The 57671-nt window shown below is 70.2% G+C and carries 47 protein-coding genes, 1 tRNA gene and 1 other RNA gene (2 of these 49 only partly in view); 25 read left to right on the top strand and 24 right to left on the bottom strand.

The window, feature by feature from the left end; genetic code table 11:
* Positions 1-447 carry the 5' portion of a CdaR family transcriptional regulator gene (locus HQQ85_RS03640; RefSeq protein WP_173181124.1) on the bottom strand. Its footprint begins 783 nt before the window's first position, so only the first 447 of its 1230 coding nucleotides appear in the window; it begins with the start codon at positions 445-447; its stop codon lies beyond the left edge, outside the window.
* Positions 448-536: 89 nt separating this feature from the next.
* On the bottom strand, positions 537-3263 hold the full coding sequence (gene aceE / locus HQQ85_RS03635) for a pyruvate dehydrogenase (acetyl-transferring), homodimeric type (RefSeq protein ID WP_173181123.1): 2727 nt from the start codon (positions 3261-3263) through the stop codon (positions 537-539).
* Between the two features lie 231 nt (positions 3264-3494).
* Here aceE and HQQ85_RS03630 point away from each other — a divergent pair, with 231 nt between their 5' ends.
* The 3 genes from HQQ85_RS03630 to HQQ85_RS03620 are packed head-to-tail and all read left to right on the top strand — an operon-like array spanning position 3495 to position 5563.
* Complete coding sequence (locus tag HQQ85_RS03630) at positions 3495-3968, top strand: peroxiredoxin (protein ID WP_173181122.1); 474 nt, start codon at positions 3495-3497, stop codon at positions 3966-3968.
* 48 nt (positions 3969-4016) lie between these two features.
* A complete protein-coding gene (locus HQQ85_RS03625) occupies positions 4017-4670 on the top strand; it encodes a SatD family protein (RefSeq protein WP_173181121.1) in 654 nt (217 codons plus the stop codon).
* Positions 4667-5563, top strand: a complete 897-nt coding sequence (locus HQQ85_RS03620; RefSeq protein ID WP_173181120.1) for a hypothetical protein — start codon at positions 4667-4669, stop codon at positions 5561-5563. Before HQQ85_RS03625 ends, HQQ85_RS03620 begins: the two co-directional genes overlap by 4 nt.
* 32 nt (positions 5564-5595) lie before the next feature.
* Here HQQ85_RS03620 and HQQ85_RS03615 read toward each other — a convergent pair whose 3' ends face one another.
* The gene (locus tag HQQ85_RS03615) at positions 5596-6315 is read right to left on the bottom strand and encodes a DUF1345 domain-containing protein (RefSeq protein WP_173181119.1); all 720 of its coding nucleotides are present in this window, start codon (positions 6313-6315) and stop codon (positions 5596-5598) included.
* Between the two features lie 49 nt (positions 6316-6364).
* Between HQQ85_RS03615 and HQQ85_RS03610 the strand changes: the two genes are divergently transcribed.
* A tRNA-Val gene (locus HQQ85_RS03610) sits at positions 6365-6437 on the top strand.
* 244 nt (positions 6438-6681) lie between these two features.
* Here the strand turns inward: HQQ85_RS03610 and HQQ85_RS03605 are convergent.
* The 3 genes from HQQ85_RS03605 to HQQ85_RS03595 form a co-directional block, all read right to left on the bottom strand.
* Positions 6682-6900: a hypothetical protein gene (locus HQQ85_RS03605; RefSeq protein WP_173181118.1), complete on the bottom strand. Its 219-nt coding sequence runs from the start codon at positions 6898-6900 to the stop codon at positions 6682-6684.
* 178 nt (positions 6901-7078) lie between these two features.
* Positions 7079-7504, bottom strand: coding sequence for a hypothetical protein (locus tag HQQ85_RS03600; RefSeq protein ID WP_173181117.1), 426 nt, complete (start codon positions 7502-7504; stop codon positions 7079-7081).
* Positions 7505-7586: 82 nt separating this feature from the next.
* Entirely contained in the window at positions 7587-8195 is a 609-nt protein-coding gene (locus HQQ85_RS03595) for a hypothetical protein (RefSeq protein ID WP_173181116.1), read from the bottom strand.
* 146 nt (positions 8196-8341) lie between these two features.
* Here HQQ85_RS03595 and HQQ85_RS03590 point away from each other — a divergent pair, with 146 nt between their 5' ends.
* The 3 genes from HQQ85_RS03590 to HQQ85_RS03580 are packed head-to-tail and all read left to right on the top strand — an operon-like array spanning position 8342 to position 10802.
* Positions 8342-9184, top strand: a complete 843-nt coding sequence (locus tag HQQ85_RS03590; protein ID WP_173181115.1) for an SDR family NAD(P)-dependent oxidoreductase — start codon at positions 8342-8344, stop codon at positions 9182-9184.
* 30 nt (positions 9185-9214) lie between these two features.
* Positions 9215-10033 carry a Nif3-like dinuclear metal center hexameric protein gene (locus HQQ85_RS03585; protein ID WP_173181114.1) on the top strand — a complete coding sequence of 273 codons (819 nt, stop codon included), beginning with the start codon at positions 9215-9217 and terminating at the stop codon, positions 10031-10033.
* A gap of 34 nt (positions 10034-10067) precedes the next feature.
* Positions 10068-10802 carry a zinc ribbon domain-containing protein gene (locus HQQ85_RS03580; protein WP_173181113.1) on the top strand — a complete coding sequence of 245 codons (735 nt, stop codon included), beginning with the start codon at positions 10068-10070 and terminating at the stop codon, positions 10800-10802.
* A 61-nt stretch (positions 10803-10863) separates the two neighbouring features.
* On the opposite strand, the gene rnpB is transcribed toward HQQ85_RS03580, so the two are convergent.
* The 4 genes from rnpB to panB form a co-directional block, all read right to left on the bottom strand.
* An RNA gene (gene rnpB / locus HQQ85_RS03575) (RNase P RNA component class A) lies at positions 10864-11238 on the bottom strand.
* Between the two features lie 22 nt (positions 11239-11260).
* Entirely contained in the window at positions 11261-12040 is a 780-nt protein-coding gene (gene ppgK, locus HQQ85_RS03570; RefSeq protein ID WP_173181112.1) for a polyphosphate--glucose phosphotransferase, read from the bottom strand.
* Positions 12037-12225, bottom strand: a complete 189-nt coding sequence (locus HQQ85_RS03565) for an SPOR domain-containing protein (RefSeq protein ID WP_173181111.1) — start codon at positions 12223-12225, stop codon at positions 12037-12039. The genes ppgK and HQQ85_RS03565 overlap by 4 nt, the downstream gene beginning before the upstream one ends.
* 51 nt (positions 12226-12276) lie before the next feature.
* Positions 12277-13110, bottom strand: a complete 834-nt coding sequence (gene panB, locus HQQ85_RS03560; RefSeq protein ID WP_173181110.1) for a 3-methyl-2-oxobutanoate hydroxymethyltransferase — start codon at positions 13108-13110, stop codon at positions 12277-12279.
* A gap of 98 nt (positions 13111-13208) precedes the next feature.
* Here panB and HQQ85_RS03555 point away from each other — a divergent pair, with 98 nt between their 5' ends.
* Positions 13209-15143 carry an alpha/beta hydrolase gene (locus HQQ85_RS03555; protein WP_173181109.1) on the top strand — a complete coding sequence of 645 codons (1935 nt, stop codon included), beginning with the start codon at positions 13209-13211 and terminating at the stop codon, positions 15141-15143.
* A 115-nt stretch (positions 15144-15258) separates the two neighbouring features.
* On the opposite strand, the gene HQQ85_RS03550 is transcribed toward HQQ85_RS03555, so the two are convergent.
* Complete coding sequence (locus HQQ85_RS03550) at positions 15259-16995, bottom strand: NAD+ synthase (RefSeq protein WP_173181108.1); 1737 nt, start codon at positions 16993-16995, stop codon at positions 15259-15261.
* Positions 16996-17051: 56 nt separating this feature from the next.
* Here HQQ85_RS03550 and HQQ85_RS03545 point away from each other — a divergent pair, with 56 nt between their 5' ends.
* On the top strand, positions 17052-18389 hold the full coding sequence (locus HQQ85_RS03545; protein ID WP_173181107.1) for a glutamine synthetase family protein: 1338 nt from the start codon (positions 17052-17054) through the stop codon (positions 18387-18389).
* Between the two features lie 51 nt (positions 18390-18440).
* The gene (locus tag HQQ85_RS03540) at positions 18441-21428 is read left to right on the top strand and encodes a bifunctional [glutamine synthetase] adenylyltransferase/[glutamine synthetase]-adenylyl-L-tyrosine phosphorylase (RefSeq protein ID WP_173181106.1); all 2988 of its coding nucleotides are present in this window, start codon (positions 18441-18443) and stop codon (positions 21426-21428) included.
* 135 nt (positions 21429-21563) lie between these two features.
* On the opposite strand, the gene glnA is transcribed toward HQQ85_RS03540, so the two are convergent.
* Positions 21564-22988 (bottom strand): type I glutamate--ammonia ligase, encoded by a 1425-nt coding sequence (glnA, locus tag HQQ85_RS03535; RefSeq protein WP_173181105.1) that lies wholly within the window; start codon positions 22986-22988, stop codon positions 21564-21566.
* Between the two features lie 187 nt (positions 22989-23175).
* On the opposite strand from glnA, the gene HQQ85_RS03530 reads away from it, so the two are divergent.
* The gene (locus HQQ85_RS03530; RefSeq protein WP_173181104.1) at positions 23176-23598 is read left to right on the top strand and encodes an RDD family protein; all 423 of its coding nucleotides are present in this window, start codon (positions 23176-23178) and stop codon (positions 23596-23598) included.
* Between the two features lie 68 nt (positions 23599-23666).
* On the opposite strand, the gene HQQ85_RS03525 is transcribed toward HQQ85_RS03530, so the two are convergent.
* The 5 genes from HQQ85_RS03525 to HQQ85_RS03505 form a co-directional block, all read right to left on the bottom strand.
* A complete protein-coding gene (locus HQQ85_RS03525) occupies positions 23667-24380 on the bottom strand; it encodes a DUF4191 domain-containing protein (RefSeq protein WP_173181103.1) in 714 nt (237 codons plus the stop codon).
* Between the two features lie 181 nt (positions 24381-24561).
* Positions 24562-24855, bottom strand: a complete 294-nt coding sequence (locus HQQ85_RS03520; RefSeq protein WP_173181102.1) for a hypothetical protein — start codon at positions 24853-24855, stop codon at positions 24562-24564.
* A 1021-nt stretch (positions 24856-25876) separates the two neighbouring features.
* Positions 25877-27379: a 2-oxoglutarate dehydrogenase, E2 component, dihydrolipoamide succinyltransferase gene (sucB, locus tag HQQ85_RS03515; protein WP_173181101.1), complete on the bottom strand. Its 1503-nt coding sequence runs from the start codon at positions 27377-27379 to the stop codon at positions 25877-25879.
* A gap of 96 nt (positions 27380-27475) precedes the next feature.
* Complete coding sequence (gene lpdA / locus HQQ85_RS03510; protein WP_173181100.1) at positions 27476-28849, bottom strand: dihydrolipoyl dehydrogenase; 1374 nt, start codon at positions 28847-28849, stop codon at positions 27476-27478.
* An 88-nt stretch (positions 28850-28937) separates the two neighbouring features.
* Positions 28938-30458 (bottom strand): leucyl aminopeptidase, encoded by a 1521-nt coding sequence (locus tag HQQ85_RS03505; protein WP_173181099.1) that lies wholly within the window; start codon positions 30456-30458, stop codon positions 28938-28940.
* Between the two features lie 104 nt (positions 30459-30562).
* Here HQQ85_RS03505 and HQQ85_RS03500 point away from each other — a divergent pair, with 104 nt between their 5' ends.
* From HQQ85_RS03500 to HQQ85_RS03480, 5 genes are all read left to right on the top strand, one after another.
* Complete coding sequence (locus HQQ85_RS03500; protein ID WP_173181098.1) at positions 30563-31489, top strand: proteasome assembly chaperone family protein; 927 nt, start codon at positions 30563-30565, stop codon at positions 31487-31489.
* Positions 31490-31562: 73 nt separating this feature from the next.
* A complete protein-coding gene (locus HQQ85_RS03495; RefSeq protein ID WP_173181097.1) occupies positions 31563-32876 on the top strand; it encodes an MFS transporter in 1314 nt (437 codons plus the stop codon).
* 216 nt (positions 32877-33092) lie between these two features.
* Positions 33093-34409: an RNA polymerase sigma factor gene (locus HQQ85_RS03490; RefSeq protein WP_173181096.1), complete on the top strand. Its 1317-nt coding sequence runs from the start codon at positions 33093-33095 to the stop codon at positions 34407-34409.
* A 4-nt stretch (positions 34410-34413) separates the two neighbouring features.
* Positions 34414-35778: a MurT ligase domain-containing protein gene (locus HQQ85_RS03485; protein WP_173181095.1), complete on the top strand. Its 1365-nt coding sequence runs from the start codon at positions 34414-34416 to the stop codon at positions 35776-35778.
* Positions 35775-36539 (top strand): type 1 glutamine amidotransferase, encoded by a 765-nt coding sequence (locus HQQ85_RS03480; protein ID WP_173181094.1) that lies wholly within the window; start codon positions 35775-35777, stop codon positions 36537-36539. The genes HQQ85_RS03485 and HQQ85_RS03480 overlap by 4 nt, the downstream gene beginning before the upstream one ends.
* A gap of 89 nt (positions 36540-36628) precedes the next feature.
* Here the strand turns inward: HQQ85_RS03480 and HQQ85_RS03475 are convergent, their stop codons facing one another.
* Positions 36629-38716, bottom strand: a complete 2088-nt coding sequence (locus tag HQQ85_RS03475; RefSeq protein WP_173181093.1) for a DNA topoisomerase IV subunit B — start codon at positions 38714-38716, stop codon at positions 36629-36631.
* 226 nt (positions 38717-38942) lie between these two features.
* Between HQQ85_RS03475 and HQQ85_RS03470 the strand changes: the two genes are divergently transcribed.
* Entirely contained in the window at positions 38943-39170 is a 228-nt protein-coding gene (locus HQQ85_RS03470) for a hypothetical protein (protein WP_173181092.1), read from the top strand.
* Between the two features lie 11 nt (positions 39171-39181).
* Here HQQ85_RS03470 and HQQ85_RS03465 read toward each other — a convergent pair whose 3' ends face one another.
* Complete coding sequence (locus HQQ85_RS03465) at positions 39182-41671, bottom strand: DNA topoisomerase (ATP-hydrolyzing) subunit A (protein ID WP_173181091.1); 2490 nt, start codon at positions 41669-41671, stop codon at positions 39182-39184.
* Between the two features lie 75 nt (positions 41672-41746).
* Here HQQ85_RS03465 and HQQ85_RS03460 point away from each other — a divergent pair, with 75 nt between their 5' ends.
* Positions 41747-42907: an alkaline phosphatase family protein gene (locus tag HQQ85_RS03460; RefSeq protein WP_173181090.1), complete on the top strand. Its 1161-nt coding sequence runs from the start codon at positions 41747-41749 to the stop codon at positions 42905-42907.
* Positions 42908-42921: 14 nt separating this feature from the next.
* On the opposite strand, the gene sepH is transcribed toward HQQ85_RS03460, so the two are convergent.
* Positions 42922-44154, bottom strand: coding sequence for a septation protein SepH (gene sepH / locus HQQ85_RS03455; protein WP_173181089.1), 1233 nt, complete (start codon positions 44152-44154; stop codon positions 42922-42924).
* A 201-nt stretch (positions 44155-44355) separates the two neighbouring features.
* On the opposite strand from sepH, the gene HQQ85_RS03450 reads away from it, so the two are divergent.
* Positions 44356-44649 (top strand): DUF4193 domain-containing protein, encoded by a 294-nt coding sequence (locus HQQ85_RS03450; protein WP_066038695.1) that lies wholly within the window; start codon positions 44356-44358, stop codon positions 44647-44649.
* 22 nt (positions 44650-44671) lie between these two features.
* Here the strand turns inward: HQQ85_RS03450 and HQQ85_RS03445 are convergent, their stop codons facing one another.
* A complete protein-coding gene (locus HQQ85_RS03445; protein WP_173181088.1) occupies positions 44672-45118 on the bottom strand; it encodes a DUF3093 domain-containing protein in 447 nt (148 codons plus the stop codon).
* A gap of 68 nt (positions 45119-45186) precedes the next feature.
* Between HQQ85_RS03445 and dut the strand changes: the two genes are divergently transcribed.
* The 6 genes from dut (at position 45187) to dxs (ending at position 54606) form a co-directional block, all read left to right on the top strand.
* The gene (gene dut, locus HQQ85_RS03440; RefSeq protein ID WP_173181087.1) at positions 45187-45645 is read left to right on the top strand and encodes a dUTP diphosphatase; all 459 of its coding nucleotides are present in this window, start codon (positions 45187-45189) and stop codon (positions 45643-45645) included.
* Positions 45642-46358 carry a DUF3710 domain-containing protein gene (locus tag HQQ85_RS03435; RefSeq protein WP_173181086.1) on the top strand — a complete coding sequence of 239 codons (717 nt, stop codon included), beginning with the start codon at positions 45642-45644 and terminating at the stop codon, positions 46356-46358. The genes dut and HQQ85_RS03435 overlap by 4 nt, the downstream gene beginning before the upstream one ends.
* Before the next feature lie 4 nt (positions 46359-46362).
* Positions 46363-47106 carry a DUF3159 domain-containing protein gene (locus tag HQQ85_RS03430; protein WP_173181085.1) on the top strand — a complete coding sequence of 248 codons (744 nt, stop codon included), beginning with the start codon at positions 46363-46365 and terminating at the stop codon, positions 47104-47106.
* Positions 47106-49508, top strand: a complete 2403-nt coding sequence (locus HQQ85_RS03425; RefSeq protein WP_173181084.1) for an HAD-IC family P-type ATPase — start codon at positions 47106-47108, stop codon at positions 49506-49508. The genes HQQ85_RS03430 and HQQ85_RS03425 overlap by 1 nt, the downstream gene beginning before the upstream one ends.
* 153 nt (positions 49509-49661) lie before the next feature.
* Positions 49662-52478, top strand: a complete 2817-nt coding sequence (acnA, locus tag HQQ85_RS03420; protein WP_173181083.1) for an aconitate hydratase AcnA — start codon at positions 49662-49664, stop codon at positions 52476-52478.
* Positions 52479-52605: 127 nt separating this feature from the next.
* Positions 52606-54606 carry a 1-deoxy-D-xylulose-5-phosphate synthase gene (gene dxs / locus HQQ85_RS03415; protein WP_173181082.1) on the top strand — a complete coding sequence of 667 codons (2001 nt, stop codon included), beginning with the start codon at positions 52606-52608 and terminating at the stop codon, positions 54604-54606.
* Positions 54607-54622: 16 nt separating this feature from the next.
* Here the strand turns inward: dxs and HQQ85_RS03410 are convergent, their stop codons facing one another.
* The 3 genes from HQQ85_RS03410 to HQQ85_RS03400 form a co-directional block, all read right to left on the bottom strand.
* Positions 54623-55183, bottom strand: coding sequence for a dihydrofolate reductase family protein (locus HQQ85_RS03410; RefSeq protein WP_173181081.1), 561 nt, complete (start codon positions 55181-55183; stop codon positions 54623-54625).
* 73 nt (positions 55184-55256) lie between these two features.
* A complete protein-coding gene (locus tag HQQ85_RS03405; RefSeq protein ID WP_173181080.1) occupies positions 55257-57401 on the bottom strand; it encodes a 3-hydroxyacyl-CoA dehydrogenase NAD-binding domain-containing protein in 2145 nt (714 codons plus the stop codon).
* On the bottom strand, positions 57398-57671 hold the 3' portion of the coding sequence (locus HQQ85_RS03400) for a thiolase family protein (protein ID WP_173181079.1). Its footprint extends 935 nt past the window's final position; only the last 274 of its 1209 coding nucleotides appear in the window; its start codon lies off the right edge, out of view; it ends in the stop codon at positions 57398-57400. Before HQQ85_RS03400 ends, HQQ85_RS03405 begins: the two co-directional genes overlap by 4 nt.

The raw sequence follows: 57671 nt of genomic DNA, 5'->3' as shown, positions 1-57671 counted from the left end.
CACCAGGGCCTCGAGCCGGGCGTCCCAGAGGCCGCGGGCCTCGGCCGCGCGGGCGTAGACGTCGGCGGCGGCGAAGGCGATCTCCCGCGAGTAGAGCAGGATCGCCTCGCGGAGGGAGGCGTCGGCCCCGCGCACACGCTCCTCGACCACCTCGACGACCACCCGGATGAGCTGCAGCGTCTGCTGCAGGCTCACCGAGCGGAGGAGCTCGCGGGGAGCGGAGCCGAACACGTCGGCGGCGATCCAGGTGGTGGTCGTGGGGTCGTCGTACCACTGGATGAACGACTTGATGCCCTGCTGGGCCACTAGCCCGACGGCCGAACGCCGCCCCGGCGGCATGTCGCCGTACCAGGGCAGCGTGGCGTCGAGCTTCTTGATCGTCGCGGTCGAGAGCTCGCCCGAGATGGTGCGCAGCCACGCGAGTGTCTGCTCCTTGGTCTTAGGCATCGGCGCCTCCCGGGCCGAGGCCCGCCGAGCCGCAGCTCAGCGGGCCGGGGCCCTTGACCGCGATCGATCGTGTGGTCATCTGCTCCGGGTCAGCTCTCGCCGCCCGCCGAGCCGGAGGTTCCGGCGGTGACGTCGTAGAGGCGGTACTTCTCGATCGCCCACGAGGGGGCGTTCTGGTCGACCTCGCCGCGGGCCGCGAGCTGCTCGAGCACGCGCACCACGACCGAGGGGCCGTCGATCTTGAAGAAGCGACGGGCCGCCGGACGTGTGTCGGAGAAGCCGAAGTCGTCGGCGCCGAGCGTGGCGTACTCGCCGGGGACGAACTGACGGATCTGGTCGGGCACCGCGTGCATGTAGTCGGTGACGGCCACGAACGGACCGTGCGCATCCTGCAGCTTGGTGGTGACGTAGGCCGTCTGGCGCTCCTCGGTGGGGTGCAGGAAGTTGTGCGACTCGGCCCGGAGGCCGTCGCGCCGCAGCTCGCCCCAGGAGGTGACCGACCACACGTCGGCCGACACACCCCAGTCGTTGGCGAGCAGCTCCTGCGCCTCGAGGGCCCACGGCACCGCCACGCCGGAGGAGAGGATCTGGGCCTTGGGGCCCTCGATCCAGCCCGACTTCAGGCGGTAGATGCCGCGCACGACGCCGTCGACGTCGAGACCCTCGGGCTCGGCCGGCTGCACGTGCGGCTCGTTGTACACCGTGAGGTAGTACATGACGTTCGGGTCGTCGTGCTGGCCGCCGTACATGCGCTCGAGGCCGGCCCGAACGATGTGGTTCAGCTCGTAGCCGTAGGCCGGGTCGTAGCTGACCACCGCGGGGTTGGTCGAGGCGAGCAGGGGGGAGTGGCCGTCGGCGTGCTGCAGGCCCTCACCCGTGAGGGTGGTGCGGCCGGCGGTCGCGCCGATCACGAAGCCGCGCGCCATCTGGTCGCCCGCCGCCCACAGGGCGTCGCCCGTGCGCTGGAAGCCGAACATCGAGTAGAACACGTAGATCGGGATGAGCGGCTCGCCCTGGGTGGAGTAGCTCGTGCCGATCGCGGTGAACGACGCCATGGCGCCGGCCTCGTTGATGCCCACGTGGATGATCTGGCCCTGGGGGCTCTCCTTGTAGGCCAGGAGCAGCTCCCGGTCGACGGAGGTGTAGGTCTGGCCCTTGGGGTTGTAGATCTTGTTCGACGGGAAGAACGCGTCCATGCCGAAGGTGCGCGCCTCGTCGGGGATGATCGGCACCACGCGGTTGCCGAAGTCCTTCGAGCGGGTCAGGTCCTTCAGCAGGCGCACGAACGCCATCGTCGTCGCGATCTCCTGCGTGCCGGAGCCCTTCTTGAGGGTCTGGTAGCTGGAGTCGTCGGGCAGCGTGATGGCGGTGTGCTTGGTGCGGCGCTCGGGCAGGTAGCCGCCGAGCGCGCGCCGGCGCTCGTGCAGGTACTGGATGGCCTCGTCGTCCTCGCCCGGCTTGTAGTAGGGCGGGAGGTAGGGGTTCTCCTCGAGCTGCGCGTCGGAGATGGGGATGTGCATCTCGTCGCGGAACATCTTGAGGTTGTCGAGCGTCATCTTCTTCATCTGGTGGGTCGCGTTGCGGCCCTCGAACGACGGTCCGAGGCCGTAGCCCTTGATCGTGTGCGCCAGGATGACGGTGGGCTGGCCTTTGTGCTCGGACGCCGCCTTGAACGCCGCGTAGACCTTGCGGTAGTCGTGGCCGCCGCGCTTGAGGTTCCAGATCTCGTCGTCGGAGTAGCCCTCGACGAGCTTCAGGGCCCGCGGGTCGCGGCCGAAGAAGTTCTCGCGCACGTAGGCGCCCGACTCGGCCTTGTAGGTCTGGAAGTCGCCGTCGGGAACCGTGTTCATCAGGTTCAGCAGGGCACCGTCGGTGTCGCGGGCGAGCAGGTCGTCCCACTCGCGGCCCCAGATGACCTTGATGACGTTCCAGCCGGCACCGCGGAAGAAGCTCTCGAGCTCCTGGATGATCTTGCCGTTGCCGCGCACCGGGCCGTCGAGACGCTGCAGGTTGCAGTTGATCACGAAGTTGAGGTTGTCGAGACCGTCGTTGGCGGCGACCTGCAGCTGGCCGCGGCTCTCGACCTCGTCCATCTCGCCGTCGCCGAGGAAGGCCCAGACCTGCTGGTCGGACGCATCCTTGATGCCGCGGTTGGTGAGGTACTTGTTGGCCTGGGCCTGGTAGATCGCGTTGATCGGGCCGAGGCCCATCGAGACCGTGGGGAACTGCCAGAACTCGGGCATCAGCCGCGGGTGCGGGTAGGAGCTGAGGCCCCCGCCCGGGTGAGACTTCTCCTGACGGAAGCCGTCGAGCTGGTTCTCGTCGAGCCGGCCCTCGAGGTAGGCGCGGGCGTAGGTGCCGGGGGAGGCGTGGCCCTGGATGAAGATCTGGTCGCCGCCGCCCGGGTGGTCCTGGCCGCGGAAGAAGTGGTTGAAGCCCACCTCGTAGAGTGCGGCGCTCGACGCGTAGGTCGAGATGTGGCCGCCGACGGCGATGCCGGGGCGCTGCGCACGGTGCACGGTCATGGCCGCGTTCCACCGGATCCACGCCCGGTACTTGCGCTCGAGCGCCTCGTCGCCCGGGAAGGGCGCCTCGTTCTCGGGGGCGATGGTGTTGATGTAGTCCGTCGTCGGAACCATCGGGACACCGAGGTGCAGTTCTTTCGAGCGCTTCAGCAGGCTGAGCACGATGTCGCGTGCTCGGCCGTGGCCGCGGGCTTCGACGAGCGCGTCGAGCGACTCGTTCCACTCGGCGGTCTCTTCGGGATCGGAGTCGATGTGCCCCGAGGAGTACGGGTCCTGGTCGTTGACAGTCACCGGCGACCTCTCTTCTGTTGTTTACAGATCTGTTCTCGTCGGGCGCCCTTGCCAGGATGGGGTTCGGAACGCCACCGACAAGCCTACTGACTTAAACCGGGGATACCGCGCCGTTCGGCGAGCCCATAGCGCAGGCGGTTCGCATGAGGACGGTTGGAGTCTGAGCAGGAGGGGTCTAAGATTGCTTGCGCGTTTGCCGAGAGACACCCGGCATCGGAAAGGCAGCCGATCATGGCTTTGGAGAACGACACCCTCGCTCCCGATTTCGACCTCCCCAACCAGTACGGGGAGCGCATCCGGCTCAGTCAGTTCCAGGGCAAGAAGCCCGTGGCGCTGGTGTTCTTCCCGCTCGCCTTCTCGGGCGTCTGCACCAGCGAGCTCTGCGCCCTCGAGGACAACATCTCGCTGTTCGACGACGCGAACGTCAAGCTCATCGGCATCTCGGTCGACTCGAAGGCCACGCTCCGCGCCTGGGCCGAGAAGGAGGGCTACGACTTCGACCTCGTGGCCGACTTCTGGCCGCACGGCGACGTCGCCAAGGACTACGGCGTGTTCCTGGAAGAGAAGGGCTTCGCGAACCGCGCGACCTTCCTGATCGACACCAACCGCATCATCCGCGCCTCGTTCATCACCGCGCCCGGTGAGGCCCGCTCGATCGCCGCCTACCGCGCCGCCCTCGAAGACCTGCTGCCCGCCCGCGTCTGAATAAGCCAGCACCTTATATTCTCGAAATATAAGCGCTAGACTTATGCGATGGCCCCAGAACGCGCAGCGGTGATCGTGGACATCGTCGACTCGAAGAAGCTCGTCGATCGGCCCGCCGCCCAGGCGGCCATCGAAGGGGCCTTCGCGGGGGTCGACGAGCTGATCGCCCGTGATGTGCCGTCATCCGGCACCGAGCCCCTCGTCGCCACGGTCGGCGACGAGTTCCAGGCCGTCTATCCCACCCTCGGATCCGCGCTCGAGGCGACCCTCGCCGCCCGGCTCGCCCTCCCCGAGGGCATCGACTGCCGCTTCGGCATCGGCTGGGGCGAGCTCCGCGAGGTCGGCCGCGGCACCCGCGGCGCCGTGCAGGACGGTTCGGCCTGGTGGCTCGCCCGCGCCGCCATCGAGGAGGCGCACGACCGCGAGGATTCCCGCACCCCCACGCTCCGCAGCTGGTTCGCCACCGACGGCGACGTGCGGCTGGCCTCCGCCGTCAACGCTTACCTGCTCACCCGCGACCACCTCGTCAGCGCGATGAGCCCGCGCGCCCGCCGCCTCACCTACGGCACCATGCGCGGCCGCCTGCAGGCCGAGCTGGCCGATGCCGAGGGCATCTCGCAGGGAGCGGTCTCTCAATCCCTCCGGCGATCGGGCGGTATGAGCGTGCTGACCGCCACCGCCGCGCTGAAGGCGGCGCTGTGATCCTCGCGGCGGTGCTGCTCGCGCTCATCGGCAGTGCCGACATCGCTCGCGCGGGGTTGGTTCCGGATGCTCGGCCGCGCGCTCGCGCCGGTGTCACCGTGGTCGTCGTGGTGATCTGGGCCGTGCTGCTGGGGCTGGCGGCCACGGGGCTCGGCGTGCCTCCGCTCTGGCTCGCGCTGCCCCTGGTGCTCGCAGTGGGGTGGCTCGTCTCGACCGCGGCCGATGCCGGCGCCCGGCCGGCGGGGAGCCCGGCGGTCGCCCCGTCGCGGCACCCCCGGCTGCGCATCCTGCCCGCCATCGCCGTGCTGGTCGTCGTGGCCGGGTCGTTCTTCTGGAACCCGCTCGCCGGGCCGTCCGGGTACCTGGTCGACGGGCTCGCGCAGTCGCCGGTGCGGGCGGTGGCGGGGCTGGGGGTCTCGACGGTCGTGCTCGGGGCGGGCATCCTGCTGTTCCTCGTCGAGAGTGCGAACATCGTGGTGCGGTCGGCGCTGCGGCCCGCGCTGTTCGACGGGATGGAGGCAGCCGAGGAGTCACCGGTCGACGGGGGCGGACGGACCCTCGAGGTCGAGACGCCGGGGCCGTTCTTCTCGCGCAGCCGGGTCGTCGTGCGCGAGGGGGAGTCGGCGGGGTCGGTCGTGCCGACGGTCGCCGACCTGCGCGGCGGCCGCCTGATCGGGCCGCTCGAGCGCCTGCTGATCGTGGCCCTTTCTCTGGTGGGCGCGCTGCCGATCGTCGCCGGGTTGCTCGCGGCCAAGGGCATCGTGCGGTTCCCCGAGATCTCGAACGACCGGGCGGGCGGGTCGAAGGCCGAGTACTTCCTCGTGGGCAGCTTCGTCAGCTGGGCCCTGGCGCTGCTGGCGGCCGGGGCGCTCTGGCTATCAGCCCACAGCTGATAATCGCACGATATCAGCTCCAGGCTGATGTTTCAGCCCAGCAGGCTGACCCCACGGGCGATCACGAGGGCCAGCAGCACGAAGCCGGCGAGCGCCTCGAGGCCCATCAGCAGTTTGGTGCGATGGGTCAGCGGCATCGTGTCCGTGGGGCTGAAGGCCATCGAGTTCGACAGCGAGAAGTAGAGGTAGTCGACGAAGCCGGGGCGCCAGTTGCTCGACTTGGAGGAGTGGGCGGCGACCTCGTCGATGGCGTCGTCGTCCTCGTCCTGCGGGAAGCGGAAGTCGGCAGGCGGCAGCTCGCGGCGTGAGCGCTGGGTGCGCACGACGGGGCCGCCGCGGTCGAGCTCCCAGTAGAGCAGCGCGAAGCCGATCACGTTCGTCAGCCAGATCTCGAGGGCGCCGAGCAGCAGCGTCGGCCCGTCCTCGGAATTCTGCACGAGCATCGAGATCAGCACCACGAGCAGCACCTGGTTCGTCAGCCCGATCACGAGGGTCAGCGCGAGCCCGAGCCGCCGCGACATCGCCGTCTCGCGCACCAGCCGGTGCGGGTTGATCACGACCACCGCCACCAGCAGCGCCACGCAGAGCGCGATCACGCCGTAGCGCACGGTGCCGAACAGGCTCGGCGGCAGCAGCGCGTAGCAGCTCAGGATGACCAGCACCCCGATCGCGGCCGGCCACCGGTGCTCGGCCTGCGCCTTCTCGGTCTGCGCCTTAACGCCTGAGGCGCTCTCGCCCCCGTCATCCGTCACGCTCCGCAGTCTAGGCGGCTAAGCTTGCAGTGCCTGCCCACGCGCGCAGGGGCCTTTAGCTCAGTTGGTAGAGCGCCACGTTTACACCGTGGATGTCATCGGTTCGAGCCCGGTAGGGCCCACCCCCCCCACGCAGCGTGTCGACGGTGTTCGAGCACCACGAGGCGCCGCCATGGAACTGACGCTCCGGCAGCCGCACGAACTCTAAGACGACCACGTTCCAAACTTCGCGCCGACTGAGTCGACCTCGCCGGTGTCGAATTGCGGTGAAGGCTGCGCGGCCGACTCGGGGGATTGGGGCTCGAGCGGCGGAGAGGTCGCGCGGCATTGATGCGCGAAGAGGTGTTCACCTGAGGCGAAGTCGAGTCAACTGCCGAGACTGCGTTCGGCACGGACGGTGCGGTGAGCTCGAACACATAGCTTCGCCGACCGTACCGTCACATAGACGCTCAATCCGAGGACAAGCAGAACGAAGAACTGCCGCCGCCCGTCTTGCACGAAGAGGACGACGCTGACCACCCCGACAAAGACGGTGAGCGTGGCGCTGAAGACCGTCAGCACGGCCAGCCAGAGCGTTCCCCACACGCAGCCGACGGTACCGCATTCGGCGGGCTCACCGTGGCGGCGAGCACGTTCGGCCTCTCAGGGAATTGAATCCGGCCCGGCCCGCTTCGGGCATAGGTGAGGCCCCTGCTCCGGGTCGGCGCGGAACAAACCGCCCCGTGCCACCGCAGCCGCAAATCCGTGTTACTGATTCAACGCTTCACTCGTCCCTGAGTCGGTTGTGCTTCTTCGCGTACTCCATGGCTCTCGCCAGTCGGCGTGGGCTCTTCTCGAGCCGACGTGCGCCATGGTCGCCCAGCCAGTCCATCACCCCGAGAGCATCCATCGAGGAGCCGGGTAGCAGCGTCGAGCACGTACCGAACAGCAGTGCGCCGGCCAGGCCGACGAGGACGGCGTCATCCTCTGAGACGGGCACATTGGAGCTCACGGAGACGACGCACGTCCACATGGCTCCGAGGGAGCACAGGAGGGCGGCAGTGATGGCGACGCCGATTGTGATCTTCACCACTCGTCCGGCAGGGGCCATCGCCGCCATCTGAGGGGCTCTCCTGATTTCGAATCCAAGGATGAGGATGCCGATGGGCAAGAGGGTCGCGATCAACGCGGCGCCTTCGGTGCTGATCATGCCGCCGACTCTATCGCTCGGCGTTGGCCCCGAACGGGGTCACGTATGGGGGGCGATGCACCTGCCGATGACGCTCGCTTCGTTAGCGCAGCGGGACAGGCGCATCCAATACCGATTCGTCGAGCAATCTCGACCCAGTGGGGTCAAGCTGCGCAGAGAACCAAGGAGTAGGCAGATCTCCACGCTGCCACGCAAGGAGACGATCGACTGCATTGCCCGCACGACGAATCAGGGCGTCTGCCTGCGGGCGCACGTCCGGAGGGGCGCCGAAGTAGCCTTTCGCTTGGTATTCGACTACAGCCACCCAAAGTGCCTGCTGCTCCCGAAGAACTACGCCATAGACGCTCATGGCCCAATGTGCGATCGGCCGATCCGAAGCGACGAGGTTGGAATGGACGTCGATGATGAAGTTGGTGGCCTCCTGACCAGACAACCGATCCGGCGACGTCTGGCCCAGCGTCCCGAGCGAGAATCCGATCCGCGACGTCTCCACGATCAGGTTCGCAGCAGCCTTCACACCCACACCACGCCGCTCGTCCACTCGATTCGCCTCGGAGCGACGCATCTGCAACACCACCACGTACGCGGCCGCAGCCGCGGCAGCCAGCGGCACGATCAACGCCTTCACGAACTCCCAAAGCGCTGCGCCGAAGGACGTCAGGAGCTCCCAGACCAACCAATACCCCGTCATGCCGACACCATAGCTGGGTGCCGAGCAAGGACGAGCCATCGGACGTCCCGACCACGTCAGCCAGGCCGTCGGCCACCACTCACGTCGTCGAGGACGAGGAGATCTGGGCACCCCGCGGATTATGCCTGCGGTGCCAAGGTGGGGGGATGGGTGCGGAGCGGGTCGTCGTCGTGACCGGGGCGAGTTCGGGGATCGGGGCCGTGGTCGCCGAGCAGGCCGCCGGGCGGGGCGACCGCGTCGCCGTCGTGGGGCGGGACGCCGGGCGCACGCGAAGCGTCGCCGAGAGGGTGGGCGGCGAGGCGTTCGTCGCCGACTTCGCGCGGCTCGACGAGGTGCGGGGGCTCGCGGATGCGCTGCAGCAGCGCTACGGCACGGTCGACGTGCTGCTGGCGAACGCCGGTGGCCTCGTCTCGAAGCGCGGCACCACGGTCGACGGGCACGATCTCGGCTTCCAGGTGAACCACCTCGCGCCGTACCTGCTGACGCGGCTGATGCTGCCGGCGCTGCGCGGAGCCGCGGCCGAGGGGCGCGACGCCCGGGTCGTCGCGACGGCGAGTGCCGCGAACCGGTGGGGGCGCATCCGCTTCGACGACCTCGAGGGGCGGCGGAGGCCGTGGCTCGGCGGATGGCTGCCGTACTGCACCGCGAAGCTGGCCGTGGTGCTGACGATGAAGGAGCTAGCGCGGCGCGAGAGCGCCGTGCAGGCGTTCAGCGTGCATCCGGGAGCCGTGGTGACGTCGTTCGGAAGCGACTCGGTGCTGATCCGGGTGGGCACGGCGCTGACCGGCGGACACTGGGGCACGACCCCCGAGGCGGGCGCGGCACCGCTCGACGCGCTCGTGTCCGACGGGCCGGTGCCGGCGGCGAGCGGCACGTACTTCGACGGCCTCAAGGCCGGCGGACGCACGGCGAGGCAGGCCGACGACGCCGAGGTGGCCCGCGAGCTGTGGGAGCGGTCGGCCGAGCTCGTGGGTCTGCCGTCCCGGTAGGGCGAGGGCGCCCCCGGTAGACTCGCAGGCGTGCCGACCTCGCTTGCCGATCTGAACGCCGCCGTCGAACGGCTGTGGCCCACCGAGTTCGCCGAGGGGTGGGATGCGCCTGGCCTTCTGAGCGGCGCTCCGAGCGACGAGGTGCGGCGCGTGCTGCTCGCGGTCGACGCCGTGTCGGACACCGTCGACGAGGCCGTCGACACGAACGCCGACGTGCTGCTCGTGCACCACCCCCTGCTCCTCCGCGGTGTGACCACCGTCGCCGAGACCGGGTACAAGGGCGCCCTGCTCGCCCGGCTGATCCGCGCCCGCTGCGGCCTCATCGCCGCCCACACCAACGCCGACATCGTCGACGACGGCACCTCGTCGGTCATCGCCGCGAAGCTCGGCCTCGTCGAGACCCGGCCGATCGTGGCCGGCGCGCGCGAGGGCACCGGCCTCGGCCGGGTGGGGCGGATGCCCGAGCCCACCACCCTCGGCCGCCTGGCGCTCGCCCTCGGCGACGTGCTGCCCGCTACGGCCACGGGAGTGCGGGTCGCGGGCGACTACGACCAGCCCGTCGCAACCGTCGCGCTCTGCGGGGGAGCGGGCGACTCGCTGCTCGGCGACCCCGCCGTTCGCGGCGCCGACGTCTACATCACCTCCGACCTGCGGCACCACCCGGCCTCCGAGTCGCGCGAGCAGACGCTCGTCGCAGGCGGGCCCGCGCTCATCGACGTCTCGCACTGGGCCAGCGAGTGGCTCTGGCTCGAAACCGCGGCCGCCCAGCTGGCCGAAGCGCTGCCTGACGTCGTGTTCGCTGTGAGCGAACTGCGCACCGACCCCTGGGACTTCGTGGTGACCCAATGAACTCCGACCTCCAACGAACCCCGAAGGACACCCGATGAAGGCTCCCGCCGCCGAACAGCTCAAGCTCCTCGACCTCCAGGCCGCCGACAACCAGGTGGCGCAGCTCGAGCACTCCCTCCGCACCCTCCCGCAGGAGAAGCGCCTCGCCGAGCTGCAGCGCGACTCCGCGGCCGCCCGCGCCGAGTACGCCTCGGTCAGCGGCGAGCTCGAGAGCGCGCAGAACGAGATCAGCCGCGTCGAGGCCGACATCCACACCGTCACCGCCCGCGAGAAGCGCGACAACGAGCGCCTGCAGGCCACGTCGTCGTCGAAGGACATCCAGGGCCTCGAGCGCGAGCTCGAGTCGCTCCGGGTGCGCCGGCTGAACCTCGAGGACACCGAGTTCGCGGTGATGGAGCGCGTCGAGGAGATCGAGGTGCGGCTCGCCGCCATCACCGCCCGCCGCGACGACATCGCGACTGAGGAGCGGATGCTCGCCGGTGCCCGTGACGAGCAGAGGCAGCGCATCCTGAAGCAGCTCGAGATCGCCCGCTCGGCCCGCGACGCGGTGGCCGGCGGAATCGTGCCCGAGCTGCTGGCGCTCTACCAGAAGCTCCGCGAGCGCTACGGCGTGGGTGCGGCACTGCTGCAGCGGCGGGTGTCGCTCGGCAGCAACGTCGAGCTGACGGGCACCGACCTGGCGGCCATCCGCGCGGCGGCGCCCGACGACGTGGTGCTCGACCCCGAGAGCACCTGCATCCTCGTGCGCACCGACGAGTCGGGGCTGTAGCAGCGGCTGTGGCTCCTGCGCAGGGTCCCGGATGCCCGGCGGCGCGCTCCCGCCGGGTGAGGTGAATGGGCCGGCGATACGCCGGGTTCTGTAGGGAGCACGCTCCCTGACGGCCATCTATCTAGGAGCTGCGTCACCGCAGCCCTCGAGCGGTCTACCCGGAAGCTCCGCGAGCAGCCTCAACGCTTCCTGTCTGACCTTGCTCCGGGCGAGGTTTACCGAGCCGACCGTGTCACCACGGTCGCTGGTGGTCTCTTACGCCACCGTTTCACCCTTACCACGGGCCTGAGCCCTTGGCGGTCTGCTTTCTGTGGCACTGTCTCGCGGGTTGCCCCGGGTGGGTGTTACCCACCGCCCTGCTCTGTGGAGCCCGGACGTTCCTCGGCACCGCCTGGGCCGGAGCCCAGAACGGTGACGCGACCGTCTGCCGGCCCATTCACGTTGTCGAGTGTAGCCGTCTACTCCAGGAACGTCGTGCGCATGGTCGACAGGCTGGCCGCACCCAGGATGCCCGCGTTGTTGCGGAGCGTCGCGGGCACGATCGGCGTGCTGAGCTTCAGCAGGGGAAGAAACTCGTCGTGGTGCTTCGACACCCCGCCGCCGACGATGAAGCCGTCGGGGGAGAACAGGGCCTCGAGGCGCTCGTAGTAGACCTGCAGGCGCTCGGCCCACTTCTTCCAGCTGAGGTCTTCGCGCTCCTTGGCCGAGTAGGCGGCCTTCGTCTCGTAGTCGACGCCGCCGATCTCGAGGTGGCCGAGTTCGGCGTTCGGGGTGAGCACGCCGTTGTAGATGAGCGCGGTGCCGATTCCGGTGCCGAGGGTGGTCAGGATGATCAGACCGCTCTTGCCCTTGGCCGCGCCGTAGCGCACCTCCGCGAAGCCCGCGGCGTCGGCGTCGTTGACGAAGGTGATGTCGCGGCCGAGCGTCTTCTCGAACAGCTTCTCGGCCTCGAAGCCGATCCACTTCTTCGACACGTTCGCCGCCGACATCGTGACGCCGTGACGAACGACGGCCGGGAAGCAGATGCCCACGGTCGCTGACGCCGGGACGTCGCCGAGCGACTCCATCAAGTCGGTGACCGTCTTGGCGATGTCGTCGGGCTTGCCGCCCTCGGGTGTGGCGAACTTCTTGCGGTCGGTGAGCAGCTCGCCCGTCGTCACGTCGACGATGGCGCCCTTGATGCCCGTGCCGCCGATGTCGATGCCGACGGCGACGGTGTCGGGCGTGTTCTCCGTCACCGGTTGTCGTTCGCGTCGTCTTCGGCCCACTTCGCGCTGTTGGCGCGGAGGGTCTCGAGCGCGTGCTCGGCCTCCTCGTGGGTCTCGAACGGCCCGACGCGGTCGACGACCGAGGACACGTAGCCCTTCTCGACCTGGCCGGTCTTCATGTTGTACCAGTACTGCGTCGACGGATCGTCGCTCATCGTGTCCTCCGTGGGGCTCGGTTGTCAGGGGGGAGTGAAGGTGGGGAAAGACTATTCGTAGCTGTGCTCGGGGCCGGGGTACGCGCCCTCGGCGACGTCGCTGCGGAACGCGGTCACCGCATCCGTCAGCGCACCCCGCAGGTCGGCGTACTGCTTGACGAACTTCGGCACGCGGCCGGTGGAGAAGCCGGCGAAGTCGGTCCAGACGAGCAGCTGCCCGTCGACGTGGGGGCCGGCCCCGACACCGATGGTGGGGATGCGCAGCCGCTCGGTGACCCGGCGGGCCGCCTCGGCCGGCACCATCTCGAGCACCACGGCGAACGCCCCGGCCTCCTCGACCGCCAGGGCGTCGTCGATCAGGGCCGCCTCGCCCTCGCCGCGGCCCTGGATGATGTGGCCGCCGAGCCCGTGCTCGCTCTGCGGCGTGAAGCCGATGTGCGCCATCACCGGGATGCCCGCGTCGACGATGCGGCGGATCTTGTCGGCGCTGCGCACCCCGCCCTCGAGCTTCACGGCGTGCGCTCGGGACTCCTTCATGAAGCGCACCGCGGTGTGCAGAGCCTCCTCCGCGCTGTTCTCGTAGGAGCCGAACGGCATGTCGGCCACGACGAAGGCGCGGGACACGGCGCCCGCCACGCCGCGCGCGAGCGGGATCAGCTCGTCGACCGTGACCGGCACCGTCGTGTCGTAGCCGAGCACGTTGTTGCCGGCCGAGTCGCCGACCAGCAGGAAGTCGATGCCGGCCTCGTCGAAGATCTGCGCCGAGAGCATGTCGTAGCTGGTCAGACCCGTGATGCGGATGCCCGAGTCCTTCGCCGTCTGGAAGTGGCGGGTGCGCACGCGCTTGGAAACGGGCTTCTCCGACGGCGTCGTCTGCTCTGGCATGTCACCAGTCTAGTTCCGCGGGTTCGGCGGGCGGATGCGTTAGGTTGAGGGTCACGTAACCCGAATGCGTGATTCTCGCACTTGGCCGAAGGGGAGTCGTGGCCCGTCGTATCACCGTTCCGATCGCGGCGGCGACCGTACTCGCCGCCCTCATCCTCTCGGGGCCGGTGCTCGGTCAGCCGCCTGCCGCCCAGGCCGCGTCGATCGCCGAGCGCAGCTGTGAGGACGGGCTTCCCGACCGTGCCGTCTGCGGCACGCTGAGCGTTCCCGAGACCCGCGGCGACCCGGCCAGCCGGGCCATCGACCTGCCGTACGTGGTCATCCCGGCCGAGACCCAGCCTCCGACCGGCAGCCCCGTCGTCACCATGGCGGGCGGCCCCGGGCAGAGCTCGACCGCGATCGCCGAGGCCCTCGCGGCCGACCCTCGGATCGGCGGCACCCGCGACATCATCGCCTTGGCGCAGCGAGGCGGCCTCGAGTCGAGCGCGCCACTGGACTGCCCGGCCGCCTCGGCCGCCTACGTCGACACCTTCACCGACGACTCGAGCCCCGCGGCCGAGATGACGACCGTGGCCGTCGAGCTGAAGGACTGCCTCGCGGCCTTCGCCGAGCAGGGCGGCAACGTCTCGGCGTACACGCGCACCGAGACCGCCGCCGACCTGGTCGAGCTGCGCACCGTGCTGGCCTACCCGAGCTGGACCCTGTTCGGCGACACCTGGTCGACGAAGGTCCTGCAGACGGTCGCGACGACCGACTCGGCCGGTGTCGACGCGGTCGTGCTGAACGCGTTCAGCCCGATCGACCGCGACATCAAGGGCGATGCCTACGCGGCGCTCGAGAACGCCCTGCGCACGCTCTCCGAGCGGAGCGGCGGCGAGTACGCCGACCTGAACACCGACCTCGCCGACACGGCCGCTCTGTTCAGCGACGAGCCGGTGAACGGCCTGCTGACGAACCCCTTCACGAACCGGCAGCGCTACTACTCGCTGACCGGCTCCGACGCGGTGACCATCGTGCAGCAGGCGCTCTACGACCCCGAGACGGCTGCGGCCGTGCCGTACCTGCTGCAGCGCCTCGCCGACGGGGAGACGGATGCGCTCAACCCGATCGTCGATCCGGTGCTCGAGAACCTGTCGCGCACGAGCCTCGCCCAGTACTGGGTCGAGGCCTGCCGCGACGAGCAGCCGTTCTGGTCGGCCGACCCGCTCGAGCCCGTCGCCGAGGGGTCCGACGAGGAGCCGACGCCCAAGCCGGTGCTCACCTACCTGACGGCCGCCGACCAGCTCTGCGGCCCGCTCGGGCTGGCGGCATCCGCGGGGGAGACCCGCACGATCGTGCCGCAGCAGCAGCCCGCGCTGATCTTCGGCAGCGACACCGACCCGCTCGTGCCGCTCGCCGTGGTGCAGAGCGGCACCGGATCGTTCCCGAACAGCCAGGTCGTGACGCTGCAGGGCGCGGGCCGGGCCGGTGTGCTGGCCGACCCGTGCGGCATGGATCAGCTGGCGGCGTGGCTCGCTCAGACCGGCATCCCGGTCGAGACGACCTGCTCCGACCTTGCGGAGGCGAACCCGGCGATCTCGGCCGACGAGGTGCATCCGACCTCGCGCTTCGACTCGGTGGTCACGGCGGTCGAGGATCAGGAGCCGTTCCCGCTGACGATCCCGCTGATCTTCGGTGGCTTCGCGGGGCTGTGGTTCCTCGGCTGGCTGATCGCGGTCATCGTGCAGGCGGTGCGGCGCGAGTCGATCGCGCTGCTGATCGCGACCGGTATCGCGCCGGTGACCGGGGTGGCGTTCCTCGCGGCGCTGTGGGTGACGGTGTCGTCGGCGCTGGCGTCGAGCCCCGCGTTCACACTCGTGGGGGTGCCGACGGTGACGCCGTGGCTCGGCATCCTGCTTGGGGTGGGCTTCCTCGGGATCATCCCGGTCTGGCGCCTCGGCGGTCGCGCGGCGGCCACCCTGGCGGCCGCGGCCACCATCATCTGGCTGGGCATGATCGTCTGGTTCGTCTGGGTGGCAGTCCTCCCCAGCTGACCGGTGGGCGGCGCCGCACAACACCCGGCGCCGCCCATGCCGACCGTGCTCTGCTGACCCCTTGGTGATCGGACACGCCGCACGTACCGGGCCGCTCCCACCCGGCCCGCGGAATCTACAAGCTCGGCCGGTACGTGATCGGCAGCCGCCGGTCGCGACCGAAGGCCGTGCGCGAGATCTTCGGCCCGATGGCGCTCTGCCGGCGTTTCCACTCGGCGCGGTCGACGAGCGTGGTGATGCGCTGCACGGTGGCGGTGTCGAAGCCGAGCTCGACGATGTCGGCGATGCTGAGCCCGCCGTTGATGTACGCCTCGAGGATGGCGTCGAGCTCGTCGTAGTCGGGCAGTGAGTCCTGGTCGGTCTGCCCGGGTCGCAGCTCGGCCGACGGCGGCTTCGAGATGGAGTTCTCGGGGATCGGCGGCGTCAGGCCGAGCGACTCGGCGTGGGAGTTCCGCCAGCGGGCGAGCTCCCAGACGAGCATCTTCGGCACGTCCTTCAGCGGCGCGAAGCCGCCGACCGAATCGCCGTAGATGGTCGAGTAGCCGACCGCGAGCTCGCTCTTGTTGCCGGTGGTGAGCACGAGGTGCCCCTCCTGGTTCGACAGCCCCATCAGGATGACGCCACGCGTGCGCGCCTGCAGGTTCTCGGCGGCGATGTCGGTGAGCCCGAGCTGGTTCTCGAACGGGATGACGAGGTCGGCGATCGCCTCGGTGCGGTAGTGCAGCCCGATGCGCTCGGCGAGGTCGTCGGCGTCGGAGCGGGAGTGGTCGGACGACCAGCGCGAGGGCATCGACACGCCGAACACGCGCTCGGCCCCGATCGCGTCGGCCGCGATGGCCGCGCAGACGGCGGAGTCGATTCCGCCCGAGAGCCCGAGGATGACCGACGGGAAGCGGTTCTTCTCCACGTAGTCGCGGAGCGCCAGCACGATAGCGTCCCAGATCTGCTGCCGGTCATCCGGGAGCTCGGCGACGTCGGCGGCGATCGACGGCTTGGCGGAATCGAGGGCACCGGGGGAGAGCTCGATGCGCCGCACGTCGTCGGGCAGCTGCGCGTGCGTGGCCGCCTCGGGCTCGAGGTCGACGACGAGCAGGTGCTCGCGGAACTGCGGAGCCCGGGCGAGGATGCCGCCGTCGCGGTCGACCACGACGCTGTCGCCGTCGAAGACGAGGTCGTCCTGGCCGCCGACGAGGTTGACGTAGGCGACGATCGTGTCGGTCTCGGTGGCCCGGCGGGTGACGAGCGGCAGGCGCACCTCGTCCTTGTCGCGCTCGTAGGGCGAGCCGTTGATGACCACGAGGAGCCCCGCATCGGCCGTCAGCACCCTACTGACCGGGCCGCCGTCGCGCCACAGGTCTTCGCAGATGAGCAGGGCGACATCGATGCCCTTCAGCCGGATGACGAGCAGCTCGTCGCCCGGGATGAAGATGCGGTACTCGTCGAACACCGAGTAGTTCGGCAGGTGGTGCTTCGCGTAGCGGGCCACGACGCGCCCGCCCTGCAGCACGCTCGCGGCGTTCTGGGCGATGGCGGTGGGGGCGTTCGAGGTGCCGAGCAGGCGCGGCTCGAAGGGGCCGTCGGGATGCCCGACGATGACCGGCACGTCGCCCAGCCCGGCCTCGGCCAGCTCCAGGGCCAGGCGGTCGACCCGCTCGTGCGCGGCGGCGAGGAAGCTCGGCCGCATCGCGAGGTCTTCGATGGGGTAGCCCGAGATGGCCATCTCGCCGAACGCGACGAGGTCGCTGCCCGCCTCGGCCGCCTCCCGGGTCAGGCGGATGATCTCGCGGGAGTTCCCCTCGAGGTCTCCCAGCACGGGGTTCGTCTGGGCCAACGCTAAGCGAAGTCTCGGCATAGCCACTAGCCTAATAGGGGCATGAGCGTGTGCCGGAGAGAGGGTCTGTCCGCCTGATGGATAAGCAACGGGACTTCGTTCTTCGTACGATCGAGGAGCGGGGCATCAAGTTCGTTCGGCTCTGGTTCACAGACGTCGTCGGCACCCTGAAATCCGTCGCGATCGCCCCGGCCGAGGTCGAGGGCGCGTTCGCCGAAGGCCTCGGTTTCGACGGCTCCGCGATCGAGGGCCTCACCCGCTCGTTCGAGGCCGACGTGCTCGCGCACCCCGACCCCACGACGTTCCAGATCCTGCCCTGGCGGGGCGAGATCGACCCCACGGCGCGCATGTTCTGCGACATCACGACGCCCGACGGCCAGCCCGCCGTCGCCGACCCGCGCAACGTGCTGAAGCGCACCCTCGCGAAGGCCGCCGACCGCGGCTTCACCTTCTACACGCACCCCGAGATCGAGTTCTACCTGCTCAAGTCGTCGCAGTACGGCCCCGACGGCCCCGAGCCGGTCGACTCGGCGGGCTACTTCGACAACGTGCCCGGTGGCACGGCTCATGACTTCCGTCGCCGTTCGGTGCGCATGCTCGAAGACCTCGGCATCTCGGTGGAGTTCAGCCACCACGAGGCGGGCCCGGGTCAGAACGAGATCGACCTCCGGTACGCCGATGCGCTCACCACCGCCGACAACATCATGACCTTCCGCACGGTGATCAAGGAGGTGGCGATCGAGCAGGGCGTCTATGCGACGTTCATGCCGAAGCCGCTGTCCGGGCATCCGGGATCGGGCATGCACACCCACCTGTCGCTGTTCGAGGGCGACGCGAACGCGTTCTACGAGCAGGGCGCCGAGTACCAGCTCTCGAAGATCGGCCGCAACTTCATCGCCGGGCTGCTGAAGCACGCCCCCGAGATCACCGCGGTGACGAACCAGTTCGTCAACTCCTACAAGCGCCTCTGGGGCGGCGACGAGGCCCCGAGCTTCGTCTGCTGGGGTCACAACAACCGCTCGGCGCTCGTGCGCGTGCCGCTGTACAAGCCCAACAAGGGCCAGTCGTCGCGTATCGAGTACCGCGCGATCGACTCGGCGGCGAACCCGTACCTGGCCTACTCGCTGCTTCTCGCCGCAGGGCTCAAGGGCATCGAAGAGGGCTACGAGCTGCCGCCCGAGGCGGAAGACAACGTGTGGAGCCTCACCGACGCGGAGCGCAAGGCGCTCGGCTACGACGCGCTGCCGGCCTCGCTCGACCGCGCCATCAGCCTGATGGAGGAGTCGGAGCTCGTCGCCGAGACCCTCGGCGAGCAGGTCTTCAACTACGTGCTGCTGAACAAGCGGCAGGAGTGGAAGGCCTACCGCGCCCAGGTCACGCCGTACGAGCTGAAGTCCAACCTCGAGATCCTGTGAGTGCGGCCGCCCGGCCCCGTGCCGGGCGGCGGCTCCGCTGAAACGCGCCTGATGCCCCGTTCCAAGACCGCGCTGACCGATCTGGCGCGCCTCGGCTTCGCCCGGCTGAGCTGGGCGGCCGAGGAGCTGCCCGCCCTCGCCGAGGCGAGCGGTGTGCCGGTCGAGGAGCTGCTGCCCGCGTTCCAGGCCGCGGCCGACCCCGATCAGGCGCTCGAGGGCGTGCGGCGCTTCGGTCTGCGGTCGCCCGCGGTGCTGCAGCAGGCGTTCGCGGATGCCCGGCTGCGCACCCGCGTCATCCGGGTCTTCGGGGCATCCGCCGGTCTCACCGACTTCTTCACCCGGCACCCGCGCGAGCTCGCCGCGCTCGACGTCGAGATCCTGCGCCTGCCCGACGCCGAGGAGGCCGGACGGTCGCTGCTGGAGTCGGTCGGCGCCGTCGACGGCTTCTCGGCACTCGTCGGGGAGGACGCCTGGACGGCGCTGCGGGTGCGCTACCGCGTGCTGCTCGCCCTCGTCACCGCCTACGACCTCGAGCAGCCCGACCCGGTGGCGGGTGTGCCGCTCGTGGCCGCCGCCCTCGCCGACCTCGCGGCCGGCGCGCTCGAGGCGGCCCTCTCGGTGGCTCGCAGCCAGATCTCGACGAAGGGCAACGGCCTCTGGCAGTTCCCGGCGGAGGACGTGCGCGCGACCCGCCTCGCGATCATCGGCATGGGCAAGGCCGGCGCGGGCGAGCTGAACTACGTCAGCGACGTCGACGTGATCTTCGTGGGCGAGGGCTCGGGCGCGCTGCCCACGTCGAGCGCGATGGAGATCGCGACCCGCCTGGCGATGGTGACCATGCGCGGCATCGGCGAATCCGGTCTGGAACCCGGCCTCTGGGAGGTCGACCCGAACCTGCGCCCCGAGGGCAAGGCGGGCGCTCTCGTGCGCTCGCTCGAGTCGCACGCGGCCTACTACGACCGCTGGGCGAAGAACTGGGAGTTCCAGGCGCTGCTGAAGGCGCGTCCGCTCGCCGGCGACCTCGCGCTGGGCGAGGAGTACACGCGGCTCGTGGCGCCCCAGGTCTGGTCGAGCGCCTCCCGCGAGAACTTCGTCGAGTCGGTGCAGCGGATGCGCGAGCGGGTCACCGAGCACATCAAGAACGACGACGTCGAGTACCAGCTGAAGCTCGGCCCCGGTGGCCTCCGCGACATCGAGTTCACCGTGCAGCTCCTGCAGCTCGTGCACGGCCAGACCGACGAGACGGTGCGGCAGCGCGGAACCCTGCCGGCGCTCACCGCACTGGCCGACGCCGGTTACATCGGCCGCGTCGAGGCCGTCGAGTTCGGCCAGGACTACCGCATCCTGCGTCTGCTCGAGCACCGCCTGCAGCTGCGTCAGCTCAGCCGCACGCACCTGATGCCCCGTGACGAGTCCGAGCAGCGTGTGCTCGCCCGCGGCACGGGGCTCGCCGGCAGCGCCGCCGACCTGGTCACCCGCTGGACCGCCATCAAGGTGCGCGTGCGGAGCCTGCACGAACGCCTCTTCTACCGTCCGCTGCTCGCCGCCGTGGCCGCCCTCTCGCCTGACGAGCAGGCTCTCACGAGTGCGCAGGCCGAGGCCCGGCTCGCGGCGATCGGCTTCCAGAACCCGGGCGGCGCACTCGGCCACATCCGGGCGATGACGGCGGGTGTGTCCCGGCGGGCGCAGATCCAGCGCACGCTGCTGCCCGTGATGCTGCAGTGGTTCGCGAACGGGGCCGACCCCGACTACGGGCTGCTGGCGTTCCGCCGGCTCTCCGACACGCTGGGGGAGACCTACTGGTTCCTCCGGATGCTCCGCGACTCCTCGGGCGCCGCCGCACGGCTCACCCAGGTGCTGTCGGGCTCGCGCTTCGTGGGGGAGCTCCTGGAGCGCATCCCCGAGGCCGCCGCCTGGCTCGAGAACGACGAGGAGCTGCGCCCCCGCCCGCGCGCCGTGCTCGACGACGAGATGCGCTCGATCGTGGCCCGCCACGACACCCCCGACGCGGCCGCGATGGCCCTCCGCACCGCTCGCCGGCGCGAGGTGCTGCGACTCGCGATCGCCTCCATCCTCGGCATGGTCACCGTGCAGGAGCTCGGCAAAGGGCTGACCGACGTCACGACCGTGCTGCTCGAGGGCACGGTGGCGGTCATCCGCCAGTCGGCCGCCCTCGCGCACGGCGACGGCATCGAGTTCGCGATCATCGGCATGGGCCGCTACGGTGGCGGCGAGCTCGGCTTCGGCTCCGACGCCGACGTGCTCTACGTCTTCCGCCCGGTGCGCGTCGACACGGCGACGGGTCAGTCGGTGGCGCAGTTCATCGTGAACGAGCTGGTGCGCCTGACCGAGGATGCGCGGCTGCCGCTCGACCTCGACATCGATCTGCGTCCCGAGGGCAAGAACGGCCCCGCGGTGCGCTCCTTCGCGTCGTACGCCACCTACTACGAGCGCTGGTCGCTGACCTGGGAGGCGCAGGCGCTGCTCCGCGCGAACGGCGTGGCCGGCGACCGCGCGCTGATCGAGGACTTCCACGCCCTGGCAGACACCGTGCGCTACCCCTCGACGCTCTCGGAGACCGAGGCCCGCGAGGTCAAGCGGATCAAGGCCCGGGTCGAGAAGGAGCGGCTTCCGCAGGGTGCCGACCCGGCTCGGCACCTGAAGCTCGGCCGCGGCTCCCTGAGCGACGTCGAGTGGTACGTGCAGCTGCTGCAGCTGCAGAACGCCTCGCCGATCCCGTCGCTCCGCACGACGTCGACGCTGCTCGCCCTCGCCGCCGAGGAGGCGGCCGGGCTGATCAACCACGACGACGCCCGGAAGCTGCGGGAGGCCTGGATCTTCGCGTCCCGGGCGCGCTCGGCCATGACCCTCTGGACGAACAAGACCTCCGACGTGCTGCCGTCCGACCGCCGCTCGCTCGAGGGCGTCGCGCGACTGCTGGAGTACCCTCCGGGTTCGGCGTCGCAGCTCGAGGAGGACTACCTCGGGGTCACCCGCCGCTCGCGCACGGTGTTCGAGCGGCTGTTCTACGGGCAGTAGGGGTTCGCGGCCGCGCCGGGGCTCGGTGCCGTGGCGTCGTGACGGCTCGGGGCGCTGCCGCGCATCCCCCCGCCCGCTGCGACGACAAGGGCCGCACCCTCGCGAGAGGATGCGGCCCGTGATCGTGCGGAGTGCTTAAACGCCGTAGTAGAGCTCGAACTCGAAGGGGTGCGGGCGCTGGGCGATGGGCTTGATCTCGTTCTCGCGCTTGTACGAGATCCAGGTCTCGATCAGGTCGGGAGTGAAGACGTTGCCCTTGGTGAGGAACTCGTGGTCGGCCTCGAGCGCGTCGAGCGCGGCATCGAGCGTCGCGGGAACCTGCGGGATGTTCTTCGCCTCCTCGGGGGGAAGCTCGTACAGGTCCTTGTCGACGGGCTCGTGCGGCTCGATGCGGTTGGCGATGCCGTCGAGGCCCGCCATCAGCTGCGCGGCGAACGCGAGGTACGGGTTGCCCGAGGCGTCGGGCGCACGGAACTCGATGCGCTTGGCCTTGGGGTTGGTGCCCGTGATCGGGATGCGGATCGACGCCGAGCGGTTTCCGGCCGAGTAGACCAGGTTCACGGGGGCCTCGAAGCCGGGCACCAGGCGGTGGTAGGAGTTCACCGTCGGGTTCGTGAAGGCGAGCACCGCGGGGGCGTGCTTCAGCAGGCCGCCGATGTACCAGCGCGCGAGGTCGCTGAGCCCGCCGTAGCCGGCCTCGTCGTAGAACAGCGGGGTGCCGTCGTTCCACAGCGACTGGTGGGTGTGCATGCCCGAGCCGTTGTCACCGAAGAGGGGCTTCGGCATGAACGTCGCGGTCTTGCCCCAGAGGTTCGCCGTGTTCTTCACGATGTACTTGAACTTCAGGATGTCGTCGGCCGCGTGCACCATGGTGTCGAAGCGGTAGTTGATCTCACCCTGGCCGGCGGTGCCGACCTCGTGGTGCGAGCGCTCGAGGATGAGGCCGGCGTCGATCAGCTTGAGGCAGATGTCGTCGCGCAGGTCGGCGTGCTGGTCGACCGGGCTGACGGGGAAGTAGCCGCCCTTGTAGGGGGTCTTGTTGGCGAGGTTTCCACCCTCCTCCTCGCGACCGGTGTTCCACGCGGCCTCGCTGGAGTCGACCGAGTAGAAGCTCGAGTTCTGCTTCACCTCGTAGCGCACGTCGTCGAAGATGTAGAACTCGGCCTCGGGGGCGAAGAACGCGGTGTCGGCGATGCCGGTGGACGCGAGGTACTTCTCGGCCTTCTTGGCCACCTGACGCGGGTCGCGCGAGTAGATCTCGCCGTTCCGCGGGTTGTAGATGTCGAAGACGATGATGAGGGTGCGCTCGGCCCGGAAGGGGTCGACGTAAGCCGTGGAGACGTCAGGGATGAGCTGCATGTCCGACTCGTGGATCGACGCGAAACCGCGGATCGACGAGCCATCGAAGAGCTGTCCGACCGCGAAGAACTCCTCGTCGACGGTGGAGGCGGGGATGTTGAAGTGCTGCTGGACCCCGGGAAGGTCCGTGAATCGGATGTCGAGGAACTTGACATCCGTGTCCTTGATGAACTTGAGCACCTCGGAAGAATCACTGAACATGTGAGAGATCTCCAAATGGCTTGGTACAGAAAAAGCTGCAGATGCAGCCACTCGTCAGGATAGAGGCAGGGGGTTGCCCGACTGTGTCGCGGTTGTTTCCGGGATGTTACGGCTTCACCGATTGTGGGCGGATGCGCGTGCTCGGCGGGCTGGGCATCCGTTCACCCTTCGCCCCTAGGCTTGTGCGGTGACGTCTTCTGCACCACTCCCGCCCGGCGGGGCCGCCCCGAGCGACTGGCCGGGGGAGCGCCTCGGCCTGAACCGCGAGGGCCACGGTTCGATCGCCCGCCCCGGCCGCCGGATCGCCGCCCTCCTGATCGACTTCGCGCTCTGCTACGTGATCTACTTCGCGTTCTTCTTCGGCAGCGACTGGGCGAGCCTGTTGATCTTCCTGGTCGAGCAGATCGTGCTGCTCATCCTGCTCGGCGGGGGCGTCGGGCACCTGCTGCTGGGGCTGCGCCTGGTGCGGCTCGACGGGAGCTGGGCGGGGCGGTGGCGGCCGATCCTCCGCACCGTGCTGCTCGTGCTGATCATCCCGGCCGTGATCTGGGACTCGGATCAGCGGGGGCTGCACGACGTGTTCGCGGGGACGATGCTGATCAAGCGCTGAGCGGCTGGTTGTCCTACGACGAAGGCCCCGTCATGTGACGGGGCCTTCGGTCGTTCGGGGATGCGCGCTCAGCGGCCGCGCTGCGGGCGCATGCGCATCGGGTCGATGCCCTTGGGGATCGGCAGCGGCGACGACGACAGCGACGTCAGCCGGTTCGACACGGCGAGCACCTCGGGCTTGGTCAGCGTCGGCTTGATCTTCGCGAGGGTGCGCGGCACGCGGTGCAGCGGCACGGTGCCGGCGTCGGGGCCGACGTTGATGAAGGTCACGGGCACGTTCGGGAGGATGCGCAGCACCTTGCGCCGCTCGTCCTCCTGCATCTTGGTGGTGCGGGTCTTCGAGCCCTCGCCGATCAGCACGACACCGCCGCGGCCGACGGCACGGTAGACCGCATCCTGCGTCTTGCCGTTGACGGCGATGGGCATCTCGCTGCCGGTCCAGCTGCGGCGGAGCGAGCTGCGGAGCACGGCACCGACGGCCCCCGGCTGCCCCTCGATCTGCTTGTAGGCGGCCCGCTCGGCACGGCGGCCGAGGATGATCAGGGCGGCCAGCAGACCGGCGAGCACGCCCGCCAGGATCCACATCACCATTCCGAAGACGTTGCCGCCCGCGAGCACGAGCGCCAGCACGACGCCGACGATGACGGGCAGGGCGAAGCCGAGCGCCATGATCCACACCGCGTGGGAGTCGTAGCGGCGGGTCATCTTGAAGACCTGCCACATCTGCTTCAGACGGCCGGGCTCTTTGGGCTTCTTGGGGGTCTTCTCGGTGTTGCGTGCCATGACTCCAAGGATACGGGTTGGCACCGATGTCGGGGGCCACGTTCTCTGCGGGCGTGCGCGCTTCCTGCACAGGTGGCTCCGGATGCTCGTTCCTCCCCAGATCTCCCCGCAGCCATCGCGGCTGCCGAGTGCTGCGGCACGCTTCTGGCATGACCTCACTCGCACCACCCCTCGTCCCCGGCTACCGTCTCGCCGAGCTCGTGGCGGTGGGGGAGCGGGCGAACGTGTTCCGGGCGCATTCGGTGGCCGACCCGCGGGCGACGGTGATCGTCAAGGTGTGGGTTCCGGATGCCCGGGCCGCCTGCCGCGCGGAGTGCGAAGTGCTGGCGCGGCATCCGGTCGCGGCCATGCCGACGCTCGTGGCGTGCCTCCGCACCGCGCACGACGACCCCGTCACGGTGATGTCGCTCGTGCCGGGCCGCCCGACCGACCCGTCGGCGCTGCCCCCGGTGGCTGCGCGCTCCCTCGCCCGCACCGTCGCCGCCCTCCACGCGATCGGGATCGCGCACGGGGCGCTCGACCGCTCGACCCTGCTGGTCGACGCTTCCGGCGGGTTGGGCGTCGTGGGGTTCGGGCACTCGGTGATGCTCGACGGGCCTGAGATCGCACGGACGGGCGCCGGGCGCGCGGACTACGAGGCTGCTCGGGCGGCCGACCTGCGGGTGCTGCTCGCGGTGGCGCGGGGCGGTGCGAGCGGAGTCCGTGATGCGGGAGCCGAGCCCAGCGCGGAGGTCGGTAGCGCGGCGGTGGGTGGGGCCGGCCGTGATCCGTGGCGGCCGGTCGTGGTGGAGCCGGGCGAGGCACCTGAGCTGCAGTTCGTCGAGACGCTGGAGCCGGCCGTGCTCGCGGTGCGGGAGACCTGGGCGGCCGTACGGCGTTCGGTGCGGTCTCGCGGGAGGCGTGCAGTGGAGGGCCGCCACCGGCGGATCGCACTGGTGGTGGGTGCGATGGTGGCGGTGGCCGCGGCGGTGGTCGCGATGCTCCTGCCGCCCGGAGACGGGGGAGCCACTGCCGTCACCGGTTCAGCACCGACCCCGTCGGTGGAGCCCCCGGCCGCGATCGCCCGACCCTCGGCCGAGAACGGCGACCGTGTGAGCGAAGACGGAGCCGGCTACGCCGACCCGTCCGCGGATCCGGTGGCTGCCGCGATAGCGCTGCTGTCCGTCAGGGCGGCGTGCCTCGGTGCGGGGGCAGGGGCGGACGAGTGCCTCACGGACATCGAGAGTCGCGATTCACCGGCGTTCGCCCGGGACCGAGCCCTCGTCGCGACGGTGGGCGGAGCGGACCCGCTGGCAGGAAGGGTCGGCGAGGTCGAGGTCGTGCAGGACTTCGGCGGGCTCGTGCTGCTGCGAGCCGTGGTGACCCGCGGGGCCCCGGGTGTGGCTGCCGGGGCGGGCGCGGGTGGGGCGGGAACGGCGAAGCCGGTCTCGCTCCTCGTGGTGAGGGGCGAGACCGGCTTCAGGATCCGCTCGTACGAGCTGAGCGCGACCGCGGGGTCAGATGCCGAGGTCGGCCTGGAAGGCGCCCTCTTCGAGGCGGTTCTTGACCGCGCTGAGGAAGCGGGCGGCGTCGGCGCCGTCGACGATGCGGTGGTCGTAGCTCAGGGCGAGGTACACCATCGAGCGCACCGCGATGGCGTCGGCTCCGTCGACCTTCACGATCGCCGGCTTCTTCACGACCGCGCCGGTGCCGAGGATGGCGACCTGCGGGAGGAAGACGAGCGGCGTGTCGAACAGCGCGCCGCGCGAACCGGTGTTGGTGAGGGTGAAGGTGCCGCCGGCCAGCTCGTCGGGCTTCAGCTTGTTGTCGCGGGTGCGCGCAGCGAGGTCGGCGATCTGGGCCGCGAAGCCCGCGATGTCGAGGTCGCCGGCGTTCTTCACCACGGGGGTGAGGAGACCGCGCTCGGTGTCGACCGCGATGCTGATGCTCTCGTGGTCGGGGTAGACGATGCTGTCACCGTCGACCGTGGCGTTGATGATCGGGAACGCCTTGAGCGCCTCGGCCGCGGCCAGGGCGAAGAACGGCAGGAAGGAGAGCTTCTGTCCGGTCTTCTCCAGGAACGAGCCCTTCACCGAGTCACGGAACGCCGCGACCTTGGTGACGTCGACCTCGACCACCGTGGTCAGCTGCGCCGACGCCTGCATCGAGGCCACGGCGCGCTCGGCGACGACCTTGCGGAGACGCGACATCGGCTGCGTGGTGCCCCGCAGCGGCGAGGTCTCGAGCTTGGTGCTCGGGGCCGGCGCCTCGGTGGCGGCCGGAGCGGCAGCGGGGGCCTTGGCGGCCTCGGCCGCGGCGAGCACGTCCTCCTTGCGGATGCGGCCGCCGACGCCCGAACCGGTGACGGTCGAGAGGTCGATGCCCTGGTCGTGGGCGAGCTTGCGCACCAGCGGCGTGACGTAGCCGGCGTTCGGACCGGACGGCGCGGCGGCCGCCTCGGCCGGAGCAGCGGGTGCCGGGGCGGCGGCAGGAGCGGGCGCGGCGGCGACCGGAGCCGGGGTGGCAGCGGGAGCCGGGGCAGCGGCGGGAGCGGCGGCGACCGGGGCGGGCGCCGGGGTCTCCTGCACGGGCTCGGGAGCGGACGGAGCGGGCTCCTCGGCGGGGGCCGGCGCGTCGACGGAGGGCGTGACGACCTCCTCGGGCTTCTCCTCGGCGGGAGCAGCCGGAGCCGGCTCCGCGGGAGCAGCTGCCTCGGCGGGGGCCGCAGGGGCCTCCTCGGCGGGAGCCTCGGCCGGGGCCGGGGCGGCGTCGCCGCCACCGGAGCCGTCGCCGATGCGCACCAGCGCGGTGCCGACCTCCACGGTCTCGTCCTCCTGGACGAGGATCTCCTCGATCACGCCCGCGACGGGCGACGGGATCTCGGTGTCGACCTTGTCGGTCGAGACCTCGAGAAGGGGCTCGTCAACTTCGACGCGATCGCCGACGTTCTTGAGCCACCGGGTGACCGTTCCTTCGGTGACACTCTCACCGAGTGCGGGAAGGTTGACGGATTCGCTCATGACCTTTGTCTCCTTATGGAACAGTTCGTATTCAGCCTAGTCGGCACGGTGGTTGGGGGCACGTGCCCGGTCGGCGTGGCCCGGAGGCCCGCTCGATCAGATCGCGTGCAGGGGCTTTCCGGCCAATGCGAGGTGCGCCTCGCCGAGCGCCTCGTTCTGCGTGGGGTGCGCGTGCACCAGCGAGGCGACGTCTTCGGGGTAGGCCTCCCAGTTCACGATCAGCTGGCCTTCGCCGATCAGCTCGCCCACACGGGCGCCGATCATGTGGATTCCGATGACGGGGCCGTCGTTGAGACGCACGACCTTCACAGATCCGGTGGTGCCGATGATGTGGCTCTTGCCGTTGCCGGCCAGGTTGTAGTCGTAGGACGAGATCTTCTCGTCGCCGTACTTCTCCTTGGCCTTGGCCTCGGTGAGGCCGACCGAGGCGACCTCGGGGTCGGAGTAGGTGACCTTGGGGATGTTCACGTCCTCGACGACCTGCGGCTTCAGGCCCGCGATCTCCTCGGCCACGAAGATGCCCTGCTGGAAGCCGCGGTGGGCGAGCTGCAGCCCGGGCACGATGTCGCCGACGGCGTAGACGCCGGGCACGCTGGTCTGCAGGCGGTGGTCGGTGATGACGAAGCCGCGGTCGACCTTCACGCCGGCCTCCTCGAAGCCGAGCCCGGCGGTCGCCGGGCCGCGCCCGACGGCGACGAGCAGCAGGTCGCCCTCGAAGGTCTTGCCGTCCTCGAGCGAGACGACGACGCCGTTCTCGTCCTGCGTGACGCCCGAGAAGCGGGTGCCGAGGTTGAAGGCGATGCCACGCTTGCGGAAGGCGCGCTCGAACTGCTTCGAGATCGCCTCGTCCTCGTTCGGCACCAGGTGGGGGAGCGCCTCGACGATCGTCACGTCGACGCCGAACGACTTCCAGACGCTCGCGAACTCGACGCCGATGACGCCGCCGCCCAGGATGACGACCTTGTTCGGGATGAAGTCGAGCGCGAGGGCCTGCTCGGAGGTGATGACCCGGCCGCCGATGTCGAGGCCCGGCAGGGTGCGCGAGTAGGAGCCGGTGGCGAGCACGATCTTGCCGCCCGTGATGGTCTGGTCGCCGACCTGCACCGTGGTGGGGGAGGTCAGGCGGCCTTCGCCGGCGATCGTGGTGATGCCGCGGGCCTTGACGAGCCCCTCGAGGCCCTTGTACTTCGAGGCGACGATGCCCTCGCGGTAGGCCGTGACCGCTGCGATGTCGATGCCGCCGAAGGTGGTGTTCACGCCGTACTTCGCCGACTCGCGCGAGACGTCGGCGACCTCGGCCGAGTGCAGGAGCGCCTTGGTCGGGATGCAGCCGCGGTGCAGGCACGTACCGCCCACTTTGTCCTTCTCGATCATCGCGACCGTGAAGCCCAGCTGGCTGGCCCGCAGGGCGGCTGCATAGCCACCGCTGCCGCCGCCGAGAACCACAATGTCAAAATTCTGTTCCGACACCTAGCAACTCCCTCGTGCATAGAGATCCAGGCCCGCATGCGTGGGTGGGCATGGAAGAAGGGCGATTTTTTTCGCCCTTACGACCTTACTACGCGCGGGAGAAGGCCTCGGCAAGGCGGAGCAGGGTGCGGACCGTCACACCGGTCGGGCCCTTGACGGTGTAGCCGTAGCCGCCGTCCTTGTTCTGGGCGGGGCCGGCGATGTCCAGGTGAGCCCAGGGGATCGTCACGCCGGCGTCGTCCTTGCCGACGAAGTCCTTGAGGAACACACCGGCGACGAGCATCCCGCCGGCGGTGTTGCCCGGCTTGACGTTCGCGATGTCCGCGATGTCCGAGGCGAGCAGCGGGCGCAGCTCCTCGGGCAGCGGCATCGGCCAGATCTTCTCGCCGGCGGCGTCGGCCGCCTGCAGCACCTGGTCGATCAGGCGCTCGTCGCCCATGGCGGCGGTGTAGCGGTTGCCGAGGGCCACGACGGCGGCCCCGGTCAGGGTCGCGACGTCGATGATCGCGTCGGGCTTCTCCTCGCTCGCGGCGACGAGTCCGTCGGCCATCACGAGCCGTCCCTCGGCGTCGGTGTTGAGCACTTCGACGGTGCGCCCGCCGCGGATGGTGAGCACGTCGCCGGGGCGGATCGCCACGCCTGAGGGCATGTTCTCGGCCAGGCAGAGCCACGCGGTGAGCCGCACGGGCAGATCGAGCCGGGCGGCGGCGAGCACCGCCGCGAGCACCGTGGCCGATCCGGCCATGTCGTACTTCATGCCGATCATCGACACCGGCGGCTTCAGCGAGAGCCCGCCCGTGTCGAAGGTGATGCCCTTGCCCACGAGGGCGATGTGCTTCTCGGCCGCAGCCGGGTGGTACGAGACCTTCACCAGGCGCGGCGGCCGGGCGGAGCCCTGGCCGACACCGGCGATGCCGCCGAAGCCCTGCGCCACGAGCTGCTCCTCGTCCCACACGGCGACCTCGATCGGCAGGCCCTCGACGAGCTCCTGTACCTTGTCGGCGTAGTTCGCGGGGTAGAGGTCGAGCGCCGGCACGTTCACGAGGTCGCGCACGAGCTCGACGGCCTCGGCGGACGTGCGGGCCCGCTCCAGAGCCGTCGCCGCGTCCTCCGCGGCGAGCGCACCGTGCACCACCTCGATGCGGCGGGGAGCCACCGGCTCCTCGGAGCTGGTGCCGGTTCCCCGGTAGTCGGTGTAGTCGTACGAGCCGAGTCCCGCTCCCTCGGCGACGGCCTCGAGCTCCGCGGGGGTCTCGACACCGAAGTCGAGCACGACGGGCGCGGAGCCGGTGGCGCGACGGCCCGCGACGCCCGCGGCGTAGCGAAGGGCCTCGAGGTCGGGTTCGGCGGTTCCCAGGCCCACGACGGCCACGGCCTTCGCCGTGACGCCGGCGGGGGCAGGCAGCCGCACGAACTCGTCCTTCTTGCCCCCGAAGGCCACCGCCTCCAGCGACGCCTCGAGGGCGGCCTCGATCTCGGTGCCGAACGAGGCGCCGAGCGAACCGCGCACCGAGACCTCACCGTCCGCGGTGGAGGCGGCGACGACGAGCACCTCCTCCTCGGTGAGCTGCTGGTCGGGGGAGCGGAGGGAGATCGAGGCCGAAGTCATCCCGCCAGCCTAACCGGGCTCCTCCGGCTATTCCCGATCCGTGTTCGCTCTGGGCATGCGACCCGCGCCCGAGCCGCGCGAGCGCTCCCGATTAGAGTTGGGGCATGGAAAATCCGAGCGGTCTCTATGACGTCGTGGCCGAACCGGGTCTCGTGCCCGACGGGCTCCAGCTCGTCGCCGCTCTGTCGGGCTTCACCGACGCCGGCGGCGCCGTGGCGCAGTTCGGCGAGTACCTCCTCGACACGCTCGAGTCGACGGTCGTGGCGGAGTTCGACCCCGACATCCTGCTCGACTACCGGGCCCGACGCCCGATCATCACCTTCGATCAGGACCACATCAGCGACTACCAGCCGCAGGCCCTCCGCCTGCACCTGATGACCGACGAGATCGGCCAGCGCTTCCTGTTCCTCAACGGCTTCGAGCCCGACTTCCAGTGGGAGCGCTTCTCGGCCGCCGTGATCGAGCTCGTGCACCGCTTCTCGGTGAGCACCACCACGTGGGTGCACGCCATCCCGATGCCCGTGCCGCACACCCGTCCCGTGCGCGTCACGGTCAGCGGCAACCGGAGCGAGCTGATCGACGCCCTCTCGGTCTGGAAGCCCACGACCCAGGCGCCGGCGAACGCCCTCCACCTCGTGGAGTACCGCCTGCAGGAGCTGGGGCATCCGATCGCCGGCTTCGTGCTGCTCGTGCCGCACTACCTCGCCGACACCGAGTACCCCACCGCCGCGCTCGTGGCGGTCGAGAGCGTCAGCGCCGCCACCAGCCTGATCTTCCCCACCGACCGTCTCCGCGAGGAGGGCCGGGTGTTCGTCGGCAAGATCGACGAGCAGGTGCAGTCCAACACCGAGCTCGCCCGCCTGGTGTCGACGCTCGAGGAGCGGCACGACACCTACATGGAGGGCAACGGCACGCGCTCCCCGCTCACCGACGTCGACGGCGAGCTGCCCTCGGCCGACGAGATCGCCGACGAGCTCGAGCGCTTCCTCGCGGGCAACCGCCTGGGCGACGACGACACCCGCTCCGCCTGACGCGGCCCCGCTCCGCCCGACGACGACACCCGCTCCGACTGAGCCCTGACCGCTCCGGAGTAGCATTGGCGCAGTGAACTCCCGCCGCTCCTGGATCGTCTTCGCGGTCGGCGTGTTCGCCTACATGGCGGCGGTGCTCCAGCGCTCCACCCTCGGCGTCGCCGGGGTCGACGCGGCCGAGCGCTTCGAGACCTCCGCCGCCCTGCTCTCGGCCCTCGCCGTGCTCCAGCTGGTGGTCTACGCCGGCCTGCAGATCCCGATCGGGCTGCTGATCGACCGCGTCGGCCCGAAGCTCCTGATCACCACCGGCTCCGCGATCATGGTGATCGGCCAGCTCGTGCTCGCCTTCGCTCCGTCGATCGGCATCGCGATCGCCGGGCGCATCCTGGTCGGAGCCGGCGACGCCGCGGTCTTCATCTCGCTGATCCGGCTGATCAACTCGTGGTTCCAGGGCCGCAGCGTTCCGCTGCTGTCGCAGTGGACGGGCAACATCGGGGCGATCGGCCAGATCCTGAGCGCCCTGCCCTTCGCGTGGGTGCTGCACAACGTCGGCTGGACCCCGGCCTTCGCGGCCGCCGCGTCCCTCTCCTTCGCCGGCTTCGTGCTCGGCGTCGCGTTCCTCGCCGACCGTCCGGCCGACGTGCCCGAGCAGCCCCGTGTTGCCTCGGTGAAGGATGCGGTGCGCGGCCTCGGCACGACCCTCAAGCGACCCGGCACCCAGTTGGGCTTCTGGTCGCACTACGTCACCCAGTCCTCCGGCACCGCGTTCGCGCTGTTCTGGGGGTTCCCATTTTTGGTGTCGGCCGTCGGGATCGCGCAGGGCACCGCATCCGTTCTCTTGGTGGTGATCGTGCTCACGGGGCTCGTGGCCGGGCCGATCCTCGGCATCCTCACCGCGCGCTTCCCGCTGCGTCGCTCCAACCTCGTGCTCGGCATCACCGCGACCCTCGGGCTCGTCTGGGCGGCCGTGCTGCTCTGGCCGGGCGTGCCCCCGTTCTGGCTGATCGTGCTGCTCGTCGTCTCGATGGGCGTCGGCGGCCCCGGCTCCCTGATCGGCTTCGACTTCGCCCGCTCGTTCAACCCGATCCGCTCGCTCGGCTCCGCGAACGGGATCGTCAACGTGGGCGGCTTCACCGCGAGCTTCGTGATCATGTTCCTGATCGGCGTCATCCTCGACGCGCAGTTCGACGCCGGTTGGAGCGGTTCGCTCTACGACCTCGACGCCTTCCGGCTGGCCTTCTCGGTGCAGTACCTCGTGATCGGCTTCGGGGTCGTGATGCTGCTCCGGGCGAGGCGTCGTACCCGCCGCAAGATGGAGGAGGACGAGGGAATATCCGTGGGCCCCATCTGGGTTGCACTCCTCAGGAAGTGGAAGCGGAGAGGGTGAACCGTCGGGGGCGAGACGGTGAGCGGTCTTCCGTTTCCGTGCAATAATTGATATGAAGACCCGTTCCTGTGCACGGTCGCAGCGCCTCCTCCGGCTGCGAGAAACCGGCACTTGACATGGGTCTTAGTACTGTCCAAAAACATCTTCACGCAGTGGGCCCCTCCGCCCGGAGCCACGAGCTCGATCCGCCCGCCGCGTGGCGTGAAAGGTGAACTAATGGCCACCCCCAAGTCCGCAGACACCCTCGAGAAGGCGACGACGCCCGACGAGGTCGAGACCGCGGCTCCCGCCGCCAAGCGGCCCGCCGCGAAGGCGAAGCCGGCCACCAAGGCCGCCGCGAAGCCGAAGACGGCGGCGAAGGCTGCGCCCAAGCGCGCCACCAAGGCCAAGGCCTCCGACGACGACGAGGCCGAGCCCGACGAGGAGACCGAGGTCGAGGTCGACGTCGAGGCCGACACCGAGGTGGTCGCCGAGGGCGACACCGAGGCCGGCGACACCGACGGCGACGACGACAAGGCCACCAAGCCCGCCGCCGCCGAGGAGACCCTGCCGACCGGCGCGCTGGTGCTCTCGCTCGTCGACGACGAGGACGAGGTGCCGGTCTACTCCAGCACCATCACCGGCGCCACCGCCGACCCCGTCAAGGACTACCTGAAGCAGATCGGCAAGGTCGCCCTGCTGAACGCGGCCGAGGAGGTCGAGCTCGCCATGCGCATCGAGGCGGGCCTGTTCGCCGAGGACAAGCTGGCCAACACCGACAACCTCAGCCCGCAGGCCAAGCGCGAGCTGCAGTGGGTCGCGAAAGACGGCCAGCGCGCCAAGAGCCACCTGCTGGGCGCCAACCTCCGCCTCGTCGTGTCGCTCGCCAAGCGCTACACCGGTCGCGGCATGCAGTTCCTCGACCTGATCCAGGAGGGCAACCTCGGCCTCATCCGTGCGGTCGAGAAGTTCGACTACACCAAGGGCTTCAAGTTCTCGACCTACGCCACGTGGTGGATCCGTCAGGCCATCACCCGCGCCATGGCCGACCAGGCCCGCACCATCCGCATCCCCGTGCACATGGTCGAGGTCATCAACAAGCTCGCCCGCGTGCAGCGCCAGATGCTGCAGGACCTGGGTCGCGAGCCCACGCCCGAGGAGCTCAGCCGCGAGCTCGACATGACGCCCGAGAAGGTCGTCGAGGTGCAGAAGTACGGCCGCGAGCCCATCTCGCTGCACACGCCCCTGGGTGAAGACGGCGACAGCGAGTTCGGCGACCTGATCGAAGACACCGAGGCGGTCGTGCCGGCCGACGCGGTGGGCTTCACCATGCTGCAGAAGCAGCTGGAGTCGCTGCTCGACTCGCTCTCCGAGCGCGAGGCCGGCGTCATCCGCATGCGCTTCGGCCTGGGCGACGGCATGCCGAAGACCCTCGACCAGATCGGCGACACCTTCGGGGTCACCCGTGAGCGCATCCGCCAGATCGAGTCGAAGACCATGGCCAAGCTCCGCCACCCGTCCCGCTCGCAGTCGCTCCGCGACTACCTCGAGTAGGCCGGTGACAGTCCGCACCACGGCCGCCGTCCTCGTCGGACGGGCCGTCCGGGTCGCCGCACGCCTCCGCGGCGGCGGCTCGGCCATCCCCGGCAACATCGCCCTGCGCATCGATCCGGGCTTCCTCGAGCGCACCATCGCCGCCATCCCCGACGGCGTCGTCGCGGTGTCGGGCTCGAACGGCAAGTCGACCACCACGAACATGCTGGCGGCGATCATCCGGGCACACGGCCTGAAGGTCTTCACCAACCCCTCGGGCGGCAACCTCCCGCAGGGCATCGCGTCGGCCCTCCTCTCCAAGGTGTCGGTGGGCGGCCGGCTCGACGCCGACATCGCGATCCTCGAGGTCGACGAGGGCTACGGCACCCGGCTCGCCGAGCTGCTGAAGCCCAAGACCGTGCTGCTGCTGAACATCCAGATCGACCAGCTGAACCGCTACCACGAGCCCGACCGCGTCGCCGCGATGCTGGCCCGGGTCGCGGCCACGTCCACCGACGGTCTCATCCTCAACCGGGAGGACAACTTCCTGGTCGACCTCGACACCCGCATCCCCGCCTACTTCGGCCGCGCGGTGTCGTTCTTCGGCGGCCTGCCCGAGCTCGTCGAGCCCGCCAGCCACGGCGTCGCCTCGGCCGACCGCTTCGGCGACACCGGCGCGAAGCCCGGCTCCCGGCCGGCCGCGGTCGAGGTGGTGGCCCTCACCGGCAGCCGCGCGACCCTGGCCATCGAGAAGGCGACGCTCGACGCGAGCCCCACAGCGCCTTCGGCGGGGTCGACGGATGCGGTGGCCGGCCCGTACGACGATCGCACCCTGATCGAGGTCAAGCTCCCGTCCCGCGGGCTGCACTACGCACTCGACGCGGCCGGTGCCGCCGCCACCGCCCGCAGCGTGCTCGGCGACCGCTTCCGGCCGGAGCTCGTCAGCCAGGCGCTCGACTCCCTCGCCACGGTCTACGGGCGCGGGGAGATGCTCGTCGTCGACGGCGAGCAGATCGAGATCATCATGATGAAGAACCCGGCGAGCCTGCAGCTCAACCTCGACTCGCTCGAGTCGGCGCCCGAGCAGGTCTTCCTCGCGGTCGACGAGGGCACGCCCGACCCGTCGTGGATCTGGGACATCGACTTCTCGGCCCTCGACCACGTCGACGGCATCACGGGCTCGAAGGCCTGGCAGTTCGCCACGCGTTTCGGCTACCTCGGCGTCCCCGTCGGCTCGGTCGACCTCGACGTGCGCGCGGCGCTGAAGGCGTTCCTCGCGCTTCCGAAGCCGGCGACCGGACACAAGGTGATGATCCTGAACTACGAGCAGATGATGGGCATCCGCAAGATCCTGGGCTTCAAGGAGCTCGAGGGCGGGGGAGCGGCATGAGCGCGGCCTCGAAGGGCGCTCTGCGCATCCTGCACCTGTTCCCCCGGCTGCTCGGCCTGAACGGCGAGGGCGGCAACGTCGAGATCCTGAGACTCCGCGCCGAGTGGCGCGGGCTCCCCGTCGATGTGCTGAGCTACGACGGCCCGGATGACGGCGCCGTGCGAGCGCGGTTCGACGACGCCGATCTGGTGTTCATCGGCAGCGGCCCCGTCTCGGCCGAGCTGATCGCGCATCCGCTCGTGCAGGGCATCGCCGGTGACCTGCGGGCGCTGGCCGACGACGGCCGGCCCTTCCTCGCCGTCGGCGCAGGCTTCCAGCTGCTCGGGCAGACCATCGCGCTCGAGTCGGGCCAGGTGCTCGAGGGCGCCTCGGTGTTCCCCGTCGCGACCCGCCACGGCGGAACCCGCGTGGTGGGCGACTTCGTGCTCGAGTCGCCGCGGATCGGCCCCATCGTGGGCTTCGAGAACCGCGGCTCCTTCGTCGACGTCGGCCCGCACGGCACCCTGGGGCGCGTGGTCTACGGTCGCGGAAACACCGAGACGCCGGGCGAGGAGGGCTTCTGGGAGGACAACCTGCTGGGCACCCACCTGCACGGACCGGTGCTGGCGAACAACCCGGCCCTCGCCGACTCGCTGCTCGACACGGCGCGCCTGCGCCGCGGCCTCGAGTACACCGACCCGGCTCCCGAGTCGCTGCGTCTCGTCGACGAGCGCGCCCGCAGCGCCCGCGCCACCATCGCGGCCGCCCCCCTCTCCGAGTAGAACCTCCCTCCTGGCGAGTCGCCGAAAACCGTCCCATCCGGCGCGGGTGAGGACGGTTTCTGGCGAGTCGCGAGGAGGCCGGGCTCGGGTCAGACGTCGATGCGGTCGCGGGAGAGCTTGTCGGAGCCCGCGATGATGAACTCCTTGCGCGGCGGAACCTCGTCGCCCATCAGCAGCTCGAACATCCGCTCGGCCACGGCCGCGTCGGCCACGTTCACCCGGCGCAGGGTGCGGTAGCGCTTGTCCATCGTGGTCGAGGCGAGCTGATCGGCATCCATCTCGCCGAGGCCCTTGTAGCGCTGGATCGGGTCCTGATAGCGGCGGTTCGACTTCTTCAGCTGCGCCAGCACACCGTTCAGCTCGGCCTCGGAGTAGGTGTAGATCGTCTCGTTCGGCTTCGAACCGGGGTTGATCGCGACCACGCGGTGCAGCGGGGGCACGGCGGCGTACACCCGGCCGTCCTCGATCAGCGGCCGCATGTAGCGGAAGAACAGCGTCAGCAGCAGGGTGCGGATGTGCGCCCCGTCGACGTCGGCGTCGCTCATCAGGATGATCTTGCCGTAGCGCGCGGCCGAGAGATCGAACGAGCGGCCCGACCCGGCGCCGATCACCTGGATGATCGACGCGCACTCGGCGTTCGAGAGCATGTCGGCGATCGACGCCTTCTGCACGTTCAGGATCTTGCCGCGGATGGGCAGCAGCGCCTGGAACTCGCTCGAGCGCGCGAGCTTCGCGGTGCCGAGCGCCGAGTCGCCCTCGACGATGAACAGCTCGCTCTGCGCGACATCGGAGGAACGGCAGTCGACGAGTTTGGCCGGCAGCGACGAGCTCTCGAGCGCGTTCTTGCGGCGCTGGGTCTCCTTGTGGGCGCGGGCCGAGATGCGCGACTTCATCTCGGCGACGACCTTGTCGAGCACCAGGGAGGCCTGGGTCTTGTCGTCGCGCTTGGTCGAGGAGAAGCGCTCGGAGAGGCCCTTCGTGACCACCTGCGAGACGATGTTCCGCACGGCGGGGGTGCCGAGCACCTCCTTGGTCTGGCCCTCGAACTGCGGCTCGGGCAGGCGCACGGTGAGCACCGCGGTGAGGCCGGCCAGCACGTCGTCTTTCTCGAGCTTGTCGTTGCCGACCTTGAGCCGGCGTGCGTTCGCCTCGACCGTCTGCCGCAGGAACTTCAGCAGCCCGGCCTCGAAGCCGGTCTGGTGCGTGCCGCCCTTGGGCGTCGAGATGATGTTGACGAAGCTCTTGAACGAGGTGTCGTAGCCGATGCCCCAGCGAAGGGCCAGGTCGACCTCGCACTCGCGGCGCAGCTCGGTCGGCAGCATCGCGCCCGACTCCGAGAGCACGGGCACCGTCTCGGTGAAGGTGCCGGAGCCCTGGATGCGCCAGACGTCGGTGACCGGGGCGTCGGCGGCAAGGTGCTCGACGAACTCCGAGATGCCGCCCTCGTAGCGGAACGACTCCCGGCGCGGCTCCTCGCCGCGCTCGTCGTCGATCTCGATGGCGAGGCCCGGCACGAGGAACGCGGTCTGCCGCGCCCGCACCACCAGGTCGTCGGTCTGGAACTCGGCGCCCTTGGTGAAGATCTGCCGGTCGGCCCAGTAGCGCACCCGCGTGCCGGTGACGCCGCGCTTCACCTTGCCGACCACGCGCAGCTCGCTCTGCTTCTCGAACGGCGTGAACGGCGCATCCGGGCTCGGCTCACCGCCCTGGTCGTCGAAGATGCCGGGCTCGCCCCGGTGGAACGACATCGCCCAGACCTTGCCGTCGCGGTCGACCTCGACGTCGAGCCGCTCCGAGAGGGCGTTCACGACGGATGCTCCGACGCCGTGCAGCCCGCCGGACGCCGCGTAGGAGCCGGAGCCGAACTTGCCGCCTGCGTGCAGCTTCGTGAACACGACCTCCACGCCCGAGAGCCCCGTCTTGGGCTCGATGTCGACGGGGATGCCGCGGGCCGTGTCGCGCACCTCGACGCTGCCGTCGCCGCGGAGCACGATGTCGATGGAGCTGCCGTGCCCGCCGAGGGCCTCGTCGACCGCGTTGTCGATGATCTCCCAGAGGCAGTGCATGAGGCCGCGGGAGTCGGTGGAGCCGATGTACATGCCGGGGCGCTTGCGCACGGCCTCGAGCCCCTCGAGGACGGACAGATGCCGGGCAGAGTAGTCGGACGGTGTGGCCACCGGGTCTCCTTCGTGGTTCGCGGAGAGCACGTCGGCCTCCTCATCCAGCGTAATCGCTGGGCATCGCCCTCCTGCCGCGCCACACCAGGCCCCTCAGACCTGACGGCCCGAGCTCCGGATGCACGGTACGCGCAGAGCGAAACACGGGGCATTGGCGACGAGGCCACCGGAATCGGTGCTTTGATTGCAGATAACCCGATCCGCCCGAGCAGCTAAGGAGCAGAAGATGCAGTCAATCGCCGACACCGAGGCTGTCTCCGACATCGAGAACGCCTACCAGCTCACCGCGGCCGACCGCTGCGACAGCTGTGGCGCCCAGGCCTACATCCGAGTCGACATGCCGTCCGGCGGAGAGCTCCTGTTCTGCGCCCACCACGGCCGCAAGTACCAGGAGAAGCTCTCCCAGGTCGCGACCGGCTGGCACGACGAGTCCGCGAAGCTGCTCTCGAAGTAGCAGCCGCCTCGTCAGCTCGCTGAGCGCTCGGCCCCGACCGACCCCACGACGCCGCCCAGACCCACTCCCGACGCATCGCGCCGGGCCCCGACCTCGGGGAGGGTCCGGGCGGCGCCGTCGTTGGCGACGGCGAGCGCCGGAGCCGGCCCCGCCCACGCGACGGTGAGCACGTCCTCGCCCTTCAGGAAGCGGTGCGCCCGAACGCCGCCGGTCGCCCGGCCCTTGGGCGGGAACTCGGCGAACTCCGAGACCTTGCCCGTTCCCGGGTCGGTGCCGGCGAGGGTCGCGGTGCTGCCGGCGATGGTCACGACGACGGCGTCGCCCGTGTCGGGCACCGAGCCGAAGTAGATCACCGAGGCGCCGGATCCGAGGTTGATGCCCGCCATGCCCCCCGCGGTCACACCCTGGGGCCGCACGCTCGCCTGGAAGAAGCGCAGCAGCTGCGCATCCGAGGTGATGAAGACGAGCTCGTCGTCCTCGGAGTGCTGCGCGACGCCCACGACCTTGTCGCCGGGCTTCAGGGCGATCAGCTCGAAGTCGGGCTTCGCCGGGTACGCGCCGGGTGCCACGCGCTTGACGACGCCCTGGGCCGTTCCGAGCGCGATCGGCACGGGGGAGGTCAGCGACACGAGGCCGACGATCTTCTCGCGCTTGGCGTCGAGGGCGAGGTAGTCGCTGATGCGCACACCGGCGCCGAGCTGCACCGAGTTGAGAGGTGCGGCGGGGAGGTCGAGCACGGGCATCCGGATCAGTCGGCCCGTGTCGGTGATCGCCCCGACCTCGGAGCGCCGGGTCGTCGTGACCTCGCTGCGGATGGCGTCGTGCTTGCTGCGGCGCAGGGCTGCGCCGGAGCCGGAGCCGGCCGGTGTGCCCGGGCCGCCGTCGCCTTCGGCGCTCTCCTCGCGGTCGACCCGCAGCACCCGCCCGGTCGTGCTGAGATACACGGTGCAGGGCGAGTCGGCCACCTCGAGCACGGGCTGCGAGCGGCGTGAGGCCGGCGCCTGCGGCCGCGCCTCGGTGAGCAGGGTGCGGCGCGGGGTGCCGAACTTCTCGGCCACTTCCTCGAGCTCGTCGGAGACGGCCCGGCGGATGAGCGCGGGGTCACCCAGCAGCGCCTCGAGCTGCGCGATCTCCTCGCGCAGGCGGTCGCGCTCGGCCTCGAGCTCGATCAGCGAGAACTTCGTGAGCCGGCGCAGGCGCAGCTCGAGGATGTAGTCGGCCTGCAGCACGCTGAGCTCGAAGACGTCGATCAGGCGCGCTCGCGCGGCCTCGCTGTCGTCGCTGGTGCGGATGACCTGGATGACCTCGTCGATGTCGAGGATGGCGATCAGCAGGCCCTCGACGAGGTGCAGGCGCTCGTTGCGCCGGGCCAGACGGAAGCGGGTGCGCCGCGTGACGACGTCGATGCGGTGGTTGATGTAGACGATCAGCAGCTCGCGGAGGCCCAGCGTCAGCGGCCCGCCGTCGACGAGCGCCACGTTGTTGATGTTGAAGCCGTCTTCGAGCGGGGTGAGCTTGTAGAGCTGCTCGAGCACCGCATCCGGGTTGAAGCCCGTCTTGATGCCGATCACGAGGCGCAGGCCGTGCGTGCGGTCGGTGAGGTCGGTGACGTCGCTGATGCCCTGGAGCTTCTTCGAGGTCACCCCGTCCTTGATCTTGGCGATCACCTTCTCGGGGCCGACGAGGTAGGGCAGCTCGGTGACCACGAGGCCGACCTTTCGTGCCGTGAGGTTCTCGACCGAGACCTTCGCGCGCGTCTTGAAGGCGCCGCGGCCGGTCTCGTAGGCGTCGCGCACACCGGCGAGGCCGACGATGGTTCCGCCGCCCGGCAGGTCGGGGCCCGGGATGAACGACATCAGCTCGTCGAGCGAGGCGTCGGGGTGCTCGAGCAGGTAGCGGGCTCCGGCGACGACCTCGATCAGGTTGTGCGGGGCCATGTTGGTGGCCATGCCGACCGCGATGCCGGTGGTGCCGTTGACCAGCAGGTTCGGGATGGCCGCGGGCAGCACGTCGGGCTGGGTGAGCTGGTTGTCGTAGTTCGGCACGAACTCCACGACGTCCTCGTCGAGGTTCTCGACCATCGCCATGGCGGCCGCGTCGAGGCGGGCCTCGGTGTAGCGCGAGGCGGCGGGGCCGTCATCCAGCGAGCCGTAGTTGCCGTGGCCGTCGACGAGCGGCACGCGCATGGTCCAGGACTGCGCGAGGCGCACCAGGGCGTCGTAGATGGCGGTGTCGCCGTGCGGGTGCAGCTTGCCCATCACCTCGCCCACGACGCGGGCGCTCTTGACGTGCCCGCGGTCGGGGCGGAGGCCCATGTCGCTCATCATGTAGAGGATGCGGCGCTGCACCGGCTTCAGTCCGTCACGGGCGTCGGGCAGGGCGCGGGAGTAGATGACCGAGTACGCGTACTCGAGGAACGAGTCCTGCATCTCCGTCGAGACGTCGACGTCGAGGATCTTCTCGACGACGGCTTCGGACGGATCGTTCTTCGCTGCTGTCATTCCATGGTTTCTCGTGGAGCCGCGCGCGCCCGGATGCAGGGGCGGGGCTGGAGGTCGTGTGCCAGACTTGGCCGAATGGTCACCATGCTACCGACGCGCGCGGCGGGGGAGCTGACGCTCGCCGACGTGTTGCCGAGTTGCACGCGGGCACTGGCCGGCGAGCCGAACCCGCTGGAGCTCCCCGCGGCCGAGCGCGTCATCGTGGTGCTGGTCGACGGGCTGGGCACCGCCGCCCTCCGGGCCCGGGCCGGTCACGCCCGGTCGCTCACCGCCGCGCTGACCAAGCGCTCGAGCCTCGTCAGCGGCTTCCCGACCACGACGGCCGCCGCGCTCTCGTCGCTCACCACGGGCACGCGCCCCGGCGAGCACGGCATCGTCGGCTACACGGCGCTCGTGCCGGCAGCGAACGCCGTCGTGAACCAGCTCTCCGGCTGGTCGGAGGCCATGGATCCGGCCACCTGGCAGCGCCGCCCGACGGTCTTCGAGCAACTGCGCGAGGCGGGCATCCCCTCGAACACCATCGGGCCCGCCAAGTACGCCACCTCAGGGCTCACCCAGGCCATCCTCCGCGGCGCCGAATACGTGCCGGCCGGCTCGATCGCCGAGCGCTTCGCCGCCGCCCGCCGCCTGTTCGACCAGGGCGGCCGCCGGCTGGTCTACCTCTACGTGCCCGAACTCGACCAGCTGGCGCACGCGAAGGGCTGGGAGTCCGACCGCTGGCTCGCCACCCTCGAGACCCTCGACCAGGCCTACGGCGGCTTCGTGTCGCAGCTGCGGCGCGGTGAGGGGCTGCTGCTCACCGCCGACCACGGTGTCGTCGACGTGCCCGTGACGGGGCACGTGCTGTTCGGCGACGTGCCGTCACTCGTCGAGGGCGTACGCCACATCGGCGGCGACCCGCGCTGCGTGCAGCTCTATCTCGACCCCGCCCTGTCGGTTCAGGATGCCCGCGCCGCCGCCGACCGCCTGGCCGACGCCTGGCGCGCCGCTGAGGGCTCCCGGGCGTGGATCGCGACGCGCGACGAGGCGATCGCGGCGGGCTGGTTCGGCCCGGCCGTCGACGACGAGGTGCGGCCGAGGATCGGCGACGTGATCGTCGCGGCCCGCAAGCTCGTCGCCTACTACGACGGACGCGGCGGCGACACGGCCGGCCAGTCGATGATCGGCCAGCACGGCTCCCTCACCGACGAGGAGACGCTCGTCCCGCTCCTGCGCGCCGGCGCCTTCGCGCGCTAGACCGGGCGTCGGCGCTAGGCCGGGTCGTCGTCGCTGCGGGCGCCGAAGACGATCTCGTCCCAGCTCGGCATCGACGCGCGCTGGCGCTTCGCCCGCGGCTGCGGTCCGGTGCCTCCGCGCCCGCCCTTGCCGGCCGGCGCGTCGGCCAGCTCCGAGCCGAGGCCGTCGAGCGGGGTGTCGGTCGCGTCGGGGCCGAACAGGTCGGCCACCTCCTGGGCGTCGTCGCGCTCGCGCTCGCCCGAGCCCGAGCCCGTGGCCGCGGGTGCCGTCGAGCGGTCGAGGGCGCGGGGCCCGCCGAACACCGGATGCTCGGCCGTCTCCTCGGGCTCGGACGCCGCCGCCTCGCGCTCGCCCCGCCGGCGCCGCAGCGCCTCGAGGAGGTCGGCGGTCTGGTTGTGGTCGGCCGGCTCGTCGTCCGAGCGCTTCACCGCGAAGGCGTCGAAGGGGCGGTTCTCGGCGCGTCCGGCCGCCTCGCGGGAGGGGTCGCGCAGCAGGCGGCTGGCTCCCACGACCGTGGTCGGGGTCTCGGACGGGGTGTGCGCCGCTGCTGCCTCGGGCTCGGCATGAGCATCCGGAGTCGTCTCGGAGTCGGCACCCCGGTCGTCGAGCGGGTCGAATGCGCCGCTGTCGAAGCGCTGGGCGTCGTTCGCCGACACCGCGCGCAGCCGGGGGATGAGCCCCTCGGTCAGCTCGCCGTGGCGGGACAGCGTGGTGGCCTCGTTGTTCAGCGGGGTGAGCACGTGCCGCTTGGGGTCGAACTGCCAGCGGGCGTCGTGCTCGATCTCGCGGGAGGAGAAGGTGAGCTTGACGATCCAGCCCGACTCGTCCTTCCAGCTGGCCCAGCGGATGTCCTTCGCGTCGAGACCCTCGAGGCGCTCCTCGAGCGCGTCGCCGAAGGTCGACAGCGGCTCCTCGCCGAGCGGGTCGGCGGGGGAGGTGGGCTGCACGGGCACGCGAAGCGCCGAGTCGACCATGAACTGGCGCTCGGCGAGCACGGGGCCCTCGAAGCGCTCGACGTACTCGACGTCGGCCCCGGTGAGCTCGGCCACCTCGACGGCCGAGAGCCCGGCCCGGATGTGCATCTGGATCTCGCGCGGCGAGACCTTCTTTCCGCTCTGCGCGGACGCGATGCTCGCACGGAGCCGGGACTGGAGCACGTCGTCGATGACGATGCGGAAACGCTCCCCGCCGTCGCTCGAGACGATCAACGCCCCGTTCTCGACTCCGATTACCGATAGATCCTGCATGGTGGAAGGCCTCCAGAGGTCACTGTTCGCTGACAGGATGCCATGCGGCGCCCCCTGCACCGGGGAATGTTCCGGGCGTGCCGGAAGTTGATGGCGCCATGAGTATTCATTGCTCATTCGACGGTTTGCTATTCGGGCATCAATGATGCAAACTAACGCCGCCGATTTGGTTAAACGGCTGTATTCAAGAAGTGGATGGGCATGGCGACTGATTACGACGCACCGCGCAAGACCGACGACGACTCGGACTCGATCGAAGCGCTGAAGGAGCGAGTTCCGGACAAGATGTCCGGCGTCGTAGATGTCGATGACGCCGACAACCCGGGTGGTTTCGAACTCCCCGGGGCCGACCTCTCCGACCTCGACCTGGATGTCGTCGTCCTGCCCCCGCAGGCCGACGAGTTCACCTGTGTGAGCTGCTTCCTGGTGAAGCACCGCTCGCAGATCGATCACGAGGAGAAGCTCGGCGCCATCTGCGTGGAGTGCGCCTCCTAGAGGCCTTTCACGCGAGGCGCGCCTAGCGCACCGTCACCGCATCGATGAGATCGCCGGGACGCCGGCTCGACACCAGCCAGTAGGGTGTCGGGTCCAGCGGATCGGCGATTCGCATTTTGACGACCGGCTTGATCCAGCCCCTGATGCAGAGGAAGGCGCGCGCGTCGAGACGGGTGCCCCGTTCGGCGAAGGCCTCGGGGCCCTCGTAAGCCGTGCATCCGCCGAGAAGATCGAGGGCGATGGATGCGCGGCCGACCCTGAGCCGGCCCCCCGACACCTCGATCACCGGCGCGGTCGCGACCAGCACGGCCAGCACCCCCGCGTAGAGCACGAGGCCGACGGCGGTGCCCACGACGAGTCCGGGCACAGCGGTCACCGGCGCGAACACCAGGATGCTCGCGGGGATGACGAGGGCGGTGGCCACGAAGACCCAGAGCGACGGGGTGAGCCGTTCCCGATAGTGCGACATGGCTCTATTCGATCATCCTTTCCCGGGGAGGCCCGACAGCCCGGCGGCGGATGCCCTAGCCTCGTCTCGTGACTTCCACCACCGAGATCCTGATCACCGCGCCCGAGGTGCCGGAGTACGCCCACCCCGGGGACGCCGGGGCCGACCTCCGCTCCGCCGAGGCGCTCACCCTCGCCCCCGGTGAACGGCGGCTCGTCGGCACGGGCGTCTCGATCGCTCTGCCCGACGGCTTCGCCGCCTTCGTGGTGCCGCGCTCGGGGCTCGCCGCGAAGCACGGCATCACCATCGTCAACTCCCCGGGCACCGTCGACGCGGGCTACCGCGGCGAGATCAAGGTCGCCCTCCTGAACACCGACAGCGCAGTGCCGTACGATATCGCCGTCGGCGACAGAATCGCGCAACTGATCGTGATGCCGGTGACACGAGCCGTGTTCGTGCCCGTCGAGACGCTCCCCGGGAGCGATCGCGGACAGGGCGGCTTCGGGTCGACCGGATACTCGTCGCCCACGAACGGAAACCAGTCATGACCGACAACGAACTCGTGCCAGAAGAGCCCACCGAGGGCGAGCTGGCGACCACCGACGGCACCACCGCCGGCACCGACGGCACCACCGCCACCGGCGACGACGCCGCGGAGGTCGTCGACCGCGACGCCAAGTCCGCTCCCGCCGATCGCGCGACCGACGGCCCCTTCGACGCCACCGAGGCCAACCCCGCCCGGCCCTACGTCGACCTCGGCGGTCTCAAGATCCTGCCTCGCGAGGGGCTTCACCTGCGCCTGGAGGTGGAGGAGGGCACCAACCGCGTCGTCGCGGTGGGCCTCGACTACGCCGGATCGACGCTGCAGGTGCAGGCGTTCGCCGCACCCCGCTCCACCGGGCTGTGGCACGAGATCCGCGAGCAGATCGAGGACCAGATCCTCAAGCAGGGCGGCAAGAGCACCGCGCAGGTGGGCCCGTTCGGCCCCGAGCTGGTGGCCGGCGTGCCCGCCACGGCGCCCGACGGCACCCAGGGCATGCGCATCGCGCGGTTCATCGGCGTCGACGGCCCGCGCTGGCTGCTCCGCGGCGTGATCGCCGGCGAGGCCATCCAGAACCCCACCGCCAAGACGGCCGTCGAGGAGCTGTTCCGCAGCGTCGTCGTGGTGCGCGGCACGCAGCCGATGCCGCCGCGCGACCTCATCCCGCTGAGCATCCCGAAGACCGCGGCCTCGGGCGGCGCGGCGCCCGCCGGCAGCTGATCCGGTGAGCGACGCCGGCCCCGGGCGCGATGCAGAGCGCCAGCCCACCTTCCACGAGGCGTTCGCCCAGGCGGCCCGGAACGCCGGCATCGGGCAGGTGAAGCCGGGAGAGACCCCGTCGGGCTCCTCGCTGCTGCGGGCCATCGGCGGCGTGCGCGGCCTGATCGAGTCGATCCTGCCCGGGCTCGCCTTCCTCGTGATCTACACGTTCACGAAAGACCTGGTCCTCGCGGTCGTCGCGCCGGTGGCCGTGTCGGTCGTCTTCGTGCTCGTGCGGCTCGTCACCCGCAGTGCGCCGATGCCGGCCGTCGCCGGGCTGCTCGGCGTGGGCATCTCGGCGGCCCTGGCGCTGTTCACGGGGCGGGCCGAGGACAACTTCCTCGTCGGCATTGCGATCAACACGGTCTGCCTGATCGTGCTGCTGATCTCGCTGATCGTGCGCCGGCCGCTGATCGGCGTGATCGTGGGCCTCCTGGCCAACGACCCGGCCGGCTACCGCACCGATCCGGCCAAGGGTCGCGTCGTGCTCGTCGCCACCTGGTGCTGGGTCGGTCTGTTCGCCGCGCGGCTGCTGTTCGAGCTCCCGCTCTACCTCGCGGGCGAGACGACACTGCTCGGCTCGGTGAAGCTGATCATGGGAGTGCCGCTGTACGCGGGGCTGCTCTGGGTGACCTGGCTGCTCGTCCGGGCGGCGTATGCGAAACCGGCGGTCGACAACGACGCCGCGCCGTCCGGGTCGGCCGGCTAGTGGCCGCGCCGGGGGAGCGCGTCGGTGCGGGGGAGGCACCGGGGCTGAGCGCCGAGGAGGTCGCCGAGCGGGTCGCCCGCGGGCAGACGAACGAGCAGGACTCCTCGCTCTCGCGGTCGGTGTCGAGCATCCTGAGGGAGAACGTGCTCACGTTCTTCAACGGCATCCTCACCGCCTGCTTCATCGCCGTGCTGCTGCTCGGCGACCTCGGCGACGGTCTGTTCTTCGGCATCGTGGTCGTCAACTCGCTGATCGGCATCGTGCAGGAGCTGCGCGCCAAGCGCAGCCTCGAGCGCCTCGCGCTGCTGTCGGCCCCCGAGACCGCCGTGCGCCGCGGAGGGGCGGTCGTCGTGGTGCGCCCCGAGCAGATCGTGCTCGACGACCTCATGCTGCTGCGGCCGGGCGACCAGGTCACCGCCGACGCCACCCTCGGCAGCGCCAGCGACCTGCTGGTCGACGAGTCGATGCTCACCGGCGAGTCCGAGCCCGTCGCCAAGCACGCGGGCGACACGGTGCTCTCGGGTTCGCTGGTCGTGTCCGGCACCGCCGAGGCGACCGTCACGGCGGTCGGCGCCGACTCCTACGCCAACACGCTGACCCGCGAGATCAAGCGCCACTCCGTGGTGTACTCCGAGCTCAGGGCCGCCACCACGCGCATCCTGGTGTACCTGACCTGGCTGCTGCTGCCGATCATCGCCATCGTCGTGATCGGGCGGGTGATCGCCTACAGCGGCGACGGCACGAGCCCGGAGGACTTCCGACAGGCCGGCATCGACACGGTCGCCGCCGTGGTCGGCATGATCCCCGAGGGGCTGGTGCTGCTGACGAGCCTCGCGTTCGGGGTCGCGGTGATCCAGCTCGGGCGGCAGAAGGTGCTCGTGCAGGAGCTCGCCGCCGTCGAGGTGCTGGCCCGGGTCGACGTGCTCTGCCTCGACAAGACCGGCACGCTCACCACCGGCGAGATCGGCTTCGAGCGGCTCGTCACGATCGAGCCGCCCGCGGGTGAGCCCCCGTTCGCCGACGCCGAGCTCGACGCGGTGCTAGGCCTGATCGCCCACGACGTCGCCGCCAACCAGACCGCCCTCGCCCTGCGCACGCACTTCGACGCGGACGGCGGCACCGTTCTCGAGCGGCTGCCGTTCAACTCGCGCCGCGCCTTCAGCGCCGTCACCTTCGACCGCGACGGCATTCGCGAGACCTGGTTGCTCGGCGCCCCCGAACGCCTGCTCGAGGGGTTCCCGGATGCTCTGGCCGCCGCCCAGGGCATCGCCTCCGGCGGACGCCGTGCGCTCGCCCTCGGCCGCGGTGCCGGCCTCGCCTCCGACTACTCCGAGCGGGTCACCCCGGGCGAGGGCTTCCGGCCCGCGGCGATCGCGGTCTTCCACGAGACGGTGCGAACGGATGCGCGGCCGACGCTCGACTACTTCGACGAGCAGGGCGTGCGGGTCGTCGTGCTCTCGGGCGACAACCCCGTGACCGTCGGCGCGATCGCCGGAGAGCTCGGCCTGCCCGGCCCGGCGCGGGACGCCTCCACCCTCGTCTCGGACGAGGAGCTCGTCGAGGCCCTGGGCGGCACCAGCGTCTACGGCCGGGTGGCCCCCGAGCAGAAGCGCCGGGTCGTGCACCAGCTGCAGGCCGACGGCCACACCGTCGCGATGACCGGCGACGGCGTCAACGACGCCATGGCCGTGAAGGACGCCGACCTCGGCATCGCGATGGGCAACGCCACCCCGGCCACCCGGGCGGTCTCACGCATCGTGCTGCTCGAGGGCCGCTTCGACCGGCTGCCGACCGTTCTCGACTACGCCCGCCGGGTGATCGCCAACGTGGAGCGGGTGTCGAACCTGTTCCTGACGAAGACGGTCTACGGCATCGTGCTGGCCGTGGTGGTCGCCGTTCTGCTCTGGCGCTTCCCGTTCCTGCCCCGGCAGATGACGCTTGTGTCGACGCTGGCCATCGGCATCCCGTCGTTCTTCCTCGCCCTGGCGCCAAACCGTCGGCGCTACCGCCCCGGGGTGCTGAAGCGCATCCTGAGCTTCTCGATCCCGTCGGGACTGATCGCCTCGGCTGCCGTGATCGCCTCGTTCGCGGTGCTGAGCGAACTGCTGCCGCTCGACGAGACCCGGAGCCTCGTGACGATCACCCTGTTCATCGTGTCGCTCTGGGTGCTGAGCGTGCTCGCGCGGCCGTTCTCGAAGGCGCGGCTCGCGCTGATCGGATCAGTCACGCTCGCCTTCGCCGTGTCGTTCACGATCCCGATCGCGCGCGACTTCTTCGCCCTCGAGGTGCCCGGGCTGCCCGGTCTCGGCTTCGCGGTCGGCGTCGGCGTGGTGGGCGCGGCCGGCATCGAGCTCTGGTACCGGATCGCCCGCTCGAAGGGCCTCGTCTCCGACCGGGAGTGAGACGGCGACCGGGTGCTATATTTATCTTGACGTCAAGATAAATCAATCAGGCGTGAACCGGCTTCCGGGGCCTTTTCGGTAAGGGTTCCCTTGCTAGCCATTCACCCTTCTCACGCACAAGGATTGTCGTGAGTCAGCGAAGGTGAGGTCGACGTGTCGGCAGTCAACAGTTTCGGTTCGAAAGACACTCTGAAGGTCGGAGACGCCTCGTACGAGGTGTTCCGCATCGATCAGGTGCCGGGCCACGAGAAGCTTCCGTTCAGCCTCAAGGTGCTGCTCGAGAACCTCCTCCGCACCGAAGACGGTGCGAACATCACGGCCGAGCACATCTCGGCCCTCGGCGACTGGGTTCCCACGGCGGAGCCCGACACCGAGATCCAGTTCACGCCCTCGCGCGTGGTCATGCAGGACTTCACGGGCGTGCCGTGCATCGTCGACCTCGCCACCATGCGCGAGGCCGTCAGCGCCCTGGGCGGCGACCCGGCGAAGATCAACCCGCTGGCGCCCGCCGAGCTCGTCATCGACCACTCGGTCATCGCCGACCTGTTCGGCACCGAGAACGCGCTGCAGCGCAACGTCGAGATCGAGTACGAGCGCAACGGTGAGCGGTACCAGTTCCTGCGCTGGGGCCAGACGGCCTTCGACGACTTCAAGGTCGTGCCGCCCGGAACGGGCATCGTGCACCAGGTCAACATCGAGTACCTGGCCCGCGTCACCTACACCCGAGAGGTGGGCGGGGTGCTCCGCGCCTACCCCGACACCTGCGTCGGCACCGACTCGCACACCACGATGGTCAACGGCCTGGGCGTGCTCGGCTGGGGCGTCGGCGGCATCGAGGCCGAGGCGGCCATGCTCGGCCAGCCCGTGTCGATGCTCATCCCCAAGGTCGTGGGCTTCAAGCTCTCCGGCTCCATCCCGCCCGGTGTCACGGCGACGGATGTGGTGCTCACGATCACCGAGATGGTGCGCAAGCACGGTGTCGTCGGCAAGTTCGTCGAGTTCTACGGCGAGGGCGTCGGCCAGGTGCCGCTCGCGAACCGCGCCACCATCGGCAACATGAGCCCCGAGTTCGGCTCGACCGCCGCCATGTTCCCGATCGACGACGTCACCCTCGACTACCTGCGCTTCACCGGCCGCAGCGCGGAGCAGGTCGCCCTGGTCGAGGCCTACTCGAAGCTGCAGAAGCTCTGGCACGACCCGTCGCAGGAGCCCGAGTTCAGCGAGTACCTCGAGCTCGACCTCAGCACCGTGGTGCCGTCGATCTCGGGCCCGAAGCGCCCGCAAGACCGCGTCGAGCTCAGCGTCGCGAAGGAGACCTTCGTGCGCGACCTCGCCGACTACGCGACGCAGGACCTGTCCCGCGTCGACGCCGCGGTGGAGGACACCTTCCCGGCGTCCGACCCCATCGGCTTCACCCCGCAGGACGAGGACACGGCCCACGAGGTCTCGCACTCGCACGTCAGCCACGCCCCCGGCGATCTGTCGAAGCCCACCCGGGTCGAGACCCCCGCCGGAGACAGCTACACGCTCGACCACGGAGCCGTCGCGGTCGCCGCGATCACCTCGTGCACCAACACCTCGAACCCGAGCGTCATGCTCGCGGCGGGCCTCCTGGCGCGCAACGCGAACAAGCTGGGCCTCAAGGCCAAGCCGTGGGTCAAGACCACGCTGGCCCCGGGCTCGAAGGTCGTCACCGACTACTACGCCAAGGCCGGCCTCACCGACGACCTCGAGGCCCTCGGCTTCTACACCGTCGGCTACGGCTGCACGGTGTGCATCGGCAACACGGGCCCGCTGATCGACGAGGTCAGCGCCGCCATCAACGACAACGACCTGGCCGTCACCGCGGTGCTCTCGGGCAACCGCAACTTCGAGGGCCGCATCTCGCCCGACGTGAAGATGAACTACCTGGCGTCGCCGCCGCTCGTCATCGCCTACGCGCTGGCCGGCTCGATGAACTTCGACTTCGAGGTCGACCCGCTGGGTCAGGACTCGCAGGGGAACGACGTGTTCCTGAAGGACATCTGGCCCGACGCGGCCGAGGTGCAGGCCACGATCGACTCCTCGATCGACACCGGCATGTTCACCCACCAGTACTCGAGCGTCTTCGAGGGTGACGAGCGCTGGCGGTCGCTGCCGACGCCCACCGGCCCCACCTTCGAGTGGGACGCGCAGTCCACCTACGTGCGGAAGCCCCCGTACTTCGAGGGCATGACCCTCGAGACCACCCCGGTCTCCGACATCGTCGGCGCCCGGGTGCTCGCGAAGCTCGGCGACTCGGTCACCACCGACCACATCAGCCCGGCCGGCAACATCAAGGCCGACAGCCCCGCCGGCCGCTACCTCGACGAGCACGGCGTCGACCGCAAGGACTACAACTCCTACGGCTCGCGTCGCGGCAACCACGAGGTGATGATCCGCGGCACCTTCGCGAACATCCGCCTGAAGAACCAGCTCCTCGACGGCGTCGAGGGCGGCTACACCCGCGACTTCACGCAGGAGGGCGGCCCGCAGTCGTTCATCTACGACGCCTCCGAGAACTACCAGGCGGCCGGGACGCCGCTGGTGATCTTCGGCGGCAAGGAGTACGGCTCCGGCTCGTCGCGCGACTGGGCGGCGAAGGGCACCTCGCTCCTCGGCGTGAAGGCCGTCATCGTCGAGAGCTTCGAGCGCATCCACCGCTCGAACCTGATCGGCATGGGCGTCGTGCCGCTGCAGTTCCCGGCCGGCGAGAGCTGGGCGTCGCTCGGCCTCGACGGCACCGAGATCGTCTCGATCGCGGGCATCGAGGAGCTCAACTCGGGCAGCACGCCGAAGACGGTGCGCGTCACCGCCGAGCCCAGCGAGTCGTCAGCCCCCGGAAAGTCGACGATCACCTTCGACGCCGTGGTGCGCATCGACACCCCCGGTGAGGCGGACTACTACCGCAACGGCGGCATCCTGCAGTACGTGCTGCGCAGCCTGGTCTGATCAGTGCCCTGAAGCGAGCGGTGGGAGCCTCCGGGCCCCACCGCTCGGTCGTTTCCGGTGCGTCCCCGGGTGACGTTTCCGAGCGGCGTAGACTGCGAATTCAGCTGGGCGTGGGAAGGTGGAAGGTATGAGCCTGCTCGAACAGATCCGGGGTCCGCGTGATCTCGACGCCCTCTCGACCGAGGAGCTCGAAGTCCTCGCGGCCGAGGTGCGGGCGTTCCTCGTGGCCGAGGTCTCCAAGACCGGCGGGCACCTCGGGCCGAACCTCGGGGTCGTCGAGACGACCATCGCCATCCACCGCGTCTTCGACTCGCCGCGCGACGCCATCGTGTTCGACACGGGCCATCAGTCCTACGTGCACAAGATGCTCACGGGTCGCCAGGACTTCTCGATGCTGCGGCAGAAGGGCGGCCTCGCCGGCTACCCGCAGCGCTCCGAGAGCCCGCACGACGTCGTGGAGTCCTCGCACGCGTCGAGCTCCCTCTCCTGGGCCGACGGCATCTCGCGCGCCTTCGAGATGACCGGCCAGACCGATCGGCACGTCGTCGCCGTCGTCGGCGACGGCGCCCTCACCGGCGGCATGACCTGGGAGGCGCTGAACAACATCAGCGACGACAACTCCCGCAACCTCGTCATCATCGTCAACGACAACGGCCGCTCCTACGCGCCGACCATCGGCGGCATGGCGCGATACCTCAACGGCGTGCGCACCGCATCCAAGTACCAGCAGCTGCACCAGTCGAGCCGTCGCCTGTTCGACCACCTCGGCGCCCCGGGACGCGCGCTCTACCGCGGCGCCCGCGGCGGCCTGCACGGGTTCCTCAGCCGTCTGACGAACAACGCGGCGCTCTACGCCAACCTCGACATCAAGTACGTCGGCCCCATCGACGGGCACGACGTGCGGGCGATGGAGGAGGCCCTCCGCCAGGCCAAGGACTATGCAGCGCCCGTCATCGTGCACGCCATCACCGAGAAGGGCCGCGGCTACGAGCCCGCCCTCGCCGACGTGGCCGACCAGTTCCACGCCGTCGGGCAGATCGACCCCGAGACGGGCGAGCCGATCGGCTCCTCGGGCGCCCAGTCCTGGACGGGCGTCTTCGCCGACGAGATCGTGGTGCAGGCCGAGAACGACCCGACCATCGTGGGGATCACCGCGGCGATGCTGCGCCCGACCGGGCTGCACAAGTTCGCCGAGCGCTTCCCGTCCCGCGTGCTCGATGTCGGCATCGCCGAGCAGCACGCCGTCACCTCGGCCGCCGGGCTCGCCTTCGGCGGCCTGCACCCGGTCGTCGCGCTGTACGCCACCTTCGTCAACCGGGCCTTCGACCAGATCCTGATGGACGTCGGGCTGCACCAGGCCGGCGTCACCTTCGTGCTCGACCGGGCGGGCGTCACCGGGCCCGACGGGGCGAGCCACCACGGCATGTGGGACCTCGCGATCCTCCAGGTGGTGCCGCGCATCCGTCTCGCCGCCCCGCGTGACGCCGAGCGTCTGCGCGAGGAGCTGGCCGAGGCCGTGCGTGTCACCGATGCGCCGACCGTCATCCGCTTCCCGAAGGGCTCCGTAGGGCCCGAGCTTGTAGCGCTCCGCCGCACGGGCGACGGTGTCGACGTGCTGCGCGAGGGCGAGTCGAAGGACGTGCTGATCGTCGCCGTGGGCACCATGGCCACCATCGCCCTCGACGTGGCCGAGCTGCTCGCCGAGCAGGGCATCGGCTGCACGGTCGTCGACCCGCGCTGGGTCGTGCCCGTGCCGTGGAGCATCATCGAGCTGTCGGATGCGCACCGCATCGTCGTGACGATCGAGGACGGCGTGCGGGTCGGCGGCATCGGCACGCGCATCCGTCAAGACCTGCGCGAGGCGGGCGTCGACACGGCCGTCACCGAGCTCGGACTGCCCGACGAGTTCCTCGAGCACGCGACGCGCGAGCAGATCCTCGAGCGCGTCGGGCTCACGCCCACGCAGATCGCGGAGGACCTCGTGGCCCAGGTGCGCGGCAACAAGATCCCGATCGCCCGTCCCGTCAACTCCCGCCCCGCCTCCGCGGGCCCGTCCTCGTCGCACCCCGACTCGGCGGCTCCTTCGGCCGACACCGGCTCGACCCCGTTCCACCCCGCCAGCCGCTGAGCGCGGCTGCGCCTGCTCAGGTGCGGGGGAGGGCGTAGCGCGTGGTGATCGCGCCGCTCGGATGCACCTGCGTGCCCGAGACGGTCAGAACGCCGCTCGTGGCCGCGACGGGCAGGAGCGGCGTGCCCGCGCCGAGCACCACGGGCATCGTCGTCAGCACGATCTCGTCGAGCAGCCCCGCGTCGGCCACCTGTGCCGCCACGACGCCCCCGCCCACGATCCAGATGTTGCGGCCGCCCGCCGCCTCGACCCACTGGGCGTGCAGCTCGGCGACGTCGCCGCGGGCGAACCGCAGCTCGCCCTCCTGCACCTCGGGCACGGGCAGCGGACGCGAGCTCAGCACCCACGACACCTGCTCGGGATAGGCCCACGGCCCACCCTCGGCCAGCACGAACTCGTAGGTGGCCGACCCCATCACGACCACGCCCACCTCGGCCAGGAACGCGTCGTACCCGCCCTGGAACTCCTCGAACCCGAACTGCAGCAGCCACTCCAGGCCGCCCTCCCGATCGGCGATGAACCCGTCGACCGAGGCCGCCACGTAGTACTGCGTCTTCCCGCTGTTTCCGGTCACCATGCCCCCACCATAGAAGCGGCCACCGACACCCGGGAGAGTGCGGTGGCCGCTTCGAGGGGTGAGAGCCGAGGGGCTACTCGACGCCCTTGATCAGGGGGTGGTGGAAGGTGTCTCCGAAGGCGCGCTCCGAGGCGCCGACCCGGTCGAGGTAGGGCGTCAGGCCGCCCATCTGGAACGGGTAGCCGGCGCCGAGGATGAGGCAGAGGTCGATGTCCTCCGCCGCGTGCACCACGTCGTCCTCGAGCATGCGGTGAACCTCGTCGGCCAGGCCGTCTTCCACGCGGCGGGCGATCTCGTCCTCGGTCATCGGCGTGCCGGTGCCCTTGGGCGGGGTGACGATCTTGACCGCGGTCTTGTCGAAGCCCTTGATCTTGCCCTTGTCGTCGCGATCGAAGATGCGACCGTGCTCGGCCAGCGCGTGCAGGTTCGAGCTCTCGAAGAAGCGGTCGGGGAACGCCGCGTGGTGGGTGTCGAGCACGTGCGCGCCGACCTTGAGGCCCACCAGCTCGAGCAGCTCGAACGGGGTCATCGGCAGGCCGAAGCGGTCGAGCGCCCGGTTCATCACCTCGAACGGGGTGCCCGTGTCGACCGCGTGCATCGCCTCGCCCAGCACCTTGGCCAGCACGCGGTTGACCACGAAGCCGGGGGTGTCGCGCGTGATGACTGCCGTCTTCTTCAGCTTCGCCGCGACGCCCATGGCGGTCGCCAGGGTGGCCTCGTCGGTGGCCGGGGCGTTCACCACCTCGATCAGCGGCATCACCGCCACCGGGTTGAAGAAGTGGAAGCCGACCAGCCGCTCGGGGTGGGCGAGCTTCGCCCCGATCTGCTCCACCGAGAGCGACGAGGTGTTCGTGGCGAGCACCGCGGTCTCGGAGACGTGCTTCTCGATCTCGGCGAAGACGTCCTGCTTCACGCCGAGCTCCTCGAAGACGGCCTCGATCACCCAGTCGGCGTCGGCGAACTCCGCCTTGTCGGTGGTGCCCGAGACCAGCGCGTTCAGACGGTTCGACTCGTCGCTCGAAATGCGGCCCTTGGACAGCAGCGTGGCGATCTCCCCGCGGATGTACTCCAGGCCCTTGTCGACCCGCGACTGGTCGAGGTCGGTGATGACCACCGGCACCTGCAGGCGGCGCACGAACAGCAGCGCGAACTGGGAGGCCATCAAGCCGGCGCCGATGACGCCCACCTTCGTGACCTTCTTCGCCAGCGCCTTGTCGGGGGCTCCGGCCGGCTTCTTGGCGCGCTTCTGCACCAGGTTGAAGGCGTAGATGCTCGCGCGGAACTGGTCGCCGGCGATCAGCTCGGCCAGCGCCTCGTCCTCGCGCTCGAAGCCCTCCTCGGGCGTGCCCGACTTCGCGGCCTTCAGCAGGTCGAGCGCGCGGTACGGCGACTTCGCGACGGTGCCGATGCGCGACTCCAGCATCTTGCGGGCGATGCCGACCGCGGCGTCCCACTTCACCAGCCGCTCGACCTTGCCCGGCTCGTTCGGGCGCTTCACCTTCACGGCGCCGGTGAGCACCCCGTCGGCCCACTTCAGCGAGTCCTCGAGGTAGTTGCCCGGCCCGAAGATGGCATCGGCGATGCCGAGGTCGAAGGCCTCCTGGCCCTTGAGGGTGCGGTTGTTCTTGAGCGGATTCTCGATCACGACCTTCAGGGCGTTCTCGATGCCGATCAGGTTCGGCAGTAGGTAGGCGCCGCCCCAGCCCGGGATGATTCCGAGGAACACCTCGGGCAGTGCGAGCGCGGGCGTCGAGGAGTCGATGGTGCGGTAGTCGGCGGCCAGGGCCACCTCGACACCGCCGCCGAGCGCGAGCCCGTTGACGAAGGCGAAGCTCGGCACGCCGATCTTCTTCATCTCACCGAACGCGTAGTGGCCGAGCTGGGCCATCTTGCGCGCTGCGTCCTTGCTCGGGATCTCGCCGACCTTGCTCAGGTCGGCGCCGGCGGCGAGGATGTACGGCTTGCCGGTGACGGCCACCGCGTCGATCTCGCCGGCCGCGGCCCGCGCGCGCAGGCCCTGCAGCGTGTGCAGGTACTCCAGCAGGCCGACCGGCCCGAGCGTGTTCGGCCGGGTGTGGTCGCGCCCGTTGTCGAGCGTGATCAGCGCGAGCGTCTTGCCGCTCGGCAGCGGCACGTCGCGCACCAGCGAGTGCGTGACGACCTCGTCGACCGAGAAGGCCTCGAGATCGGAGAAGTCGATCGTTGCGTAGTCGGTCATCGCGCTGCCTTCGCCTTCTTGTTCCAGTTCGGGTTCTCCCAGATGACGGTGCCGCCCTGGCCGAGGCCCACGCACATCGCGGTGAGGCCGTAGCGCACCTCGGGGTGCTCCTCGAACTGCCGGGCGAGCTGGATCATCAGGCGCACACCCGACGAGGCGAGCGGATGCCCGAGCGCGATCGCGCCGCCGTATTCGTTCACCCGCGGGTCGTCGTCGTCGATCGCGAAGTGGTCGAGGAAGGACAGCACCTGCACGGCGAACGCCTCGTTC

The organism is Herbiconiux sp. VKM Ac-2851 (assembly GCF_013205105.1).
Classification (GTDB): Bacteria; Actinomycetota; Actinomycetes; order Actinomycetales; family Microbacteriaceae; genus Herbiconiux; species Herbiconiux flava.
This window is presented reverse-complemented; position numbering and strand designations above follow the sequence as displayed.

Coding starts and splice junctions, on each gene's coding strand:
- HQQ85_RS03630 (WP_173181122.1), top strand. CDS start 3,495: ATGGCTTTGGAGAACGACACCCTCGCTCCCGATTTCGACCTCCCCAAC.
- HQQ85_RS03625 (WP_173181121.1), top strand. CDS start 4,017: ATGGCCCCAGAACGCGCAGCGGTGATCGTGGACATCGTCGACTCGAAG.
- HQQ85_RS03600 (WP_173181117.1), bottom strand. CDS start 7,504: ATGATCAGCACCGAAGGCGCCGCGTTGATCGCGACCCTCTTGCCCATC.
- HQQ85_RS03595 (WP_173181116.1), bottom strand. CDS start 8,195: ATGACGGGGTATTGGTTGGTCTGGGAGCTCCTGACGTCCTTCGGCGCA.
- HQQ85_RS03590 (WP_173181115.1), top strand. CDS start 8,342: ATGGGTGCGGAGCGGGTCGTCGTCGTGACCGGGGCGAGTTCGGGGATC.
- HQQ85_RS03580 (WP_173181113.1), top strand. CDS start 10,068: ATGAAGGCTCCCGCCGCCGAACAGCTCAAGCTCCTCGACCTCCAGGCC.
- HQQ85_RS03565 (WP_173181111.1), bottom strand. CDS start 12,225: ATGAGCGACGATCCGTCGACGCAGTACTGGTACAACATGAAGACCGGC.
- panB (WP_173181110.1), bottom strand. CDS start 13,110: ATGCCAGAGCAGACGACGCCGTCGGAGAAGCCCGTTTCCAAGCGCGTG.
- HQQ85_RS03550 (WP_173181108.1), bottom strand. CDS start 16,995: ATGCCGAGACTTCGCTTAGCGTTGGCCCAGACGAACCCCGTGCTGGGA.
- HQQ85_RS03545 (WP_173181107.1), top strand. CDS start 17,052: ATGGATAAGCAACGGGACTTCGTTCTTCGTACGATCGAGGAGCGGGGC.
- HQQ85_RS03540 (WP_173181106.1), top strand. CDS start 18,441: ATGCCCCGTTCCAAGACCGCGCTGACCGATCTGGCGCGCCTCGGCTTC.
- glnA (WP_173181105.1), bottom strand. CDS start 22,988: ATGTTCAGTGATTCTTCCGAGGTGCTCAAGTTCATCAAGGACACGGAT.
- HQQ85_RS03525 (WP_173181103.1), bottom strand. CDS start 24,380: ATGGCACGCAACACCGAGAAGACCCCCAAGAAGCCCAAAGAGCCCGGC.
- sucB (WP_173181101.1), bottom strand. CDS start 27,379: ATGAGCGAATCCGTCAACCTTCCCGCACTCGGTGAGAGTGTCACCGAA.
- HQQ85_RS03505 (WP_173181099.1), bottom strand. CDS start 30,458: ATGACTTCGGCCTCGATCTCCCTCCGCTCCCCCGACCAGCAGCTCACC.
- HQQ85_RS03500 (WP_173181098.1), top strand. CDS start 30,563: ATGGAAAATCCGAGCGGTCTCTATGACGTCGTGGCCGAACCGGGTCTC.
- HQQ85_RS03490 (WP_173181096.1), top strand. CDS start 33,093: ATGGCCACCCCCAAGTCCGCAGACACCCTCGAGAAGGCGACGACGCCC.
- HQQ85_RS03480 (WP_173181094.1), top strand. CDS start 35,775: ATGAGCGCGGCCTCGAAGGGCGCTCTGCGCATCCTGCACCTGTTCCCC.
- HQQ85_RS03470 (WP_173181092.1), top strand. CDS start 38,943: ATGCAGTCAATCGCCGACACCGAGGCTGTCTCCGACATCGAGAACGCC.
- HQQ85_RS03465 (WP_173181091.1), bottom strand. CDS start 41,671: ATGACAGCAGCGAAGAACGATCCGTCCGAAGCCGTCGTCGAGAAGATC.
- HQQ85_RS03460 (WP_173181090.1), top strand. CDS start 41,747: ATGGTCACCATGCTACCGACGCGCGCGGCGGGGGAGCTGACGCTCGCC.
- sepH (WP_173181089.1), bottom strand. CDS start 44,154: ATGCAGGATCTATCGGTAATCGGAGTCGAGAACGGGGCGTTGATCGTC.
- HQQ85_RS03450 (WP_066038695.1), top strand. CDS start 44,356: ATGGCGACTGATTACGACGCACCGCGCAAGACCGACGACGACTCGGAC.
- HQQ85_RS03445 (WP_173181088.1), bottom strand. CDS start 45,118: ATGTCGCACTATCGGGAACGGCTCACCCCGTCGCTCTGGGTCTTCGTG.
- HQQ85_RS03435 (WP_173181086.1), top strand. CDS start 45,642: ATGACCGACAACGAACTCGTGCCAGAAGAGCCCACCGAGGGCGAGCTG.
- dxs (WP_173181082.1), top strand. CDS start 52,606: ATGAGCCTGCTCGAACAGATCCGGGGTCCGCGTGATCTCGACGCCCTC.
- HQQ85_RS03410 (WP_173181081.1), bottom strand. CDS start 55,183: ATGGTGACCGGAAACAGCGGGAAGACGCAGTACTACGTGGCGGCCTCG.
- HQQ85_RS03405 (WP_173181080.1), bottom strand. CDS start 57,401: ATGACCGACTACGCAACGATCGACTTCTCCGATCTCGAGGCCTTCTCG.